The sequence below is a fragment of the Streptomyces sp. NPDC060000 genome (genome assembly GCF_042737375.1).
Lineage (GTDB): Bacteria > Actinomycetota > Actinomycetes > Streptomycetales > Streptomycetaceae > Streptomyces.
On sequence record NZ_JBHWUU010000068.1, the window covers coordinates 1 to 54,621 of the forward strand.

The window sequence follows — 54,621 nt, forward strand, 5'->3', positions numbered from 1 at the left end:
GCGGTGGCCGGCGTGGGTTTTCTCGTCGCGGCCCCCACGTTCCGGGTGGGCGATACTGGGTTCGAACCAGTGACCTCTTCGGTGTGAACGAAGCGCTCTCCCACTGAGCTAATCGCCCGGACGCAGGAAGAACATTACCCCATGTCACGGGATGGCTGTGACCACGGCCGACCCGTCCCCGCCCCGTCGCCGGGGATCACTGGTCCTTGATCTTCCAGGGCATCTCGAAGCCGAACTTCCACACGTAGACACCCACCAGGACCGAGATGATCACCAGGCCGATCACGGTCAGGATGATGTTGCGGCGGCGGACCTTCGGGTCGAGCGCGCGCTGGGCGGCCTCGGTGACCTTGCGCTTGGTCCAGCGCAGCGCCAGCTGCGCCCAGACGAACTCGGTCGCCCAGATCGCCATGCCACCGAAGATCACGACCCAGCCGGGGCCGGGCAGCGGCAGCATGATGATGCCGGCGACCACCACGGCGAGGCCGATCACGAAGATGCCGACCTGCCAGCTCAGGTGCAGCGCGCGGCGCGCCTTGACGAACTCGGGCGCCCTGGAGCCGAGCTCCTGCCCGTGACCCTCCGCCGCTCCGCCCGATTCCGACCCGTCTGCCGCCACGCCCGCGTCGCCCGGCTCGTTACTCCCCGTGTTCATACAGCCTGACCCTACCCGAGAGAATCCGGTCACCGGAATGGTGGTACCGGGCGAACGCGCTGTCGGCCGGAAGAGTTACGTAAAGGCACGTAAAACACTCAGAGGGGTTTACAACGGCACCGTAGGTGGCATGTCGATTTCGCCGACGTGCGAATCCCCGAGCGCACACTGAGCGAAAGGCCCTGGCGCTTATGAACACCACGGTCAGCTGCGAGCTGCACCTGCGCCTCGTTGTGTCGAGCGAGTCATCCCTGCCTGTCCCCGCAGGCCTGCGGTACGACACGGCCGACCCCTACGCCGTGCACGCCACCTTCCACACCGGTGCCGAGGAGACCGTCGAGTGGGTGTTCGCCCGCGACCTGCTCGCCGAAGGCCTGCACCGGCCCACGGGCACCGGCGACGTCCGTGTCTGGCCGTCGCGCAGTCACGGTCAGGGCGTCGTCTGCATCGCCCTGAGCTCTCCTGAGGGCGAAGCCCTGCTCGAGGCCCCTGCGCGGGCCCTGGAGTCCTTCCTGAAGCGGACGGACGCGGCCGTGCCTCCGGGCACGGAACACCGGCACTTCGATCTCGATCAGGAGCTCTCGCACATCCTGGCGGAGAGCTAGGGCGAGGCTCACACCGAGCTGCCCGGCGCCGTCCACTCGGGGAGACGGCTCGGGCCAGTACAACCGAATAGGGCATGCGCCGACGCCGCGCCACGGGTTGCCGTGGGGCGGCGTCGGCGTGCGTGCGGCCTGGGCACACGGACTCCGCCGGGCCCCGCGGCGTCCGGCGCCCGGGCGATCCGGCCCCCCGGTGGCCGTTGCTCGACGGCCCGGTACGGCTACGATCGGCCAGCATCGGCGGGCGCCCGCCCGACCCCCAGGCCAGGGAGCGAAATGTGCTGATCACCCACGACACCCGGTGCGCGCTCGACGCCGTGGTGGAACTGGTGAACACCGCACCGGAGGACGAGCTGACTCCGGACGCGCTGCCGGATGTCGCCGCCCTCGCGGATTTCGTACGAAAGCACGAGATCAGTGATGTCGGCGTGCTCTCCGAGTTCGACCTCTCCGCGGTGCGCAAGATCCGTGGAAGGTTCGCCGGGATTTTCGCGGCATCGGACCCGCGAATCGCCGCCGGGTTGATCAACGAGCTGATCGCCGCCGCGGGCACCACGCCACGCCTCACGGATCACGACGGCTACGACTGGCATGTGCACTACTTCGCGCCCGGCGCCTCCGTCGCCGACCACCTGGCGGCCGACTGCGGGATGGCGCTGGCGTTCTTCGTGGTGGCCGGGGAGCAGGAGCGGCTCCGGCGCTGTGAGGCCCCGGACTGCCGACGCGCCTTCGTCGACCTCTCCCGCAACCGGTCCCGCCGGTACTGCGACAGCCGGACCTGCGGCAACCGCCTTCATGTCGCCGCCTACCGGGCGCGCCGCAAGGAGGCGGCCGGCTGAGGCCGGCCTGCCGCGCTGGGCCTCACGCGCACTCCCTGACGTCCCTTGCTGGCATTTGATGTCATTGGATGCCGACGCGGCCCCGGCGGGTGACGCCGGGGACCGCGGGTACGGCTCAGAGCAGCAGCAGATCATGCAGCGAAGCCATGAGCAGGAGACACCCGATCACCGCCAGAAAGATCATCAGCGGTGGCTGGGAAAGGGCGAAGAGGCACCCGCGCGGCTCGTCCTGCTGCGGCGCGGCGTCGCTCTGTGTCGTGTCCAGCATCTCGCGGGCGATGATGACGCAGGTGACGCCCTTCGCGCGATCACCCACACGGTTTGAGCGTGAGTGCGCCGGTTTCCGTGACGCCGATGTCGGGCCGTGATCACTTCCGCGCACGGGCAGGCCGACTGTGTCGTTTCAATCGCCGGGCGACTCCGTAGGCGCGGTTACCGGTCCGGGTTCATATGCCGTGCTTCTTCAGGATGGCCTCGATGTCGCTGAAGTCGTCGGAGCCGCCGGTCGCCCGGGGTGCCGCCGCGGGACGCGACGCCGGGCGGGACGCCTGGCCCGACGCCGGGCGGGACGCCTGGCCCAGGGTGGGCGCGGAGGCGGCGGGGGCCACCGCCTCGGCCCGAGCGGAGCGGGCCGCCGCTCTGCGCTCCTTGCGGGTGCCGCCGCGGCGGCGCTCCACGGCACGGGTGGTGGCGAACAGGGCCCAGGCCCCGCCGAGCACGACGAAGCCCGCCCAGGCCGTCGGGCTGAAGGCGGTGTCGGCGATCCAGTCGACGACGCCCGTCATCACCAGGCCCAGCGGCACAAGGGCGTACGCGGCGATACGGGCGGCCGCCAAAAAGCGCTTGCGGTAGGCCGTGACCACCGCGATGCCCAGGCCCGCAGCGGCGACGGCGGAACAGACGGTCTCGGCAATCATCCGGTCCTCCAGGCGTCGGCTCACGGGCAGAAGTCACATCGACTCGGCGACAAGGCCGGACGGGCCCGCGCTTCGTCCCTTCCATCCTGCACCTGCGCACCGCTCGCGGGCCATGCTCCGGCGGGACATCAGGGACATCTCCGGGTCGGCTCCTCCGCAGGTGCCGCACGAACCGGAACCTCCGGGCGGAACGTCCGGGCGGAACGTCCGGCAGAACGCGAGTTCCGCGCCCGGGCGGCCGACGGTCCGGGTTGGGACGGCCCGGCGCGGACTGGGAGACTTGCGTCATGAGCGACTCGTCCCCGACCTCCTCCGCCACCCCGGCCCCGGCTTCCGTCCCCGCGTCCGGCACGGCGTCCGACCGTCCCGCCGTCGTCCTCGACATCTGGTGCGAGCTCCAGTGCCCGGACTGCCGCGGCGCTCTCGACGACCTGCGCGCCCTGCGCGAGCGGTACGGCGACCGGCTGGAGCTGCGGCTGCGGCACTTCCCGCTGGAGAAGCACAAGCACGCCTTCGCCGCCGCGCAGGCCGCCGAGGAGGCCCTGGAGCAGGGCCAGGGGTGGCCGTACATCGAGGCCGTACTGGGCCGGGTCGAGGAGCTGGCCCGCAGGGGGGAACCCTTCCTGGTCGAGGTCGCCGGTGAACTCGGTCTCGACGCCGAGGAGTTCGACACCGCCCTGATCGACGGCCGGCACATCCTGATCGTGGACGCCGACCAGGCCGAGGGCAAGGCGATCGGCGTGACCGGCACCCCGACATACGTCATCGGCGGCGAGCGTCTCGACGGCGGCAAGAGCCAGGAGGGGCTGCGCGAACGCATCCAGGAGATCACCGACCGGCTGCTGGCCGAACAGGCGTGAGGCGGGCTGGGCGCGGGCCGGCTCAGAGCAGGTTCTTGTACATCGAGTAGTACACGGGCAGATATCCGAGCGACTCGTAGAGCCGCTCGGCCGGGGTGTTGCCGGCGAAGACGTTGAGGCCGAGAACTCGCCTGCCCGCCGCGATCGCCTGGGCCTCGGCCAGCAGCATCAGGGAGCGTCCGTGGCCCCGGCCGCGGAACGCCCCGTCGGCCTCGACGTCGAACACGAACGCCTTGTCGCCGACGAACGACAGCCACAGGGTGCCGACCCGTGTGCCCTCCTGCTCCAGGACGCTGAACAGCATGTTCTCCGTCGCCCGGCCCTGCGGCAGCAGCCGTTCGTGGTCCCGCCGCGACCTGGCCCACGCCTCGTCCTCGGGCACCCCGCGATCCGCCCAGTCCTGGGCGTAGGCCGCGACCCCGTGTTCGAGCCAGGGCAGGTACTCGGCCTCCGTCATGGGCCTGCCCCGGCTGCCCCCGGGCAGTCGGGGAGCGGTGGCGCCCAGGGGCTTCTCCATGCCGCGATTGCGGTGGACGTAGCCGAGCGCCGTCGCCAGCCGCAGCGCGGTCTCCGCGTCGGCGGGCACCGTGAGGTCGATCCACTTGCAGCCCCAGCCCCGGGCGACCTCTTCGGCGGCCAGCGCGGCCACCGTGCCCCGGCCGCGCCGACGGTCCGGTTCATCGATGCTCAGGTCGGCGATCCGGGCGGCGTCGGGGCCGAAGCTCGCGGACGTGGAGAGGTGGACCGATCCGACGGGACGGCTGTTCACGCAGACCTGGTAGTGGCGCGACAGCGCCCCGTCAGCGGTGCGCTGAAGCGGCTCGGTCGGCCGCAGGGTAGTGGTCATCAGGGGCTTTCTACCCATCACGGCGGGCGACGTCAGCCTGTTTTCCCGGGTCGTTGCGGGTCCGCTCTCCTGACCGGTCCCCGGTCCGGGTGTCCTACGGGTCGAGGTCGTCGCCGGACCGCTCGGCGAAGATCCGCATCGCCTTGGCGGTCACCGGCCCCGGTGTGTCCGGCAGTTGGCGGTCGTCGACGCGGTGGACGGCCTGGACGTCGCGCAGGGTGGAGGTGAGGAAGACCTCCTCGGCCCGCTCCAGCACGTCCAGCGGCAGAACGGTCTCCTTGGCTCCGGTCCACTCCACGGTCAGCTCGCGCGTGATGCCCGCGAGGCAGCCCGAGGCGAGCGGCGGGGTGTGGATCTCGCCGTCCAGGACGACGAACACGTTGGACCCGGTGCCCTCGCAGAGCTGCCCGACCGTGTTGGCGAACAGCGCCTCGGTGGCGCCGTGTTGATGGGCGCGGGCCAGAGCGACGACGTTCTCGGCGTACGAGGTGGTCTTCAGGCCGGTGAGCGCGCCGCGTTCGTTGCGGGTCCAGGGAACCGTGACGACGGCCGTGGAGTCGGCGCGCCGGGTGGTCCCGCCGAGGGCGACGACGAGGGTGGGGCCCTGTTCGCCGCGGTCGGAGCCGAGGGGGCCGTGGCCACCGGTGTAGGTGATGCGGAGCCGGCCGAGCGGCATCGGGTTGGCCTCGACGACGGCGGCGCAGGCGCGGCGGACCTCGTCGTGGTCGGGGTCCGGCAGACCGAGACCGCGCGCGGAGCGGGTCAGCCGGTCGAGATGGCGGGTCAGCGCGAACGTCACGCCGTCCACCGTCTTCACCGTCTCGAAGATGCCGTCGCCCACGGTCAGTCCGTGGTCGAAGACGGAGACGCGGGCGGACTCGCTGTCCTGCAGCCCGCCGTCGAGCCAGATCTTCACGTCAGTCCCTCTCCCTCGAACTCGTACGATCCCTTGCCCTCGCACGGTCCAGTGCCCTCGCGCGATTCCTTGGCTTCGCACGATCCCGTGCCCTCGTACGTTCCCGACGCTATCGCGAGCAGCCGGGAGGCCTTCAGCTCGGTCTCCGCCCACTCGGCCTCGGGGTCCGAGCCCCAGGTGATGCCGGCGCCGGTGCCGAAGCGCAGCACGGCCGAGCCCCCGCGAGCGCGGTCGATCCAGAAGGTGCGGATGCCTACGGCCAGCTCGCCGGTCCCCCGGTCGGCGTCGACCCAGCCGATGCCGCCGCAGTACGGGCCGCGGGGAGCCGTCTCCAGTGCGTCGATGATCCGCAGGGCGCTGGACTTGGGGGCGCCGGTGACCGAGCCGGGCGGGAAGGCGGCGTCGAGCAGTTCCGGCCAGCCGGCGCCCTCGCGCAGCTCGCCGCGGACCGTGGACACCAGGTGGACCAGACCCGGGTGCTTCTCGACGGCGCACAGGTCGGGGACGGTGACGCTGCCGGTGGCGCAGACCTGCCCGAGGTCGTTGCGGACGAGGTCCACGATCATCACGTTCTCGGCGTAGTCCTTGTCGAGGAGGTCCGCCTCGGTGCGCCCGGTGCCCTTGATGGGCCCCGACTCGACGACCCGGCCGTCGCGGCGCAGGAAGAGCTCGGGCGACGCGGTGGCCGTCTCGATGCCGTGCGCCGGGAGGCGAATCGTTCCTGCGTACGGCGCCGGATTGCCCCGGGCCAGCAGGGCGGTCAGCGCGTCGACGTCGGCTTCGGGCTCCACCGGCGCGGTCAGGACCCGGCAGAGGTTGGCCTGGTACACCTGGCCGGCCGCGATGTGCTCACGGATGCGGCGCACTCCCGCCGTGTACGCGGCGCGGTCGAGCGAGGACGTCCAGTCACCGGGCGAGGGCCCTCGCCACGCCCCGGGCACGGGAGCGGGCACGGTCTCCTCACGCACGTCCGCGAAGCGCGCGCAGACCGGACGGCCCTCGAAGTCGGCGCAGACCGCCCAGAATCCGGCGGCGTCGAGGGCCGCGGGATCGCTGGTCACGTCGAGGAGGCCAGTGGCGACACGGGTGCCGAAACGGGCGAATGGAGGGAGATCGAGCACGTGGTCGAGTGTATGGCGGCGCTCCCGGGACGCGGTCCGGACGTGTCCCGCATGTCCCGGCCAGGGGTCCTGACCAGGTCCGCGAGCAGACACAGCGCAGCACGCTGCGCAAACGCGTTTTTGTACTGGCCCGGGTATCCGCTAGAGTTCAACACGTCGCCGGGACGCGAGAGCCGACCGAACCGACAGGCGGACGTAGCTCAGTTGGTAGAGCGCAACCTTGCCAAGGTTGAGGTCGCGAGTTCGAGCCTCGTCGTCCGCTCGAAGGAACAAGGGGTCTTCCCGGTCCCCTGCACTCCTGGTGGAGTGGCCGAGAGGCGAGGCAACGGCCTGCAAAGCCGTCTACACGGGTTCAAATCCCGTCTCCACCTCCAAGGACGATTAGCTCAGCGGGAGAGCGCTTCCCTGACACGGAAGAGGTCACTGGTTCAATCCCAGTATCGTCCACTGGATCTGTTCGAGGATCCGAACCCGCGCGATTAGCTCAGCGGGAGAGCGCTTCCCTGACACGGAAGAGGTCACTGGTTCAATCCCAGTATCGCGCACGCAGTGCATGCGGCCTTCGGGTCGTGGTCCCGAGGACGATTAGCTCAGCGGGAGAGCGCTTCCCTGACACGGAAGAGGTCACTGGTTCAATCCCAGTATCGTCCACACACCGAGAGCCCCCGGCCGCCTTCGCGGTCGGGGGCTTCTTGTCGGTGCCGGTTCAGCTGGAGAACAGCATGTGACCGAAGCTCTTGTGGCGCTGGTGGCCACCGTAGTGGCCGCCGCCGTGGTGACCGCCGCCGTGCGGGGCGCCCCAGGCGGGAGCGGCCGGGGCGGGGTACGCCTGCGGGGCGGCCGGGGGCGGCGGCGCCGGCTGGGACCACTGGGACTCGACGCGGGTCAGCGCCTCCAGCTCGCCGTAGTCGAGGAAGATCCCACGGCAGTTGCTGCACTGTTCGATCTGGACGCCGTTGCGGTTGTACGTCTGCATTTGAGCGTGACACTTCGGGCACTGCATGATTCGGCTCAACTCCTCGCCGGTCGGTGCTGTTTCGCCTACCGCCAGGACGGACACTGTCCGGCTGCGGTCGGTTGCACCCTACTTCGCGGAATCCGCCGCCAACTGCGGGGGGACGAAACCCATTCGGGCACAGGCGTCGACGAGGCACTGTTCGACCTCGTCCAGCGACCGTCCCTGCGCGACCGACTTCGTGACAGCCCGTGCCGTCGTCTGCACCGTGAGTGCCCGGGCCGGGACGTCGAGCGCGTCCCAGGGGTCGCCGTCCCGGGGGACGGCGGGGCCGCCTTCGGCCCGGTAGGCCGCCAGGAAGCGGGACCACTCCTCGGGCGGGAGCAGACCGCAGGCGAACCAGGCGGCGGGGCGGGCGAGGTCCCAGGCCGGGACGCCGACGCCGAGATCGTCGACGTCGATCAGGAGCCAGGGGCCGTCGGGGGCCGGGTGGCGGACGAGCTGGCCGAGGTGGAGGTCGCCGTGGCAGAGGGTGGCGGTGTGGGGCATGGGGGCTTCGGCGCGGGCCCAGGCGGGGAGCGCACGCCAGGCGCTCAGGACGGGCGCGACGGCGGGGTGCGGTCCGGCCGCGCGCAGACGGGCCACGGCGTGGGCGGCCTTGGCGGGCCCGCGCATCCCGGGCAGGGTGGCCGGTGCGGGCGTGCGGTGCAGACGGGCGAGCAGGATCCCCGCAGCCTCCCAGGGAGCCGTGTCGGGGTCCTCCGGGTCCACCGCAGTGCCGTACGGCCAGAAGGTCACCAGACGGCCGTGGAGCGGGGTCGCGGTCGGTGTGAGCGGCGGGAGGAGGATGCCGGGGAGGCCGGCGGCCAGGGCCAGGCGCGGGGCGAGCCCGGCCGGGTCGGTGTCGGGGGCGTGCGCCTTCGCGACGGTACCGGCGTGCCGGACGACGGTGGCGTCGGGGCGGTCGGCGAGGACGGCCGCGCCGCAGGGACAGGCCGACGTGATCTCGTGGGCCCGGGCTCCGGCTCGGAGGGTGAGCTCGACGAGCAGGGGGTGCTCGGTCACGGGCATGGTCACGGGGCTCCCTGGGCGGCGGGCGGGTCTCCTCGCGAGGGTACGCAGCCGGGGCCACCGACATCGCGGGACGACGGGTCGCGGGGGCCAGGGACCAGGGGCCAGGGGGAAAAGCAATGCAGGCGCAGCTCCCCAGCTGCGCCTGCATTTTTTGCCGTCCGCCGCACCCCCGTCCCCACGGGGTTTCATGGGTGGATGTCCCCGCCCGGACCGCTCATCCGGGCCTGGGGTCGCCGCTCAGCGCCCCAGCATCACTCCCACGGACGACGCCTGTGTGGCCACTGTCTCCCAGCCGTCGAAGACGACGAGGAGCAGGACCGCCAGAGGAAGGGCCATCAGTGTCGCCACCAGGGGGTGGCGGCGGCCCGTTCGACGGGGGCGCGTACCGCGTCCCTGTGTGCGGATCATCGTCCGCGGTGCCGTAAGGGCCATGGTCCCTCTCCTGACCTGATCAGTTGTCGTTGGCAGCGGCGGGTGTCTGACCTCGGGGGACGAGTGCTGCACCCGCCGCTTGACCTCAAATCTAGGCGGATGGCCGCCGTCGCACGTCATGCCCTCGTACCGATTGCCGGGCCTCCCGGAGGATGAGCCGTGACCTGCGGAGTACTCCCCTGGGTGGAGACGTGCCCCTGGGTCTCGGGGTCTTTCCGGAGGGGCTGTCCGGTCCGGTCCGGTTTTCCCGCCCGCCCGGGGGCATGAGGCGGGGTCCCGGCGTGACTTCACTCACTTCCAGCCCTCTCTGTCGTACCGGCGTCTCCGCTCGGCGGCCCGTCCGGCCGGCCGGCGCCCCACGGGTCCGCGTCCCCCCGTGAGCGGCGACGCCGCTTCCCACGTGGTCACCCTTCGTGGGTCCAATCCGCCTTTCGCGAGCGGTGGTTGAGAGCACCCGGCCGCCAAGGTGTGCCTGTGCGCAGGCTTCCTGACCACGCTTCAAGTCGCCCTGCGTGCCCTGACAATCGATCGGTACGAGAGGGCGCGGCCTCTGCGCGCGAACGGCCGTGGAAACGTAAGCTGTGCCACGTCACACGGACCGGGCAGCGGGGATGAACATGGCGATGATGCGCCTGAGGCGCGAGGACCCGCGCGTCGTCGGCTCGTTCAGGCTCCACCGACGGCTCGGCGCGGGTGGGATGGGCGTCGTCTACCTGGGCTCCGACAAGAAGGGGCAGCGGGTCGCGCTGAAGGTGATCCGGCCCGATCTGGCGGAGGACCAGGAGTTCCGGTCGCGGTTCGCGCGCGAGGTGTCGGCCGCTCGGCGGATCCGGGGCGGATGCACAGCGCGGCTGGTCGCGGCGGATCTGGACGCCGACCGGCCGTGGTTCGCCACGCAGTACGTGCCCGGGCCCTCCCTGCACGACAAGGTCAACGACGAGGGGCCGCTCGGGGCCGCCGAGCTGGCCTCGATCGGGGCCGCGCTGTCGGAGGGGCTCGTCGCCGTCCACGAGGCCGGGGTCGTGCACCGGGACCTGAAGCCCTCGAACATCCTGCTCTCCCCCAAGGGCCCGCGGATCATCGACTTCGGCATCGCCTGGGCGACCGGCGCCTCCACGCTGACGCACGTCGGCACGGCGGTCGGCTCCCCCGGGTTCCTCGCGCCCGAGCAGGTGCGCGGGGCACTGGTCACCCCGGCCACGGACGTGTTCTCGCTCGGTGCCACGCTCGCCTACGCCTCGACGGCCGACTCGCCCTTCGGGCACGGCAGTTCCGAGGTGATGCTGTACCGCGTGGTGCACGAGGAGCCGCAGCTGAACGGCGTACCGGACGCGCTGGCCCCGCTGGTTCGGGCCTGTCTGGCGAAGGATCCCGAGGAGCGGCCCAGCACGCTCGATCTCTCGCTGCGTCTGAAGGAGATCGCGACCCGGGAGGCCCAGGGTCTGGCGGAGGCGCGTCCTCCGGTGCCCCGGGCGGCCGAGGCGGATCGTCCCACGGGCCGCCTCTCCGACACCGGTTACCCGGAGCGCACACTGCGCCAGCAGTCCGGGCCCGGCACCCCGCCGCCGCGCAACGGAGCGTCGTCCCCGCGCGGTCCGGTTCCCTCGCGGGGTGGTGCGCCGGCTCGCGGGGGCAACGCCCCGCGCGGTGGCGGTGCCTCGTCGTCGCGGTCCGGAGCCCGGCCGGCACCCTCGCGCGGCACCCGGCCCGGCGGCGGCAACAGGCCCGCTTCCCGTGGCGGGGCCGGGCGTCCGGGGCCGAGGACCACGGGGACCGGGCGGCGGCCCGCCAATCCGCGTCTGCTGCGCCAGCGGCTGTTCGTGTTCGTCGTGGTGACCCTGCTCGTCGCGCTCGGCATCGCCCTCGTCCAGGGCTGCGAGGGCCCCGCGCGCGGGCTCGGCGGCCATGGGGGTGTCGTACGGCAGGAACAGCAGCAGCCGCGGCCACTGCCGGGTGACCCGTTCGAGGACTGAGCCGGAGCGGAGCCCGTGGGCGGCCGGGCAGGTGGGACGGTCGCGTCAGCCGGCTATGGGGATGACGCCGAGCGGCTCGGCGGTGGGCTGCGGTGAGCCGCCGGCCGGTTCGACGGTGATCCCCACGGCGACGGCATCGTCGGGCGATCCCTTCAGGATGTGGGAGCCGTTCGGCGCGATGCCGGTCACGAGGCCCGCCGAGCGGACATCGCCCGCCGCAGCCGCGTACCAGAGCTCGTAGACCTTGCCCCCGGTCAGGGCCGGAAGGCCGTATGCGGCGAACACCGCCCGTGCCTGGGCTCGGGAGACCACGACGGCGGCCGTGGTCCCACCGGTCAGTTCTCCGGCGTGAACGGTGGCGTCGGGTGCCGTGAGGACCTCGGTGATCGCGGCGCCCGCGGTGCGGGCCTGCTGCTCGGCCCGATCCGCCCGGGTACGCGCGTCGTCCGCCTCGACGTGCTGCCGGACGGCGACGCCGCCGAGCACGGCTGCCGCCGCGATGCTCGCGGCGAGCGCGAAGTGCAGCGCCCGCCGGCCGGGGGCCCGGGGGCGGTGCGGGACGCAGTCCCGACGGGTGTGGGCGACGGCCTGAAGAGTGCGGGCGCGTGCCTGCGGAGTCACCGGGACGCTCCGCACCGAGGCGCCGAGCCGGGCGGCGGTCTCCAGGAGATCACCGGCCTCCCGGTGGCACTGCTCGCAACCGGCGAGATGGTTCTCGAACGCCGCTTCCTCTGCGGGCGGCAGGGCGTACAGTGCGTACGCACCGATGGCCAGGTGAGGATCCTCCTCAAGCGTCATTGTCGGCCTCCAGACAGGCGCGCAGTCGTCGGAGCCCCGCGCGCATTCGGGACTTCACCGTGCCTTCGGGGGTGGAGAGGGCCTCGGCGACCTCGAGACAGGTCAGGCCCTGGTAGTAGGCGAGCATCAGCGGCACTCGCTCCTTGCGGGACAGCGAGGTGAGGCAACGGTGCAGTCGCCGCTGTTCGTCGTGGTTCTGGACGATCTCGGCCACCTCGTCGAAGGGCCGCTCCGCCTCGAGGACGCCCGTGCGCTGTTCCCGTTCCGTGCCCGCCTGCGCGGAGCGGACCCGGTCCACCGCCCGCCGGTGGGCAACGGTGAGCACCCAGGCCTTCGCCGTTCCCCGCTCGGGACGGTAGCGGTCCGCGGTGCGCCAGACCTCGATCATGACCTCCTGGGTCACCTCCTCCGCCTGAGCGACGTCCCGCAGGATCCGGCAGGCCAGTCCCATGACGCTGTCGGCCAGCGCGTCGTAGACACCGGTGAAGGCGTCCCGGTCGCCGCCGGCCACCCGGGCCAGCAGATCCTCCACTCGGGCGGGCGGATCGAAGCTGTGCGGCAAATTCTCGCTCCCTCGTGCCTTGTGCCTCGTGGGTCATGCCTTGTGCTTCATCCCCTGTGCCTCGTGGATCTCGCCTCGTGCCTCGTGCCTCGTGCCTCGTGCTTCGTGCTTCGTGCCTCGTGCCTCGTGGTGACTTCGGACGACCCGCCCTCGGCCGTGAGCAGAGGGAAGGGACGAGCACCCGGAAGCTCTTCTCCGCTCGGTGGCCGGGCCGCGCTCGGATCCCCCTCGAGCAGGACGGGTACGACGGGTACGGTCCTGCCGTCGCCGGTGCGGACCGGACCGGACCGGCCGGAGCCGTCCGCCCAGCCCGTGGACGGTTTTCGTGCGCAGGGGATTCGTAGCCGCACGGCACCCGGATGCCGCGGTGTTGCACACGGAAAGCCGCAGGTTGTCACCCGGGCGGCCGAGTGGACGTTCGCGTGTCCCGGATGGCTGTGCCGCGGCCCCGGGAGCTGCGCCACGAATTTTTCGGCTGTCTCGTCATCTGTCCGGCCGTCGGGTCCGAATCCCCCGCGTCCGGTACAGCGAGACGGGACGGTCTCCCTTTCGTCGTCCGCGGCGCGTCTTCGGTGCGGCCGTGGAGGGCGAGCGGTGTGACTCGTCGTACGTGCTCGTCGCTGACTCTTCGAGGGAGATGTGTCCGATGACCGCTTTCCTGCGAGTCCGCCGCCTGGTGGCCGGAGCCGCCGCGACGGGCCTACTGGCCGGAGGGGCCGTGCTCGGCATGTCCGGCGCGGCTACCGCGGATCCCGCTCCCCCGCCCTCCCCCTCGTCGGTGGTGACCAGCGACCACGACGGCAACTGCCACTGGGTGAAGGGGCACTGGGAGAAGACGTGGGTGAAGGGCCACTGGGAGAAGAAACGGGTCGATCACAAGACCTGGCACCACGGCCACTGGGAGCACCACATCACCTACAAGTGGGTCCATGTTCCCGGCCACTGGGAGCACCAGTGGGTCAAGGGGCACTGGGAGTGCCACCACCACTGAGCGCGGACGCCCGCCGGTGAGGGCCGCCACCGCGTCCTCCGGCCCTCACCCGGGTCTGCGCCCGGCACGTCGCTCAGGCGGGCCTCGGCCGGGTCGCGTAGAACGCGACGGCGGAGGCGGCGGCGACGTTCAGGGAGTCGACCCCGGCGGACATGGGGATGCGCACCCACTCGTCCGCTGCCCGCAGAGCGTACGTGGACAGTCCGTGTCCCTCCGACCCGAGCATGATGGCGCACCTCTCGAAGCGTTCCGGGTCCAGCTTGTCGAGGGGGGTCGCCTTCTCGTCCGGGGTCATGGCGAGGATGTCGTACCCGGCGTCGCGCACGACGTCGAGTCCCGCCGGCCATGCGTCGAAGCGGGCGTAGGGGACCGAGAAGACGGCACCCATCGACACCTTGATCGCCCGCCGGTAGAGGGGGTCCGCGCAGTCCGGTGACAGCAGGATCGCCCTGATACCGAGTGCGGCCGCGCTCCGGAAGGCGGCCCCGAGATTGGCGTGGTCGACGAAGCCCTCGAAGATCGCGACCCGGTGACCCGCGTCGTCCCGCGGAACCCCGGGGACGACGCTCCGGCGGGCGGCCAGGAGGAGTTCGGCGGCGGTCGGCAGCGGCTTGCGCTGCATCGAGGCCAGCGCGCCGCGGTGGACGTGATAGCCGGTGACCCGTTCGGCGAGCTCCGGGCTGACGGCGTAGACCGGCGCCGGGAGTTCGTCGATGACGTCGCGCATGACGTCGACCCACTTGGCGGAGAGGAGCATCGAGCGCATCTCGTACCCGGCGTCCTTGGCCCGGCGGATGACCTTCTCGCCCTCGGCGACGAACAGGCCCTCGGCGGGCTCGCGCCTGCGGCGCAGCTCGACGTCGGTCAGGCCGGTGTAGTCGCGCAGGCGCGGGTCGTCGGGGTCCTCAACGGTGATGAGATCGGCCACAGGGTGATACTGCCTTGTCCTGGGTGTGGTGCCAACGGCTCGGAACGGTTGCGTTACCGGCGGTTACTCGGAGGTCCGCGAGCCGACGGTGACGACCGCGCCGATGATGATCACCGCCGGAGGCCTGACCTCCTGGATACGCACCGCCTCGGCGACCGTCGCGAGGGTCGCGTCCACGCGGCGCTGAGCGGCCGTGGTGCCCTCCTGGACGAGGGCGACCGGGGTGTCGGGCGACTTGCCGTGCGCGACGAGCGTCTCGGCGATCTTCCCGATCTTGTCGACGCCCATGAGGATCACCAGGGTGCCGGTGAGCTTGGCGAGGGAGGGCCAGTCGACCAGGGATCGCTCGTCGTCGGGGGCGACATGCCCGCTGACCACCGTGAACTCATGGGCGATGCCCCGGTGGGTGACCGGGATGCCGGCCGCGCCAGGCACCGAGATCGAGCTGGAGATGCCCGGCACCACCGTGCAGGCGATGCCGGCCTCGGCGAGGGCCTGGAGCTCCTCCATCCCACGGCCGAAGACGTACGGGTCGCCGCCCTTCAGACGGACGACCGACTTGCCCTGCTTGGCGTGCTCGATCAGCGCGTTGTTGATGGCCTCCTGGGCCATGTACCGGCCGTAGGGGATCTTCGCGGCGTCGATCACCTCGACATGCGGCGGGAGTTCGGCGAGGAGGTCGCGCGGGCCGAGCCGGTCGGCGATGACGACGTCCGCCTCGGCGAGGAGGCGACGCCCTCGGACGGTGATCAGATCCGGGTCGCCGGGACCGCCACCGACCAGCGCGACACCGGGGGTCCGGGTGCGGTGGTGGGGGGCGACGAGCGTGCCGTCGCGCAGTCCCTCGACGACCGCGTCGCGGATGGCCGCGGTGTGGCGCGGGTCGCGGCCGCGGGCGTCGGTGGTGAGCACGGCGACCGTGACACCCTCGCTGTGGCCGGTCGCCGGGGTCCAGGCGGTGGCCCGGTCGGCGTCGTCGGAGCGGACGCACCAGACGCGGTGCGCCTCGGCCTCGGCGGAGGCCCGGCCGTTCGCCTCGGGGTCGCTCGTGGCGATGAGGGCGTACCAGGCCTCGGCGAGGTCACCGTCGGCGTACGGGCGCCTTGACCAGGTGATCTCGCCCGCGTCCGCCATCGCTTCCACCGAGGGCGTCGCTCCCGGGGACACGAGGTGGATGTCGGCGCCTGCCGCGATCAGCGCGGGAAGCCGGCGCTGGGCGACCTGGCCGCCGCCGAGGACGACGACCCTGCGGCCGGCGAGTCGGAGGCCTACGGGGTAGGCGGGGTGTTCGGCCATGAGGGTGCGGCTCCTCGTACGGGCAGAGAGCAGAGAGTGGGCGCTGCGGCTCTGGAGCGGCCCTGACGTGCGCATTTTAGAGGTGGGTTCAGCATGCGGCGGGGCCGGGGGCAGCACAAGCGCATGCCCGCCGGCCCCGGAGCGGGCTCTACTTCTCGGTCACACCCGCCGAATCGAACGTCGCCACCTCGTGCATCGCGCGGGCCGTGCTCTGCACCAGCGGCAGGGCGAGCAGGGCGCCCGTTCCCTCGCCGAGGCGGAGGTCGAGGTCGACCAGGGGGCGCAGGCCCAGCTTGTTCAGGGCCGCCACGTGGCCGGGTTCGGCGCTGCGGTGGCCCGCGATGCACGCCGCGAGGACCTCGGGGGCGATGGCGCGGGCGACCAGGGCGGCGGCGCCGGCGCTGACACCGTCCAGGATCACGGGCGTACGGAGGGAGGCGCCGCCCAGGAGGAGGCCGACCATCGCCGCGTGCTCGAAGCCGCCGATCGCGGCCAGGACGCCGATGGGGTCGGCCGGGTCCGGCTGGTGGACCTCCAGCGCACGGCGCACGACCTCGGTCTTACGGGCCAGGGTCTCGTCGTTGATACCGGTGCCCCGCCCGGTGACCTCGGCCGGGTCGGCGCCCGTGAAGACCGAGATGAGGGCCGCGGACGCCGTGGTGTTCGCGATGCCCATCTCGCCCGTGAGCAGCGCCTTGTTGCCGGCCGCGACCAGGTCGCGGGCGGTCTCGATGCCGACCTCGATGGCCTGCTTGGCCTCCTCGCGGGTCATGGCGGGGCCGGTGGTCATGTCGGACGTGCCCGCGCGGATCTTGCGCGGCAGAAGCCCCGGGGTGGCGGGGAGCTCGGCGGCGACGCCCACGTCCACCACGCAGACCTCGGCGCCCACCTGGGTCGCGAAGGCGTTGCAGACCGCTCCCCCGCCGAGGAAGTTGGCGACCATCTGGGCCGTCACCTCCTGCGGCCAGGGGGTGACGCCCTGCGCGTGCACACCGTGGTCGCCGGCGAAGATCGCGACGGCCGCGGGCTCCGGGATCGGAGGCGGGCACTGCCGGGACAGCCCGGACAGCTGCGCGGAGATGATCTCCAGCATGCCGAGCGCGCCGGCCGGCTTCGTCATGCGCTTCTGCCGCTCCCAGGCCTCGCCGAGCGCCTTGGCGTCGAGCGGGCGGACACTGGCGACGGTCTCGGCGAGCAGGTCGTGCGGGTCCTCGCCGGGCAGCGCGCGACGGCCGTACGTCTCCTCGTGGACGACCCAGGACAGCGGACGGCGCTTGGCCCAGCCGGCCTGCATCAGCTCGGGCTCGTCCGGGAACTCGTCGACGTAGCCGACGCAGAGGTAGGCGACCACTTCGAGGTGCTCGGGCAGGCCCAGCGCGCGGACCATCTCGCGCTCGTCGAAGAAGCTGACCCAGCCGACGCCGAGGCCCTCGGCGCGGGCGGCGAGCCAGAGGTTCTCGACCGCGAGCGCGGAGGAGTACGGCGCCATCTGCGGCTGGGTGTGACGGCCGAGGGTGTGCCGGCCGCCGCGGGTCGGGTCGGCGGTGACGACGATGTTCACCGGGGTGTCGAGGATGGCCTCGATCTTCAGTTCCTTGAACTGCTTCGCCCGGCCCTTCGGCAGGGACCTCGCGTACGCGTCACGCTGACGGGTCGCCAGCTCGTGCATCGCGCGCCGGGTGTCGGCGGAGCGGATGACGACGAAGTCCCAGGGCTGCGAGTGGCCGACGGAGGGCGCCGTGTGAGCGGCTTCCAGGACGCGCAGCAGCACCTCGTGCGGGATCGGGTCGGCGCGGAATCCGTTGCGGATGTCCCGGCGCTCGCGCATGACCTTGAGGACGGCCTCGCGCTCGGCGTCGTCGTACGCGGGCGCGGCGGGGCCGGTGGACTCCTGAACTTCTTCCACTGCGGCCGGGCTCTCTTCCTGGTCGGCGGCCCTGGTTTCCAGGTCCTCCGGGCTCTGTGCGACCTCGGGGTCGAGGTCGGTCTCGTGCTCCGGGTCCGGGATCGCCGGGGCGGGAGCGGGGTCGGCGCCGCGCGGAGCGGGGACCGTGGCGGCGGGCGGCGCGGCGCCTGCTTCGGCGGTCTGCCGCTGTTCCGCCGCCGTGTCGGGGGCCTGCTGCTCCGTGGGGAGGGTGAGGGTGTGCGGCGGGGTCGGGGCGAGGTGCGGGGCGGTGGGTACCGTGCCCTCGGCCGGCACGAACCGGTTCAGGTGCTGGTCCGGGACGGGCCGGCCCGCGACGAGCTGCTCCGGCTGGTTCGACGGCTCCGGCCGGTCTGCCGGGTCCGGCTGCGCCGAGGGGGCTGCGGCCGTGAGGAGTTCCGCGGCGGGGGGACCGGCGAGCGGTGCGGCAGCGGCCACCGGGGACAGCACGGGCTGCGGGTGCGCGGGCGACTGCTGCGGCGGTTGCGGGGCGGCGAGGACGCCCACGGGGACTGCCGTGGGTTCGGGGGAGGCCGACACGGCGGGCGCCTCGACGGGCGACTCCGCTCTCTGCGACTCCGGCTCCGGCTCCGGCTCCGGCTGTACCTGTACCTGTACCTGTGACTGTGGCTGAGGCACCACAACGGGAGCGGTGGAGGCGGGCGCCGGCTCTTCGGTCAGGGCTGCGGACTCGGACTCGGGTTCGAGTCCGGCTTCGGCTTCGGCTTCGGGCTGCGGGGTCGTCTGCGAGGCCGGGGCCTCCGGGATGTGAGATGCGGGGGCCGCGATGTGGACGACCGGGGCGAGTGTCTCGTTCGAGTCCTCCACCGCCGGCAGGGGTTGCGGTTCCACCTCCGGCTCCGGCTCCGGCTCCGGCTCCGGTGCGAACTGAGCGTCCGGGGTCGACTGGACGAGCTGCTCCGGAGCGGGTTCCACCGACGGGGCGGGCTGCGGCTCCGCCTGCCGGCCGGTCGGCTCGACGGGGACTGCCTCGGCGTGCGCCACGGTGGCGTCGACGGACTGAACGGCTTCGGTGACGACGGCGGCGGGCGCCGGGGCGGAGGCCTCCGGCTCGAAGGACGTCTCGGCCGCCATCGGTTCGGGCGCGGCCGCCATCGGTTCGGGCGCGGGTGCCACCGGTTCGGGCGCGTCGGCGATCACAGCTCCGGCGGGCTCGGAATCCTCAGCGGGGCTGGGCGCCGGGGTGGGCTCAAGGACCTCGAACGGATCGGCTGCGGGGACGACGTCAGCGGCGGCCGGGACCGTCTCGTCGGCGGGTGCCTCGTCAAACTGAGCCTGCGTGTCGCCGAGGTCGACGTGGGACTCCTGGGACTCCGACCGCGGCGACTCCGACTCCTCGGGCTCCGAGTGCTGCGGCTCCTCGGCCGGGCTCGCCTGAGCGACCTCGACCACTTGCGCGTCAGTGGCCTCAACGGCGTTCACCTCAGGAACGTGAGCGGTCTCAGCCACCTCGGCCGCCCCCGCCGGTTCTGCCACCTCGGCCGGTTCTGCTACCTCGGCCGGCACTGCCACCTCGGCCGGCACTACTGCCACCTCGGCCGGTTCTGCCGCCTCGGCCGGTTCTGCCACCTCGGCCGGTCTTACCGCCTCCGCCGGTTCTGCCGTCCCGGTGACGACCGGTTCGGTCGGCTGCGTCTCTTCGGCGGCGGCGGCCGGCTGCTCCGCGTACGCGGCCTCGTGGACCTGCGCCGCTCCCGGTGCCCGCGCTCCGGCGGACGGCACGGCATCCACGTCCGCGGCCCGGTCGTCGCCGGAGAAGGGGATGTCGGCCGCGTCCTGTCCGTACTGCCCGCCCACGACGGCGGGAGCAGCCTGCTCCGCCTCCGCCATCATCGCGGCTCCGAGCAACTCTCCGGGGTCGATGACCCCGTACGTCGCGACAGGACCCGCGGCGTGCACGGCCTCGGCCTCGGCCTCCTGAGCGTCCTGGGTCTCCAGGGTCTCCAGCGTCGCCTGTGCCTCCTGCGGGGCGGTCGCGGCGATCGCCTCGGTCGCCACCCGGGCCACGACGGCCTGGGCGACGCCGACCGGCTCGGGCTGCGGCGAGGCAGCGACGGGCGCCGGAACAACCGTTTCCGCAGCCGTCACCCCGTGAGCGACCGGCGCCTGGGCGGTCACCTGGGCCGTGGCCTGCCCGGCGCCCCAGGGGGACGCGCCCTGCGGGGGCATCTCACGCAGCTGTGGGGCGTCGAGGTACTCCGGGCCGGACGCGGGCGGGGCGGACTGCCGCACCGGCGCGCCGGCGGGACCCCGGTCGGCGAGAGAGCGGACCGGGCTGGCGGAGGCGTCGGGGATCGGCGGACCGAGGTGCAGCGGGCGGCGCGGGGCCGCCTGGGGCACCGAAGGGCCGGGCAGGCGGACGCCGCTGAGGTCGACAGAGCCGCTGTCACGGCCGCCGGTCTCGTGCGGGCCCGGTTCGTGCACCGTCTCGACCACCGGTTCCGGAGTAGGCGGCGCCACCTCGTTGCCCCAAGCGCTCTGGGCACCCGGCAGCAGCAGCAGGTCTTCGTCCTCGGCGGTGGTCTCGGAGAGGTAGGTGTACGCGCCGTGCGCGGGGGCGCCCGGCTGTTCCACCATGCCTGCGTTCTCCGGCAGTCCCTCGCCCGGAACCTGGCCGGTGTCGGTCATGCGTACCCCTCGCCCATCGGTTAGTGCTTCTACGACCAGCTCACCCGGAGCGGCGCACCGACCGCCCCCAGTGAAGAACGAGCGTCCATGCCCAGCGGCACGAACGACCCGCCCGAAAAAGCGACAAAGCCATTCAGTGGCATTGTCCCGGTCGTCGTCGCGTCGCGACAGCTTGATCCGCGACGCCCCGCTGTGGACTGCGCCACGTTGCGCGCCCTCCGGTTCTGCCGTACCACACCCACCCCAAAGGGATGCGTTTTCCGGACATTGATCGACGAAGTGCCGGGCGAACGGAAGCGGTACGACGATCGGCCAGCTTACCGCGCGCGGTACGACAACAGGATCACGGTCCCCTGTCCTTCGCCCGGCCGCGGCCTCAGCGGGGCGACGCGCTCCGCACGATTTCTCCGGTGAGAAGGAACGCGACGCTCCGTTCGCGCTCCGTCCAGGCCCGCGTGTCGAGTTCGACGGACTGGACGAGGGCGCACTCGACGCGGTAGCCGTGCTCGGACAGGTCACGGCCGACGAGTTCGGCGGCGTCGCGGGTCCCGGCGTGGGTGACGATGCGCTGCGGGCGGCGGTCGGCGACCGCGGAGACCACGGCCGCTCCCCCGCCGCCGACCCGGACGACGTCCGGTTCGGGCAGGTTCTCCAGGACGTGCGGGGCGTTCCCGTGGACGATCTGGAGCTGGACGCCGTAGCGGCGCGCGGAGCTGTCGGTGCGGGCGCACGCCTCGATGTCCCGGTCGACGGCGATGACGGCGGCGCCCGCCCGCGCCGCCTCGGTCGCGAACGCGCCGCTGGCGCAGCCGATGTCCCAGACGAGGTCGCCGACGCGCGGGCCGAGACGGGCGAGTTGGGCGGCGCGCAGCAGCTCGGCCTCCCCCTCGCCGAGTCCGCCGCCGTACGCCTCGGCGGGCAGCGCCCAGCCGCGCGGGCCGGCACCCGGGTCGCGGCCGGCGATCCAGCCGCTGTCTCCGGAGACGACCGGCCCGCTGGGACCGCCGATGACGATCACGACGTTCGGGTCGCGCCAGGTGTGGTCGGCGGCCTTGTCGGAGGTGACGACGCTGACCTGTTCGCGGGTGGTGCCGAGTTCCTCGCAGACGACGAACGTGCGGTGCACGCCGTCCATCAGCAGGCCGAGCTCGGCCGGGCCTGCCCCCGGTGAGGTGAGGACGGCGACCTTGGTGTGGGCACGGCACACGTTCACCGCGCGGCGCAGGGTGCGCCGGTGTGCGACGACCACGTGGGCGTCGTCCCAGGGCATGCCGGCCCGTGCGAAGGCGGCGGCGACGGCGGAGACGGCCGGGACGACCTCGACCTCCAGGCCGAACTCGGGTGCGCGCAGGGTGCGTACGACGCCGAAGAAGCCCGGGTCGCCGTCGGCCAGGACGACCGCGGTGCCGCGGTGGCCGGCGATGCGGCGGGCGGCGAGGGAGACACTGCCGAGCCGGACGCGTTCCGCCGCGGGCGGCACCTCGGGCAGCGCCAGATGGTGGGGGGCACCGGCCACCAGAGTGGCGGCGCCCAGGGCCGAGCGGGCCGCGGCGGTCAGCGGCGAACCGTCCCAGCCGATCACCGTGACGCGGTCGGCCATCGTCGTCAGTCTCCCCCGGGGTTCACGCAGGTAGCGGGCTCCGTGAGGGTACCCGGTGGGCGGGTCGCCGCAACGGCGGTGGCACCGGCCCGGGGGTCAGTTCCAGTCGGTGTACGACGTGAAACCGCCGCTCTCCGCGAAGTGCTCACCGGCGCCCTCCAGGTCCTCCGGGAGGAGACTCCACACGATGTAGTCGGTGCGCACCTCGGTCCAGCCGCCGTCCTCGGTGCGGGCGCGCGCTATGCAGGCACCCCGCAGCACGCCCTCGCTGATACAGCCGATCTTCTGCGCGACCTGCTGGGAGGCGGTGTTGTCGGCGGCCGTGCGCAGCTCGAGGCGCTCCAGCTTCTGGTCGTTGAAGAGCCATTGGGCGGTGGCCAGCGCCGCCTCGGAGGCGTAGCCCTCGCCGCGCGCCCAGGGCGCGACGATGTACGACAGCTCGGTGGAGCGGACGTGCCAGTTGGTCTTGGCGAGTTGGATGACGCCGACCAGCCGCTGGGTCAGGAACTCGGTGACGGCGAGGTCGAGGCCGCGGCCCTCGGTGCGTTCGGTGGGCGCGTACTCGGTGATCCAACGGCGGGCGGCGGCCTGGTCGTAGGGCTGGGGGACGGCGGTCCAGGCCGCGACCTGCTCGTCGTTCATCATGTCCGCCAGGGCGGGCACGTCGTCCTCGTCGAAGGGACGCAGCACCAACCGCTCCGTGCTGATGGAGATGTTGGGGAAGGTGCTCGTCATGCGCCGCTCCGTAACCTTCGAAACCTCGGGGTGTGCCCTGTCGGCCCGTCAGGGCCCGCTGAACTGCCCAGCATGCAGCATGTGAGCCGGAACCACACCACGGGGTCCGGACCGGATGGAGGTGCGGACCCCGTGTGCGGCCGCCGGTTCCCCGGTCGGCCGGTGAATTCAGAAGGAGGCGATGACGGAGCCGTCGTACTTGTCCTCGATGAACTTCTTGACCTCGGCGGAGGTGAGGAGCTTGGCCAGCTTCCTCACCCGAGGGTCGTCCTCGTCGCCGTCCTTGACGGCGAGGAAGTTGCCGTAAGGGTTGTCCGTGGCGGACTCCAGGACGAGGGCGTCCGACGCGGGCTTCAGGTCGGTCTCGATGGCGTAGTTGCCGTTGATCACGGCGGCGTCCACGTCGTCCAGGGAGCGCGGGGTCTGGGCCGCCTCCAGCTCCTTGAACTTGAGCTTCTTCGGGTTCCCGGTGATGTCCGAGGGGGTCGCGTCGTTGCCCACGCCGTCCTTGAGGGTGATGAGCTTGTTCGCGGCGAGCAGCTTCAGGGCGCGGGCCTCGTTGACGCTGTCGTTCGGGACGGCGATCGTGGCGCCGCTCTTCAGGGCGTCGGCGCTCTTGACCTTGTGGGAGTAGAGGCCGAGCGGCTCCAGGTGAACCGTGACGACGGGCACGATGTGGGTGCCGTTCTTCTTGTTGAAGTCGTCGAGGTACGGCTGGTTCTGGAAGTAGTTGGCGTCGACCGAGCCGTCCTCCGTCGCCGTGTTCGGCGTGACGTAGTCGGTGAACTCCTTGACCTCCAGGTCGAGTCCCGCCTTCTTCGCCAGCTTGTCCTTGACGAAGTTGAGGATCTCGGCGTGCGGGGTCGGGCTCGCGGCGACGACCAGCGGGCCGCTGGTGTCGGAAGCGGAGTCGGAGCCCTTGTCCGAACCGCAGGCGCCGAGTCCGAGGGTGAGGGCTCCGGCGGCGAGGACGGCAGTGGTGATCTTGGCAGTGTTACGCACGAAAAGTGCCTTTCCTGAGGGTGTTGCGGCCCCGCGTGGGGTGTGCGGGGAGTCGAGGGGGTGGCCCTGGGTGGGCTCAGGCGACCTTGCCGATGTCCGCGGCCGCCGGCTCCTTCGCCTTCAGAAGACGGAGCTTCGGCGCGGGGCCCGAACGGCCGTCGCGGCGGTGCAGGGAGCGGGCCGCGTAGTCGCCGGCGAACTGGATGAGCGAGATGACGACGGCGAGGATCGCCACCGTGATCCACATCAGCTCGGTCTCGAAGCGCTGGTAGCCGTAGCGGATGGCGATGTCGCCGAGACCGCCGGCGCCGACCGTGCCGGCCATGGCGGAGTAGCCGATGAGGGCGACGATCGTGGTCGTGGTGCTCGCGATGAGCGAGGGCAGGGACTCCGGGACCAGGACCTTGCGCACGATCGTCCAGGTGTTGCCACCCATCGCCTGCACGGCCTCGACGAGTCCGCCGTCCACTTCGCGGACAGCCGTCTCGACCAGGCGGGCGAAGAACGGGATGGCCCCGATGGCGAGCGGCACGATCGCGGCCTCGCGGCCGATGGTCGTCCCGGTGATCGTGCGGGTGAAGTTCATCAGCGCGACCATCAGGATGATGAACGGCAGCGAGCGGGCGACGTTCACGACCTGCCCGATCACCTTGTTGGCGACGAGGTTCTGCAACAGGCCGCCCCGGTCGGTCAGGACCAGCAGGACGCCCAGCGGAAGGCCGCCGACGACGGCGATCAGCGTGGACCAGCCGACCAGGTAGAGAGTGTCCCAACACGCCTGGGACAGGAGGGGCTGCATCTCGGACCAGGTCACTTGACACCCTCCTTCAGCAGCACGGACTCCTGGGCCGCGTGCTCCACGACGTCGATCTGCAGGCCCTGTTCACGCAGGAAGCCGATCGGTACGACGTTGTCCTCGTAGCGGCCGGGCAGTTCGATGCGCATACGGCCCACCTGGAGGCCGCCGACGGTGTCGATGGCGGCACCGAGAATCGAGATGTCGATGTTGTAGGTGCGCGACAGCTGGGAGATGACGGGGCGGGTGGCGGCCTCGCCGTGGAAGGTGACGTCGACGACGGTGCGGTCCTCGCCGGTGGCGTCGCCGCCGACCGGGAAGAGCGCGTCGGCCAGCTCGGAGCCGGGGGTCGCGAGCAGCTCGCCGACCGTGCCGGATTCGACGACCCGGCCGTTCTCCATCAGCGCGGCGGAGTCGCAGATCGACTTCACCACGTCCATCTCGTGGGTGATGAGCAGGACGGTCAGGCCCAGCTGCCGGTTCAGGTCGCGCAGCAGCTGGAGGATGGAGCGGGTGGTCTCCGGGTCGAGTGCGCTGGTGGCCTCGTCGGAGAGCAGCACCTTGGGGTCGCCGGCGAGTGCGCGGGCGATGCCGACGCGCTGCTTCTGTCCGCCGGAGAGCTGGGCCGGAAAGGACTTCGCCTTATCGGCGAGTCCGACCAGGTCGAGCAGCTCGAGCGCCTTGCGGGAACGTTCCCGCCCCGAGACGCCGAGGATCTCCAGGGGCAGTTCGACGTTGTCCTGCACGGTCCGGGAGGACAGCAGGTTGAAGTGCTGGAAAACCATACCGATCCGGCTGCGCGCCTGCCGCAGCTCCTTGCCGGCCCGGGGTCCGCGTCCGGCGAGCGCGGTGAGGTCCTGGCCGGCGACGGTGACCGTGCCGGCGGTGGGACGCTCCAGGAGGTTGATGCAGCGGATGAGCGAGGACTTGCCGGCGCCGGACTGGCCGATGACGCCGTACACCTCGCCTTCGCGGACGTGGAGATCGACGCCGTCGAGGGCGGTGACCTCACGGCCGCGTGAGCGGTAGACCTTGGTGAGGCCCGTGGTGGTGATCACGTGGAGTTCCGTCACTGTCGAGTGCGCGGGCGTGGGTGTGCCCGGGCGCACGGGTGCAGGCTGTCAGGGACGCGACACGGCTCTCGCTGTGGCGGGGAACCGGGGAGAAACATGTGCGCGGGGCGCGGCTTGTGTCACGTACGGCGGGCATGCGGCGTACGGACGTGCCACGGCGTCTCGCTTCGGGGCGCGAGCTCGGGGGTGGTGCGGGGGCCCTCTAGAAGGCGCACATTCGACACATACAACGAGCACCGGGCGTCAAGGTCGCCTCGGTCGCAGGGGTGCGGCTGCTCGTAGTGGTCATGAGCATCAGTAAAGCAGACGTACGGTCCTGGCCAAGACCTGGCTGTCCGGATGCCGGACAGCCGTGGACGGCTCCCGGGATGCCTCCGGCCGCGTGGGCAGATCCCCGCTCTCCCGTCCGTGACCGGTGCCGAAACGGTGGACGGGGCGGCCGGAGCCTTTGCGGCGAGGCCGGCACCGAGGCGGTGCACCCGGTCGGTTGTGGCCAACGCCACGGTCGCCGTACCGCGGGGACCCGGCGGTCCAGGGCCCGGCCGGGACCCGTGCCGGGGCACGGGCCCGCGCGCGGGCGCCGATTACGCCGTAATAAGGTCACTGCATGCTTGATGCCCTGACGGCGGCGACCGGCGTCGCCGCGTTGCTGCTCGCCGCCTGGTGCGGCTGGGCCGCCTACCGCGACCAGCCGACGAAGGACTGGCACTTCATCGGGATGGCCGTGGTGTCCCTGCTGGCCGTGGTCCAGCTGGTGGTCGGGATCGTGCAGCTGGCGCGGGGCGAGAAGCCTGAACAGGGCACGACGATCTTCGTGGCGTATCTGCTGGGGGCGTTCGCGTGCGTTCCGGCGGCGGGGTTCATGTCGCTGTCCGAGCGGACCCGCTGGGGTTCGGTGACGGCCGCCGCGGGCGGTGTGGTGCTCGCCGTGCTCGAGGTGCGGCTCTACGACATCTGGGGAGGCTGAGATGACCTCGGTGGACGACAGGCCGGACCGGCTCATCAGCGGGCCCGGGATCCTGCTGGTGTGGTTCTACGGCGTGATGGTGGTCGGGGCCGTGTCGCGGTCGGCGTACCAGATCGCGACCGAGTTCGACCGGGCGCCGCTGGCGTACGCGCTGTCGGCGGTGGCGGGCGTGGTGTATGGATTCATCACGTACTCGCTGGTGCGGGGCGGCGAGACCGCCCGCAGGGCGGCGCAGGTGTGCTGCGCCGCCGAGCTGGCGGGGGTGTTGATCGTGGGCACCTGGACCCTGGTGGAGCCGTCGGCCTTCCCGGACTCGACCGTGTGGTCGAAGTACGGGATGGGATACGTGTTCATCCCCGTACTGCTGCCGCTCTCGGCCCTGTACTGGCTGCGGAAGTCCCGTACCGCTACGCGGTAGCCGGCCCGCCGCGCCCTGGCCGGCCGCCGCGCCCTGGCCGACCGTTGCGCCCCCGACCGCTATGCCGTGGCCGCGTACTCCCCGGCCTGCTTCTCCAGGATGATCATCGGCACCCCGTCCGTCCCCTGCGAGGTGCCCACCGTCTCGTAGCCGACCCGGCGGTAGAGGCGGAGGTTGCCCTCGCTGCGGTGGCCGGTGAACAGACGGAACTTCTTGGCGCCGCGCTCCTCGGCCAGCGCCGACTCGGCCGCGCGGAGCAGCCTCGCGCCGATGCCGTGGCCCTGGAGGCGCGGGTGTACGCAGAGCTTCCCGATGGCGGCGGCGCCGTCCTCGGTGAGGTTGCCCCGTACCGAGCCGACCACCTCGTCGCCCAGGCGGGCCACGTAGACACAGTCGGCGGCGAGCTCCTGCCGGACCGAGTCGAGGCTCTGGACGAGCGGCGCGATCCGGTAGTTGGCGTACAGCGCGGCTTCACTCTGGAAGCACAGGTACTGCAATCTGAAGATCTGCTCGGCATCCTGCTCGGTCGCCACCGAGATGGTCACGCTCATGCCCATGTGCGCACGCCTCCCGCTCACCTGATCGCCTGTGGTCCCTCACTCCTATCCCCGCGCTTGGTGGGCCGCAACCTCCGGCGTCAGCAAACGCCGCAGACATCCCAGACATCTGGAACGTTCCGGTCCGAGACTGCCCTGTGAGATACCCAACTCCCCCGCGATCTCGCGGTAGGTGAGGTCCCGTGGCGAGAGGAGGGCCTGCAGAAGACGGGAGCAGCGGCCGGGCAGGCGGTGCACGGCCTCGCGCAGGGCGCGGCGCCGGGCGGCGGTGAGGGCGAGCTGCTCGGGGCCGCGGTCGGTGTCGTCGGCGGGGTCGCCGTCGTACGGCTGCTCGCGGCGGGTCGTACGCCGGGTGCGGCGGACCTCGGCGCGGACGGCCCTGCGCAGCCAGCCGTGGGGGTCGCGGGGCGGGCCGTCGGTGGCGAGACGCTCCAGCAGCCGGAGCCAGACCGCCTGTTCCAGGTCGCCGGGTTCGGTTCCGGTGGCATGGGCCTCGGCGGCGGCCTCCGCGGTGAGGAGCGGGCGCAGGGTGGTGAGCAGGTCGTGCGTCATGCGCCACACGATGCGGCCGCCCGGGCGGCTGGTTGCCCGGGCGGCCGACTGTCACTCCAACGGGGACTCAGCCGTTGACGAAGTCCGCGCGGGCCAGCAGTGCGGTGTCCGCATTGTCCGTGAAGACACCGTCGATGCCGGTCGCGAAGTAGGTGTGGAAGGCGCCGAAGGAGTCACCGTAGGCGTCCGCGTCCGTGCCCTTGCGGAAGCTCGTGGGCAGGAAGGGGTTCTCGTTGCGCATGGTGTAGGGGTGCAGGATCAGGCCGACCGCGTGGGCGTCCTTCACCAGGGTGGTCGGGGTGGTGAGGTTGCCGGCGGCGTCCTTCGGGATCACCAGATCGAGGGTCGGGCCGATGCCCTGGGCGTAGCCCGCGATCTCCCTGAGGCCCGCCCGCGTGATCAGGTCGGCGACCGTGCGCCGGTCGCCCGCCTCGACGAAGTCCCAGGGGCGCGAGGTCGCGCCGGACAACAGCACCACGAGGGGGTTGTCGACGAGCTTGTTCAGTCGCTGGATGCTGCTCGGTTCGAAGGACTGCACGATGACCGGCGAGTGCTTCTTGTCCTTGCCGTGCTTGTGCAGCAGCTTGGCGACCCGCTCCTCCAGTCCCAGCCCCAGCTTGCGGAAGTAGGTGGGGTGCTTGGTCTCGGGGTAGATCCAGACCTGCTTGCCGCGCTTGCGGGTCTGCTCGTCCTGCCATTTCAGGACTTCCTCGAAGGTGGGGATCTCCCAGCGGCCGTTGTAGAGCGTGTTGTGCGGGCGGTTGGCCGGGATGCGCTCGATCGCCCGCAGGGTCTTCAGCTCGGCGAGCGTGAAGTCCTCGGTGAACCAGCCGGTCGTGGAGACGCCGTCGAGGACCTTCGTCGTTTTGCGGGCGGCGAACTCCGGATGGTCGGCCACGTCCGTCGTGCCGCCGATCTCCGGCTCGTGACGGCACACCAGGTGGCCGTCCCTGGTGGGGACGAGGTCCCCCGCCTCGACGATGTCGGCGCCCAGGTCGAGGGCGAGCTGGTACGAGCCGAAGGTGTGCTCCGGCCGGTAGCCGCTGGCGCCGCGGTGACCGATGATCGTCGGCACCGGCAGGCTCTTCAGGCCCTTGCCGGAGCGGGACGACTCGGCGGCTCTCGCCGTGCCCGACAGACCGAGGACCGATCCGGTGGCACCGAGCACGGCCGCGCCGAGAAGCGCCCGCCGTCCGGTTCCGCCCGCGCCCGCCTGCTGGTTCGACTCCTGCGTGCCCTGCGTTCCCATGAGGGGTCTCCTGCCGTCGGCTCGTCCGTGCGCGCCGATCGTAGGGTCGTGGACATGACCGTCGGGAGACCTCGGCCCCAACACACGGGTTACGGCTGATGGCGCGTTCCGTACGAGTACGTGACGGACCGTCGGATTCGGCTGATTGGGTGGAGCCGACCGGGGAAGCCGGTCAGCGGAAGCTGAGAGCGATGCCGCCGCCGAACCTCGTTCCGACCGTGTGTCGGGCCCGCGACGGTACACCCGCGCAGGTAAACGTACGTCAACAGTACGTAAGACCTGGGTGACCCGATGTGCGTCACCCCCGGGCCCGCGAGTATCGTCCTCACCTGCACAGACTCATACCGTTTTCCCTTGACATCGGAGGGCTCGTTGTCCCGCTTCGCGCTCATCAAGGCAGTGCTCGGCCCGGTCATGCGCCTGATGTTCCGTCCTCGGGTCGAGGGCGCGGAGCACATTCCCGGCGACGGCCCCGTCATCCTGGCCGGCAACCACCTCACGTTCATCGACTCGATGATCCTGCCGCTCGTCTGCGACCGGCAGGTCTTCTTCATCGGCAAGGACGAGTACGTGACCGGCAAGAGCCTCAAGGGCCGGCTCATGGCCTGGTTCTTCATCGGGGTCGGCATGATCCCGGTCGACCGTGACGGCGGCCGCGGCGGTGTGGCGGCGCTGATGACCGGGCGCCGGGTGCTGGAGGAGGGGAAGGTCTTCGGGATCTACCCCGAGGGCACGCGGTCGCCCGACGGCCGGCTGTACCGGGGACGGACCGGTATCGCCCGGCTGACGCTGATGACCGGGGCGCCCGTCGTGCCGTTCGCGATGATCGGCACGGACAAGTTGCAGCCGGGCGGGGCGGGGATGCCCAGGCCGGGGCGGGTCACCGTCCGGTTCGGTGAGGCGATGGAGTTCTCCCGCTACGAGGGCATGGACCGCGACCGCTATGTGCTGCGGGCCGTGACGGACTCGGTGATGACCGAGGTCATGCTGTTGTCGGGTCAGGAGTACGTGGACATGTACGCCACCAAGGCGAAGGCCGCGTAACGCCTGCGGCGGGGTGCGTTGTCAGGTGCGGGTGCGTTGTGGCTGGTCGCGCGGTTCCCCGCGCCCCGGGGTTGCTCTCCCTGGGCCGGAGTTCTCCGGTCGCCGGCGGAGCCGCAGGTGGACACGGCCCCCCGTTCCTGGATCGCGCCCCCTACCCGGAGTTCTCCAGGCGCTGTCCCCTGAGCAGGAACCAGGCCGCCACCGCCGTGGCCAGCAGGACCGCGGCACCCACTCCGACCGCCACGCTCAGGCCGTCGACGAACGCCGCCCGGGCCGATGACAGCATGTCATCGGCCGCGGATGCCGGCATGTGCCCCGCAGCCTCCACCGCTCCGCCCAGTGACTCGCGGGCGCCCTGCGGTGTGCCCGCGGGGGCGGTGAAGTCGCGGTAGACGCCCGTCACGATCGAGCCGAGTACGGCGATGCCCAGGGCGGCGCCCAGTTCGTACGCTGTTTCGGAGACCGCGGACGCGGCGCCTGCCTGGTCCTTCGGTACGGAGCTCAGGATGACGTCCGAGGTCACCGTGAAGGAGAAGCCGGCGCCCACGCCGACGACCAGGAGGGCGGCTCCCAGCAGCGGGTAACCCGTCGACTGGGTGATCGTCGTCAGGAACGCCAGCGCCAGGCCGATCGCCGCGAGACCGCCGGAGACGACAGTCCGTACCGAGAAGCGGCGGGCCGCCCGGCCCGCGAGCAGGCCGGCCGCCACCGCGCCGACGGCGGCGGGCAGTTCCGCCAGACCGGCCTCGAACGGACTTCTGCCCTGGACGAGTTGCAGGTACTGGGAGAGGAAGAACACCAGGCCGGACAGGCCCAGGATGGTCAGCAGGTCGGCCAGGACCGCACCGCTGAAGCCGCGGTCGCGGAACAGCCGCATGTCCAGCAGGGGGGCCGGCAGGGTCAGCTGGCGGCGGACGAAGCCGTACAGCGCGGCCGCCCCGAGCAGGCCCGTGCCGAGCGAGGCACCGGTGAAGCCGTGTGTGGCGGCCTCCTTGACGGCGTAGACGATGCCGATCATGCCGGCCAGGGACAGCAGCACGCTCGGCAGGTCCCACGGGCCGGGGCGCGGGGAGCGGGACTCGGGGAGCGTCCTGATACCGACGACGACCAGGACGACCATCACGGGCAGGTTGATGAGGAAGACCGAGCCCCACCAGAAGTGCTCGAGGAGGAAGCCGCCCACGATCGGTCCGACCGCGGTGCCCGCGGAGGCCGTCGCACCCCAGATGCCGACCGCCAGGCTGCGTTCGCGCGGGTCGTGGAAGAGGTTGCGGATCAGGGCGAGGGTGGCGGGCATCAGGGTCGCGCCGGCGACGCCGAGCAGGGCCCGGGCCGCGATCAGCAGCTCCGGGCTCGTAGCGTAGGCGTTGAGGACCGATATCAGCCCGAACGCGGTGGCGCCCACGAGCAGGATCCGCTTGCGGCCGACGCGGTCGCCGAGGCTGCCCATGGAGACGAGCAGGCCGGCGATGACGAAGGAGTAGACGTCGCCGATCCAGAGGAGCTGGGTGCCGGAGGGCTCGAGGTCCTCGCTGATGTAGGGGGTCGCGAGACCGAGGACGGTCGCGTCGACGGCCACCAGCAGCACGGCGAGCACGAGGACGGAGAGCGCGAGCCAACGGTCCGGGCGCTTCACCGCCTCGGTCGTGACCGCCGGCCGCAGGGTGCTGGTCATGATTCCTCTCCCGGTGTTGCGGGATGTCGTGATGTGGGATTGCCTGATGCGGGACTGCGTGAGGCGGGGTTCTCCGGCACCTGGGGCGCGGGCGGTCGCAGCGCGCCGCCGAGCAGCAGCTCGGTGATCATGTGCTGGAAGTCCTTGGGGGCGCCCTTGCCGCTCTGCACCATCCAGGCGCCGGAGGCGAGCAGGCCGAACAGCGCCTCGGTGAGCCAGGCGGGTGTGAGGTCGATACGGAACTCGCCGCCGAGCTGTCCGCGTCGGAAGAGCCCGGAGATCCGGTCGTCGATCCGGGTCCAGCCCTGGTTCTGCTCCTCGCCCTCGAACAGCTGGTTCTCGGTGTACAGGAAGGCGAGCAGGCCGGCGGCAGGTTCGATCCGCTGGACGAGTCGGCGTACGGCGTCGGGTGCCGGCCCCTCGTCCAGCCGCGCCGCGTCCAGGGCGGTCTCGCACTCCGCGATACCGAGGGCCTCAAGGGCACGGACGAGCGCGTCACGCCCCGCGAAGTGACGGTGCAGGGTGGCCCGGCTGATCCCGGCCGCCTTGGCGACCTCGTCCATCGTCGCGGTGGATTTGCGGGCCAGCAGGGCCGCGGCACCGCGCAGCACGTGATCACGATCGACAGTCATGAGACAAGAGTAACCCATGTGAGACATTGATGTCTCATTCTGGGCATGTGCGGCTCACGCTTGCCGGTCGCACGGGACCTCTCAGTGCCAGGGCAGGCTGCCGCGCTTCTCCCAGTACGCCCGCGGGTCCTCCGCCAGCCCGGACAGCCGCTCCACCTGGTCGTCGTCGAGGTCCACGGCCGCCGCGTGCAGGTTGGAGGAGAGCTGGGCGGCGGTCGCCGCGCCGGAGAGGACGACGCCGGCCCAGGGCTGCCGCAGGATCAGGGCGAGGGCGACCGCGTCGCAGCCGAGGTACGTCTCATCCGCCACGGCCTTCAGGGCGTCCGGCGCATGGGGCTGCGCGAGGCGCCCGTTGGCCATGCCCTCCTTGACGATCACGGTGAGCCCGGCGTCATGGGCCTCGGCGAGGGCGGGACCGGCCGAGGGCTCCAGCGCGTTGTACGTCGACTGGACGGTACGGAAGAGGCCCTCGCCGTCGACCGTCACGGCGAGGGCGGCCCGGATCGCGGCGGCCTGGGCGGGGCCGCTGGTGGAGAACCCGACCGTGAGGCCCTGCCCGGCAGCTTCGGCCAGCCTGGCGTGGAGTTCCTTGTCGGTGAGGGCGGGGCTGTCCGGGGTCACCGAGTGGATCTGGTAGAGGTCGAGCCGGTCGCCGAGCAGGTCCGCCGTCTCGGCGCGCTGACGCTCGTACGTCGCCAGACCGTGGTCCTTGACCTCGTGCCGCTCCGCGTCCGTGGTCCAGTCGGCGGTGTAGGTGTAGCCCCACTTGCTGCCCACCACGATGTCGTCGACGTCGGGCCTGGCCTTCAGCCAGCCGGCGAGGAACTCCTCGGAGCGGCCGTAGGAGCGGGCCGCGTCGAAGTAGCGGACGCCCTGGGCGTAGGCGGCGTCGAGGAGTTCGTGGGTACGGGCGCGCAGCGTCTCCACGCTGCGGTCCGCTCCGAGGTCGTGGTCGCGGCCGAGGTTGATGTAGCCGGGGCGGCCGACGGCGGCGAGGCCGAGTCCGAGGTGGCAGGTGGGGGTTGTCGCTGAGGCCAGTCGGGCGAAGGGCATCGCGGGCTCCGTTGGTCGACTCCGGTACGGCTTCGACCAACGTAACCCGCGACGCCCTTCCACTCCCGCCTCGGGGCTCGGCTCACCCGTGTCATGTGTCCCGGTGCTTCGGCGAGTACGGATACGGCGCGGCGTGTCGCGCGGTTCCCCGCACCCTGAAGGACGCACCCCTGAGGGACGCGCCCCTGAAGGACGCGCCCTTCGAGGACCCGCCGCCCAAGTGCGCGCCCCCGAGCGGGCGTTCCTTCTACCGCTTGTCCTACCGCTTGTCCTTGGCCGTCGCCCACTCGTGCTGGGCCGCCACGTTCCGCTTCACCTCGGTGAGCTGGACGGCGACCGCGCTGGGCGCCGTGCCGCCGCGGCCGTCGCGGGAGGCGAGAGCGCCGGGGACGTTGAGGACGGAGCGCACCTGGGGGGTGAGATGGGCGGAGATCTTCGCGAACTGTTCGTCGGTGAGGCCGTCGAGCTCCTTGCCGTCGGCCTCGGCGACCTTGACGCACTCGCCGGCGACCTCGTGCGCGACCCGGAACGGCACGCCCTGCTTGACCAGCCACTCGGCGATGTCGGTGGCGAGCGAGAACCCGGCCGGGGCCAGCTCCTCCATGCGCTCGCGGTGGACGGTGAGGGTGGCGACCATGCCGGTGAAGGCGGGGAGCAGGACCTCGAGCTGGTCGCAGGAGTCGAAGACCGGCTCCTTGTCCTCCTGGAGGTCGCGGTTGTACGCGAGCGGAAGGGCCTTGAGGGTCGCCATGAGGCCGGTCAGGTTGCCGATCAGGCGGCCCGACTTGCCGCGCGCCAGCTCCGCGATGTCGGGGTTCTTCTTCTGCGGCATGATCGACGAGCCCGTGGAGAACGCGTCGTGCAGCGTGACGAAGGAGAACTCCTTCGTGTTCCAGATGATGATCTCCTCGGAGATCCGGGAGAGGTTCACACCGATCATCGCGGTGATGAAGGCGAACTCGGCGACGAAGTCGCGCGACGCCGTGCCGTCGATGGAGTTGCCGACGCTGCCGTGCTCGAAGCCGAGGTCCTTCGCCACGGCCTCCGGGTCCAGGCCGAGAGAGGAGCCCGCCAGGGCACCGGAGCCGTACGGCGAGACGGCCGTGCGCTCGTCCCACTGGCGCAGGCGCTCCGCGTCCCGGGACAGCGACTGCACGTGCGCGAGGACATGGTGGGCGAAGAGCACCGGCTGGGCGTGCTGGAGGTGGGTGCGGCCCGGCATCGCCACGTCGGGGTGGGCCTCGGCCAGGCCGATCAGGGCGTCCTGGAGCTCGGCGATCAGACCGCCGATGATCCGGGCGTGGTCGCGCAGGTACATCCGGAACAGGGTGGCGACCTGGTCGTTGCGGGAGCGGCCCGCGCGCAGCTTGCCGCCCAGGTCGGCGCCGAGGCGCTCCAGGAGGCCGCGCTCCAGGGCGGTGTGGACGTCCTCGTCGGCGATGGTGCCCACGAAGGAACCGTCGGCGACGTCCGCCTCGAGCCGGTCGAGGCCCGCGATCATCCGGGTGAGCTCGTCCTCGGTCAGCAGGCCCGCCTTGTGCAGCACGCGCGCGTGGGCACGCGAACCGGCGATGTCGTAGGGCGCGAGCCGCCAGTCGAAGTGGACGGAGGCGGACAGCTTCGCCAGGGCCTCGGCGGGACCGTCGGCGAATCGTCCGCCCCAGAGCCGTACGTCACCGCTGTTGCTGCTCACTTGCGTTGCTCCTCACGACTGCGCTCAACGTCATGCATGAGTATGCAGCGCTCTGCATGAATCGTCAATTCGGCTCCCCCTGGCGTGGTCCGGTTCCCGGTTCCGAGAAGTTTTTGAAGGGAGTTTTGAACAACGGCAACCGCTTACCCGTACTCACGGCTGACGCAGGCGCCGCGTCCGTCAACCCACTCCTGACCCAAGTGAGGCATCGCCATGTCCAGGGCTCTTCCCAAGCACAACAAGCGTCGCGTGGTGATCATCGGCGGCGCCGCCGCTCTGGCCCTGACAGGTGCGGTGGTCGTGAACTCCGCCCTCGCCGGGGAGCCGTCCAAGAGCGGCACCACCAACGCCCAGACGCTCGCCAGCCCCGGCACCATCTCGTGCCCGGACGTGGCCTCCCAGCTTCCCGCGATTCCCGCCACCGCGCAGGCCGAGGTGGACCGTAACCTCGCACTGCTCCAGACGCAGATCGCGGAGGCCAACAAGCGGCTGGTCGACACCGTGGGCCAGGGCGGCGCCAACTTCGTGCAGAACGCGATCCTCGGCCCGCTGAAGGACAAGCGCGTGTCCACGATCGACCGCATCGCCATCTCGATCGGCCGCAAGGGCACCAAGCCGCAGGGCCTCGACGCGCTGGCGCCCTGCGCCCTCAACGGCGCGGCGAACACCGGCGGCACGGCCGCCCCGGCGACCGGGAACACGGGCAACACCGGTAACAACGCGAACACCGGCAACAACAACGCCGGGAACACGGGCAACACCGGGAACACGGGCAACGCCGGCGCCGTCGGTACGATCACCTGCCCGGACGTCGCCTCGCAGCTTCCCGCAGTCCCCGCCACCGCCAAGGCTGAGGTCGACCGCAACCTGGCACTGCTCCAGACGCAGATCAACGAGGCCAACACCCGCCTCCAGAACACGGTCGGCCAGGGCGGCGCCAACTTCGTGCAGAACGCGATCCTCGGCCCGCTGAAGGACAAGCGCGTGTCCACGATCGACCGCATCGCCATCTCGATCGGCCGCAAGGGCACCAAGCCGCAGGGCCTCGACGCGCTGGCCGCCTGCACGTTGAACAAGTGACATGACAGGCACGGTGGCCGCCCCGAGAACTGCCGACCGGGGCGGCCACCGCCGCGTCCACCGCCGCGTCCACGAGGGGAATCCGGTATTTCCTTAGACACGCGAAACACTTTCCCGGATAATCGTTAGACATGGGAAAGACCTACGAACGCATCGACGGCAGACTCCGCACGTTCATCGAGGAGCAGCCCCTCTTCTTCACCGCGACCGCCCCGCTGTCCGGCGACGGCACGGTGAACCTCTCCCCCAAGGGCCTCAAGGGCTCGTTCGCCGTCCTGGACGAGCACACGGTGGCCTATCTCGACTTCGCCGGCTCCAACGCGGAGACCGTCGCGCATCTACGGGAGAACGGCCGGATCACGCTGATGTGGTGCGCCTTCCAGGGGCCGCCGAACATCGTACGGATACACGGCCGCGGTGAACCGGTCTTCCGCGACGACCCCCGCTTCCGGGAGCTCCTCGCCCGCTTCACCGACCTGGACCCGACTCCCCACGGACTGCGCGCGATCATCGTCGTGCACGCCGACCTCGTACGGGACACCTGCGGGTACGCGGTGCCCTTCATGACGTACGACGAAGACCGCGAACTGCACGCCAAGCGGTTCGCGCGGGAGGACGACGAGTCCCTCAGTGCGTACTTCGCGAAGAAGGAGCACATCGCCACGAGCATGGACGGACTGCCCGGACTCCCGTTGCCCCTGCGCCCGATTTGACGTGCCCCATGCGAACTGCACAGACAGTCAACACCTGGGCCTCTTGGGGCATTTGACGGAATTCCCCCATCCGCCGCTCTCGTCCCCTGCGTGACTCACGCCTGCGCGCTCTCGCGCCGGCGCGAACACATGAGGGATGCATGTTCCGACCCGCACGCGAACCGCAGAGCAAACGTCATGCCCACTCCTCCTTCCACGTCGTCGGCGAGCAGATACTCGCCGAGTCGCGGGACGGCGGCCCCGCGGAGCCGCTGACCGCGTCCACCGTGGCGGACCGGCGCAAGTTCCGCTTCTCCCGGCTGGGCCCGAGCTCCAGGCCGGCCGAGCAGCTCGACCGGGACGCCCGCACCGAGCCGGCCACGGCGATGACGGACCCCGAGCGGGACCAGCCCGACCAGCCCGGGGTCCCGTCGGGGTTCACCTGCCTCGGCGGCTGAAGTCCGGGAGGGTGTGCCGAACGACCGTTCCCTCAGCCCGGTCGAGGACCCCAGGTCGAGGGACGTCTTCGAGTGACCGACCTGCTGCTGTACGCCTTCGAGGACCGGGCGGACCAGCTCAACCCACCGGCTCCGGTGACCTGGGCGGCCGTCGCGGGCTGCCGGCCCCGTGCACGGTCGGCCCACCCGGCCTGCCGGTGCCGCCGCCCGCGCTTAGCGTCTGATCATGCGCCCTCGCGTCGTCGCCACCGCCCTCGTCTGCGCATCCCTCGTCCTGCTCGGCGCGGCTCCGGGCACCGGGGCCCACGCGCCGCTGCCCGCGCGGATGGCGGACACCGGCGGCGGCACCCAGCTGATCACCGCCGTGGCCCCGCGGACCGGGTCCACCTCGGGCACGCTCATCTGGTGGGACCTGCGCAACGGGCGCTGGGTGCCGACCGGTTCCACTCCCGCGCGGTTCGGTGCGAAGGGCCTGGTCGAGGGCACCGCCCGCCGGCAGGGCAGCAACACCACGCCGACGGGCGTGTACGGCCTCCCGTACGCCTTCGGCATCCAGCCGGCGCCGCGCGGGACCTCGTACGCGTACCGCCCGGTGCGCCGGAATTCCTGGTGGTGTCAGGACAACGCCTCCCGCGCCTACAACCGGTGGACCGAGCCCCGGCCGGCGCACTGCCGGGCCGCCGAGTCCGAGCACCTGGTCACGTACCGGACGCAGTACGCGTACGCGCTGGTCATCGGGTTCAACTACGGCAAGCCGGTGCGGGGCCGCGGGGCGGGAATCTTCCTGCACGTGAGCGGGCGGGGGGCGACCGCCGGTTGCGTGTCGGTGCCGGTGGGGGCGATGCGGCGGATCGTGACCTGGGCCCGGCCGGAGGGAGGGCCGCACCTCGCGATCGGCACGGCCGGCGGCCCGACGGCGATCACCCGCTACTGAGCCTCACATGAACACCCTCCGTCGAACCACCGGCGTCCGGCCGACCCGGCTGTCGGCGGTCGCCTCCGGTAACCGGGTCCGCCTGACGCTGAACACTCCGCGACCGCGGCCCGTATTTGAGGGCCAAGGGTCCGTATCCACGGAGGAACAGTGACCACGACGATCGCCGGCGGCCGTGCCGCCCGCCGCCAGACGATGCGCCGCATCCGCCCGCGCCGCTCCCCGGCCGTCCCGTTGCTGCTCGCCGTATGGGCGGGCGCGGCGGGTGTGCTGTGGCTGTGGTGGCACAACACGCCGAACATCGCGGACGACAACAGCAAGATCCTCAACGCAGGACGGATCACCGGGCTGCTCGCCGGGTACCTGATGGCCCTCGTCGTACTGCAGATGGCCCGGGTGCCGGCGCTGGAGCGGCGGGTGGGCTCGGACCGGGTGGCGCGCTGGCACGCGATGAGCGGCCGGTACACGCTCTGCCTGGTCTTCGCGCACGTCTTCCTCATCATGTGGGGGTACGCGCTCCAGGCCGGCAAGACGCTGGGGGACATCGTCCAGCAGACGATCGACTCCATCAACCAGCTGCCGGACATGGGCAAGGCGGCCATCGGCACCGGCCTGTTCCTGCTCATCGGGCTGGTGTCGATCGGACCGGTGCGCCGCCGGATGCCGTACGACACCTGGTACCACATCCATCTGCTGACGTACGCGGCCGTGTTCCTGACGTTCTGGCACCAGATCACCACCGGCAACGACTTCGCGATCGAACCGACCGCGAAGACCGTCTGGTACGGGCTGTACGGCTCGGTCACCGCGCTGGTCCTCTGGTACCGCGTCATCGCGCCGGTGCGGCTGAACCTGCGGCACCGGCTGCGCGTCGAGGCGGTCATCGAGGAGACGCCGGGCATCGTGTCGGTGCTGATCGGCGGGCGCAAGCTGCACCGGATGGGCGCGGAGGCCGGACAGTTCTTCCGGTGGCGGTTCCTGGCACCGGGGATGCGGTTCAGCTCCCACCCGTACTCGCTGTCGGCGGCCCCCCGCCCTGACCTGCTGCGCATCACCGTCAAGGCGATCGGCGACCACAGCGCCGCGCTGCGTGAACTGCGGCCGGGCACGAAGGTGTGGGCCGAGGGTCCGTACGGCGCGATGACGGCATCCCGGCGCAGCCGCGGCAAGGTGCTGCTGGTGGCCGGCGGCGTCGGCATCACTCCGATGCGGGCGCTGTTCGAGACGCTGCCGGGCGCGGCCGGTGACATCACCCTGCTCTACCGGGCCAACAGCACGCAGGACCTGGCGCTGTGGGACGAACTGGCGAAGATCGCCGACGAGCGCGGGGCGCGGCTGATGTACGCCGTGAACAGCCCCGACGGGGAACGCCCCGACATCTCGGCGGAGTCCCTCCAGCGGAAGATCCCCGACATCGACAGCCACGACGTCTTCATGTGCGGACCGAACGGCTTCGCCCAAGGGGTGTACGAGGCACTGCGCGGCGCCGGGGTCCCCGCCCGCCGCATCCACCACGAGTCGTTCGAGATGTGAGCGACCCGCACGCACGGGAACCTCGCCACCAACGGGAATCAGGAGCTCAGGAAGCGATGAGGAAGAGCCACCCTCTTCGACGCGTCGTACTCGCCACCGCCGCCACCGTGTCCGGGGTCGTGCTGCTGCTGTCGCTGAAGCCGTCGACCGACCCGGGCGCCGCGCAGGCGTCGGGGGCGGGCACGGCGGCCCAGGAAGCGGCGCAGGGCGGGTCCGGAGCGGTCGTGTCGGGGACGATGACAGGTGACGCGGCGCAGACGCAGTACGGGGCCGTGCAGGTCCGGATCACCGTCGTCGACAACAAGATCACCAAGTCGGAGGCCGTCCAGGCGCCGAAGGGCGGCACCAGCGACCAGAAGACCGCACTCGCCGTCCCGAAGCTCAACGCCGACGTCGTCGCCAAGCAGAGCGCGAACGTCGACACGGTGTCGGGCGCCACGTACACCAGCGAGGGCTACAAGAAGTCCCTCCAGTCGGCGATCGACAAGGCGAACGCGAGCGCCGGGTCCGGGTCCTCCCAGGGGTCCGGCAGCGCACAGGCCTCCGGCGCCTTCACCGGGGACGCGGTGCAGACGCAGTACGGCGCCGTTCAGGTCAGGATCACGGTGGCCGGCGGCAAGATCTCCAAGGCCGAGGCCCTGCAGGCGCCCAAGGGCGGCACCAGCGACCAGAAGACCGCGCTCTCCGTCCCCAAGCTCAACCAGGAGGCCGTCGCGGCGGGCACCGCCGACATCGACTCCGTCTCCGGCGCCACCTACACCAGCGAGGGCTACAAGAAGTCGCTGCAGTCGGCGCTCGACAAGGCGAAGGCCGGTGCGGGTTCGTCTTCCGGTTCGTCGTCCGGCTCGGGGAACGCGGGGTCCTCCTCGGGGGCCGCGCAGGCCAAGACCGTGACCGGCACCGTCGCGCAGACACAGTACGGGCCGGTTCAGGTGCGGATCACGGTGGCCGGCGGCAAGATCTCCAAGGCCGAGGCCGTGCAGGCGCCCAAGGGCGGCACCAGCGACCAGAAGACCGCGCTCTCCGTCCCCAAGCTCAACCAGGAGGCCGTCGCGGCGGGCACCGCCGACATCGACTCCGTCTCCGGCGCCACCTACACCAGCGAGGGCTACAAGAAGTCGCTGCAGTCGGCGCTCGACAAGGCGAAGGCCGGTGGCTGACACCGTGGCCGAGTCGGCGGCGGCTCCCGCCGTGCTGCGTCATGCGGAAGAGGTCATGGGGACCGTCTTCTCCTTCGACGTACGCGGCGGGGAGGCCGGGGCGGTGAGGGCGGCGCTGGAGGAGGCGATCGCCTCGCTGCACCGGGTGAACGAGGTGTTCAGCACCTACCGCGAGGACAGCCAGGTGTCCCGGCTGGTACGCGGTGAGCTGACCGTCGAGGAGTGCGATCCGGAAGTGGCCGAGGTGCTGGAGCTGGGCGCCGAGGCGGAGCGGGTGAGCGACGGCTGGTTCAGCATGCGCTACCAGGGGCGGCTGGACCCGACCGGCGTCGTGAAGGGCTGGGCCGCCGAACGCGCGGCCCGTCTGGTCGCGGCGGCGGGCGTGAGCGGGGTGAGCGTCAACGGGGGCGGGGACGTGCAGTTGCTCGGCGTCCCCGGACCGGAGCGGCCGTGGCGGGTCGGGGTGTCGGATCCACTGCGGCCGGGCGGACTCGCGGCGGTGGTGTCGGCGGCGGGCGTCGACGAACTGGCGGTGGCCACGTCGGGTACGGCGGAGCGGGGGGCGCATATCGTCGACCCGCGCACAGGCCGGTCCGCGGTGACCGACCTGGTCGCCGTGACCGTGGTGGCACCGCAGCTGACCTGGGCGGACTGCTGGGCCACCGCGGCCTTCGCGATGGGCTCGCGGGAGGCGCTGGCATGGCTGGAGGCGCTCCCGGACGTCGAGGCGCTGCTGATCACGGCGGGCGACGAGGTGCGGTGCACCGGCGGGCTGGCCGGCCGACTGGGCTGACACCCACGCCCCCGTGAACCCCGGCCGCCGACGCCCGCCCAGGGGCGCGGGGAACCGCGCGGCCATCCCCCACCCGCACTCGACGCACACTCCGGCACCCGCCCACCCACGGGCGCCTGGAACCGCGCGACCAGCCCCAACCGACCCGCACCCGGAACACATCGGACAGCCCCTCCCAGGGGCCGCCACCCGGGTCCGTACCGCGCGCCGGACGGCGGCGGGACGGACTGCGCCGTCCGACCCCGCAAGCGCGGCGCCGGCCGCTAGTGCCCGTTCTGGGCCAGGCGCAGCAAGTGGTCCGCCAGCGCCTGCCCGCCCGTCGGCTCCCGGCTGATCAGCAGCAACGTGTCGTCACCCGCGATCGTCCCGAGGATGTCCTGCAGCTCGGCCTGGTCGATCGCCGAGGCGAGGAACTGGGCCGCACCCGGCGGGGTACGCAGGACCACGAGGTTGGCCGACGCCTCCGCGGAGATCAGCAGCTCCTGCGACAGCCGCCGCATCCGCTCCTCCTTCGCCGACTCCCCCAGCGGCGCCCGGGGGGTCCGGAAACCCCCCTCACTGGGCACCGCGTAGATCAGGTCGCCGTCGTTGTTGCGGATCTTCACCGCGTTCAGCTCGTCCAGGTCCCGCGAGAGCGTCGCCTGGGTGACGCTCAGCCCGTCGTCGGCCAGCAGCTTCGCCAACTGGCTCTGCGACCGCACCGGTTGCCGGTTGAGGATGTCCACGATCCGGCGGTGACGCGCGGTGCGGGTCTGCGGCACGGCGGGTCCGTTGACCCCGGCCTGCTCATGGTCCTGCGCGTGGCTCATCGTCGTCTCATTCTCCGGTTCTCCGGATCGTCACTCCCCGCTCGCCGCGGCTGCGTCGAGGATGCCGGGCAGCGCCCCGAGGAACGCCTCCACCTCGTCGTCGCCGAGGTTCAGCGGCGGCATCAGCCGGACGACGTCGGGGGCGGGCACGTTCACCAGGAATCCGGCCTCCTGAGCCGCCGTCCGCACCTGGGGCGCGCGGGGCTCGGTGAGCACGATACCCAGGAGCAGGCCCGCGCCCCGGACATAATCGATCAACGAGTGACCCGCACCCTCGATTCCGTCCCGCAACTTCTCGCTCTGCCGCTTGACGTTCTCCAGCAACCCCTCGTTCTCGATGGTGTCGAGAACGGCGAGTCCGGCGGCGCAGGCGACGGGGTTGCCGCCGAAGGTTGTGCCGTGGTGGCCGGGCCGGAGCAGCTCCGCGGCGCGCCCGAAGGCCACCGTGGCGCCGAGCGGCAGCCCGCCGCCGAGGCCCTTCGCCAGCGTCACGACGTCCGGCAGGACGCCCTCGTGGGCCTGGTACTCGAACCAGTGCCCGGTCCGGCCGACGCCGGTCTGCACCTCGTCGAGGACCAGCAGCGCGCCGGTCGCGGCGGTGATCGCGCGGGCGGCCTTGAGATAGCCGGCCGGCGGCACCACGACGCCCAGCTCGCCCTGGATCGGCTCGAGGACGACGAGCGCCGTCTCCTCGGTGACCGCGGCGGCCAGCGCCTGCGCGTCGCCGAACGGCACGTGCGTGACGTCGCCGGGCAGCGGCAGGAACGGGTCCCGCTTGCCGTGCTGGCCGGTGAGCGCGAGGGCGCCCATGGTCCGGCCGTGGAAGGCGCCCTCGGTGGCGACCACGTGGGTCCGCCCGGTCAGCCGGCCGATCTTGAAGGCGGCCTCGTTGGCCTCGGCGCCCGAGTTGCAGAAGAAGACCCTGCCGTCCCGGCCGAAGTGCTGGAGCAGCCGTTCGGCGAGCGTGACGGTCGGCTCGGCCATGAAGAAGTTGGAGATGTGGCCCAGGGAGCCGATCTGCCGGCTCACGGCGTCGACGACGGCCGGATGGGCGTGGCCGAGCGCGTTGACCGCGATGCCGCCGACGAAGTCGAGGTACTCCTTGCCGTCGGCGTCCCAGACCCGGCTGCCCGCACCGCGCACGAGGGGCAGCAGCGGGGTGCCGTAGTTGTTCATGAGCGCGCCCTGCCACCGCGCGGTCAGTTCCTGGTTGCTCATGACGGCTCCCCCTGTGCGTCCGGCCGCGCGGCCGGCTCTGCGTGCGGCTTCTCGTCGGGCACGACCATCGTGCCGATGCCCTCGTCGGTGAAGATCTCCAGCAGGATCGAGTGCTGCACCCGCCCGTCGATGACGCGGGCGGTGTTCACGCCGCCTCGCACGGCGTGCAGACAGCCCTCCATCTTCGGGACCATCCCGGAGCTCAACTCCGGCAGCAGCTTCTCCAGTTGGGAAGCGGTGAGGCGGCTGATCACCTCGTCGCTGTTCGGCCAGTCCTCGTAGAGGCCCTCGACGTCCGTGAGGACCATGAGGGTTTCGGCGCCAAGTGCCGCAGCGAGTGCCGCAGCCGCCGTATCAGCATTGACGTTGTAGACATGTCCGTCGTCCTGGGAGCGGGCGATCGACGAGACGACCGGGATACGGCCGTCCGCGAGCAGCGCCTCGATGGCGCCCGTGTCGATCGCGGTGATTTCGCCGACCCGCCCGATGTCGACCAACTCGCCGTCGATCTCGGGCTGGTGCTTGGTGGCGGTGATGGTGTGCGCGTCCTCGCCGGTCAACCCGACGGCGAGCGGCCCGTGCTGGTTGAGCAGTCCGACCAGCTCACGCTGGACCTGCCCGGCGAGCACCATCCGTACGACGTCCATGGCGTCCTCGGTGGTGACGCGCAGGCCGGCCTTGAACTCGCTGACGATGCCGTGCTTGTCGAGGGCGGCGCTGATCTGCGGGCCGCCGCCGTGCACGACGACGACATGCAGACCGGCCTGCCGCAGGAAGACGACGTCCTGGGCGAAGGCGGCCTTCAGGTCCTCGTCGATCATGGCGTTGCCGCCGAACTTGATGACGACGGTCCTGCCGTGGTGCCGGGTCAGCCAGGGCAGCGCCTCGATGAGGATCTGGGCCTTGGGCAGGGCGGTGTGCTTACGGGTAGTGCTCATGACGAGTATGCGCTGTTCTCGTGGACGTAGTCCGCGGTGAGGTCGTTGGTCCAGATGGTGGCGGTCTCGGAGCCGGCGGCCAGGTCGGCGACGATGTGCACCTCGCGGTAGCGCATGTCGACCTTCTCGCGGTCCTCGCCGACGCCACCGTTCTTGCAGACCCAGACGCCGTTGATGGCGACGTTGAGCCGGTCCGGCTCGAAGGCGGCCCGGGTGGTGCCGATCGCGGAGAGCACGCGGCCCCAGTTGGGGTCCTCACCGTGGATCGCGCACTTGAGGAGGTTGTTGCGGGCGATGGAGCGGCCCACCTCTACGGCCTCGTCCTCGCTCGCCGCGTTGACCACCTCGACCTTGATGTCCTTGCTCGCGCCCTCGGCGTCCCGGATCAGCTGCTGGCCGAGGTCGTCGCAGACGGTCCGTACGGCGGCGGCGAACTCCTCGTATTCGGGGGTGACTTCGGAGGCTCCGGAGGCGAGCAGCAGCACGGTGTCGTTGGTCGACATACAGCCGTCGGAGTCGACACGGTCGAAGGTGACCCTGGTGGCGGCGCGCAGCGCCTTGTCCAGGGTCTCGCTGTCGACGTCGGCGTCGGTGGTGAGGACGACCAGCATGGTGGCGAGGCCGGGAGCGAGCATGCCCGCACCCTTGGCCATGCCGCCGACGGTCCAGCCGTCCTTGGTGACCACTGACGTCTTGTGGAGCGTGTCGGTGGTCTTGATGGCGATGGCGGCCTTCTCGCCGCCGTGCGGGCTGAGTTGCGCGACGGCCTTGTCGACGCCCGGCAGGAGCTTGTCCATCGGCAGGAGCACACCGATGAGGCCGGTCGAGCACACGGCGATCGTGCCGGCGGCGTGGCCGCCCGTCTCGTCGAGCCCCGCGCTGTTGAGGGACTCGGCCGTCTTCTCCGCGGTCGCGTGGGTGTCCTGGAAGCCCTTCGGCCCCGTACAGGCGTTGGCGCCACCCGAGTTGAGGATCACCGCGGACAGCTGTCCGCTCTTGAGGACCTGCTCGGACCACAGCACCGGCGCGGCCTTCACGCGGTTGGAGGTGAAGACGCCCGCGGCGGACAGACGGGGCCCGTTGTTGACCACGAGGGCCAGGTCCGGGTTGCCGTTCTGCTTGATCCCGGCGGCGATGCCCGCCGCCGTGAATCCCTTGGCTGCCGTGACGCTCACGGTGCGACTCCGATCGTGGAAAGCCCGGTGCTCTCGTCGAGTCCGAGGGCGATGTTCATGCTCTGGAGGGCGCCGCCCGCGGTGCCCTTGGTCAGGTTGTCGATGGCACTGATGGCGATGATGCGCCCCACGGCCTCGTCGTAGGCGACCTGCACCTGAACGGCGTTGGAACCGTGAACGGACGCCGTGACGGGCCACCGGCCCTCGGGCAGCAGGTGCACGAAGGGCTCGTCGGCGAAGGCCTTCTCGTAGGCGGCGCGGACGGTCTCGGCGGTGACGCCGGGCTTCGCCCTGGCGCTGCACGTGGCGAGGATGCCGCGGGACATCGGCACCAGGGTGGGCGTGAAGGAGACGGCGACCGGCTCGCCCGCCGCCGCGCTCAGGTTCTGGATGATCTCGGGCGTGTGACGGTGGCCGCCGCCGACGCCGTACGGGGAGACCGAGCCCATGACCTCGGAGCCCAGCAGATGCGTCTTGGGCGACTTGCCGGCGCCTGAGGTGCCGGAGGCGGCGACGATCACGGCCTCCCGCTCGGCCAGGCCGGCCGCGTACGCGGGGAAGAGCGCGAGCGAGACGGCCGTGGGGTAGCAACCGGGGACCGCGATGCGCTTGGACCCCTCCAGCGCCGCGCGGCCGCCCGGCAGTTCGGGGAGGCCGTACGGCCAGGTCCCGGCATGCGCGGAACCGTAGAACCGCTCCCAGTCGGCCGCGTCCCTCAGCCGGAAGTCGGCGCCCATGTCGACGACGAGGACCTCCGGGCCGAGCTGTTCGGCGACGGCGGCGGACTGGCCGTGCGGCAGGGCGAGGAAGACGACGTCGTGTCCGGCGAGGACCTCGGCGGTGGTCTCCTGGAGGACCCGGTCGGCCAGCGGCAGCAGATGCGGCTGGAGCGCGCCCAGCTTCTGGCCGGCGTTGGAATTGCCGGTCAGGGCGCCGATCTCGATCCCGGGGTGCGTGAGGAGCAGGCGCAGCAGCTCTCCGCCCGCGTACCCGCTCGCTCCGGCCACCGCCGCACGTACCACCATGACTCCTCCTCCTGGATGGCATGACTATACGTTTCGCTGCACGTTTATGCAATCCATGCGGGGGTGGGCCTGGGTGGGGCCCCGGAGTGATCTTTGCCCGGACCCCCGGGCTGCGTAACCTCGACCCGGTGATCGCCATGTCACCGATGACCGGCCTGGACCGACCGGCTTCACCGCGCGCGAGCCGGGGGTGTGGACCGACGTGGCGGGACTCGTCCTGTCGGTCCACTTCTTCCCGCTCGTCCCGGACCTGCCCGCGCCGGTGCAGGAGCCGCAGCGGCTCGCCACGGGGCTCACGCACCTCGTGGCCGGGGCCGGCGGCGGGCTGATCGAGGCGGTGCCCGGCTCCGTGGACGGCGTCCCTGCGGTGCGCCGGCTGGTCAAGACGCCCCTGGGGAGCCGGCCGGGGCAGGCGTTCCTCGGCTCCTGGACCGTGCCCGGGGCGGGGTCCGGCACGGTCGCGAAGGTGCAGGCCGCCGAGGGCGCCACGACCGGGATGCGGGAGGCCCGACGGGCGTGAGCGGCGGCCGCGCACGCCCGTCGGGATCCGCTAGCGCTGCCTGATCCGCAGGAAGGTGATCGAGTTCGCCGGGAAGGTGTAGGTGAACTCGCCGGTGACCCCGGTGAAGGTGGAGGTCACCGGGGCGACCGCGGTCGCGGCCTCCGTGTTGACCGCGTCCGGCGCGGCGGCCAGCGTGGTCACCTTCGCCCTGGACGCGACCTTGGCGCCGCCGAGGTCGATCGCCGTACGGGCTTCCGCGGACTGGGCGTTGACGACCTTGACGATCAGGTCGCCGGTCTTCTTGTCCCTGGTGACGACCTGGCGGAACGGTTCGGCCGGCTTGTCGTCGGTGAAGCTGCCCCACTCCTGGCCGTCGAGGTAGAGCGTGACCTGGCGGCCCCGCACCTTGACGTCGACGTCGTAGGCGCGGCCCGTCTCGACGGACCCGGCCCTGGAGATCAGCGTCGACTTGCCGCCGTCCACGGCCTGCTCGACGGCGGACCGGGTGTTGTTCCAGCCGCCCAGGTTCCACCAGTAGTAGTTGCCGGTGTCCTTGACGCCGAAGGCGACCAGGAAGCCCTCCTTGCCGGACTTCTTGGTGGCCTTCACGTGCAGGTCGTAGTCGTGCCAGGCGGCGTCACCGGCCGAGACCATGGTGTTCTCGGCGGCGGTGTCGGTCTGCACGTACTGCCCGTCCTGGAGCGACCAGCTGCCGCCGCCCGTGTGCGTCCAGTTCGAGGTGTCGCCGGAGAAGTCGTCGCTCAGCAGCGCGTCGCCGTCGGCGTCGGTCACCCGCACGTCGTCGTAGGCCGCGCCGGTGGCCCAGGTCGACAGTCCGACGGCGCCGGTGATCGGGCCCTGGAGGGACGGGGTCCCGGTGGCCGTCGACGGCACCACCCGGTCCCCGACGTTCGTCATGAACAGCTTCTGGACCTCGTAGTTGGCCGAGTTCCAGGAGTCGTGGTTGTTGAACCACACCATGTCAGGGCTCCACTGCACATAGTCCTCGTTGGCGAACAGCGGCGCGTAGGAGGCGAGTTTCACGACGTCGGCGTTGCGCTCGAGGCCGGTCATGTAGGCGGCTTCGGCGAGGCCGTTCTTGAAGGCGTTGCCCTGGGAGGCGTATTCGCCGAGGAAGACCTTGGGGCCGCCGCGGTCGTAGGAGTCGTAGCGGTCGTTGTTCTGGAGGAACCACTGCGGGCTGTTGTAGTAGTGCTCGTCGACCATCGCGACGTCCGCGTCCCGGTTGAGCTGCCAGGCCGTGTCGAAGGTCGAACCCGAGTCGTCGGGGCCTGAGTTGGAGATGACGGTGATGTCCGGGTACTTCGCCTCGATCGCGGCGCGGAACTGCTTGAAGCGGGCGAAGAACTCGACGGGCAGGTTCTCCTCGTTGCCGACCTCGAGGTGGGTGAGGTGGAAGGGCTCGGGGTGGCCCATCCGGGCACGCTTCCTGCCCCAGGTGGAGGTGACCGGCCCGTTGGCGAACTCGATGAGGTCCAGGGTGTCCTGGATGTGGCGCTTCAGCAGCGCGTCGTCGACGACGGCCCCGTTCTGGCCGCAGCCGGTCACCAGGGCCGGCACGACGGGCAGCGGCATCGCGCCGATGTCCTCGGCGAAGCGGAGGTACTCGTAGTAGCCGAGGCCGTAACTCTGGTTGTATCCCCAGAAGTTGGAGTTGACGGCGCGCTCCTCGACCGGCCCGACGGTGTCCTTCCACTGGTAGGAGCGGGCGCGCTGCCAGCCGGAGGCCTCGCTGTAGTCCTGCATGGAGCCGGTGTTCACCAGACAGCCGCCGGGGAAGCGCACGAAGCCCGGGTGCAGGGCGGCGATCTTCTCGGCGAGATCCTTGCGCAGACCGTTGGGTTCGTTCTTGTACGTGTCCCGGGGGAACAGGGACACCATGTCGAGGGCGGCCGCGGCCGAGGAGGCCACGGTCAGGCGGCCGGCGCTGCTCGTGCGGTTCGCGGTGAAGGCCGCCCGGTACCGGGCCCAGCCACCCGTGCGCACATCGACCCTGCGGGCGGTGGCCAGCGCGCCGTCGGCGTCCTGGAGGCTCACGGTGAGCGCGCTGCCGCTCTCGGCGCGGGCCCACACCGAGAATTCGTACTTCTTGCCCTGCTCGACCCGGACCCCGGTGTTGTATCCGGCGTTGGTCACGGACGAACCGGCGGCCAGGGAGAGGTAGTTGCGGTTGCGGTCGTTGAGACGGCCGGCGTCGTCCATGACCTGCGCGGCGCCGTCGACCGTCCAGGAGGTCAGCGGGGTGTACGACCTGTTGTCGACGGTGGAGTACTCGAAGGACCGGTTCTGCACGAGTTCGGCGTACAGGCCGCCGTCGGCCGCCCGGTTGATGTCCTCGAAGAACACGCCGTACATCGAGTCGTCGATCTTCGCGCCCCTGGCGGTGGGATCGACGGTGATGACGTAGTCGGTCACGGCCTCGGCGTGCGCCGGGACGGGGACGAGGGCGGTGGCCGTCAGAAGGGCGGTGGTGATGAGACCCAGTCTCCAGCGGGTGCGGGTGGTGCTGCGTGACATGGATGACTCCGCGGCTCAGTGATGCGAGGTGTATGTCAGGGGATGCCAGTTGTTCGATATACAGAACGGCGATCAGCACTTCGAACGGCAAGATAGGGAGGAGGCCGAGACGCGTCAATGGGGCTTACGGCGACGGCTGTGACGAAGGGCGGCACCCGATGGGCGAGTTCCGGCCAGTGCCGGACGTACTGGCGTACCTGGCGGGGAGCTGGCGGGTGGAGCGGTCGGTGCGGGACCGGAAGAGCGGCGACGAGGGCCGCTTCGAGGGAGTGACCGCGTTCAGCCCGTTGGACGGGCGCGGGCTGCTGCACCGGGAGTCCGGCACGTTCGTCTGGCTCGGGGTCCCCCGGCCCGCCGAGCGCACCCTGCGCTTCCTCCCGGGGCGGACGGCCGGTACGGCGGACGTACGGTTCGCCGACGGCCGCCCCTTCCACCACCTGGACCTGACCACCGGGCGGCACGTGGCCGACCACCCCTGCTCCGCGGACCTCTACCGGGGCGAGTTCACCGTGCGCGGCGCGGACCACTGGCGGACGGTCTGGCGGGTGGCGGGACCGGCCAAGGATCTGGTGCTCACCACCGACTACGCGCGCGTCGGCTGAACCGGGGCGCCTTCTAGCCGGAGGTTCCAGCGACCGCCCCGGCCCGTGACGGTGGACGTGGACAGCGGACGCACATCGATGTTCCAGTACGTCGAGGGCGGCGCCTTGAGCGCGTACACCAGGGCCGCACGGATCACGCTCGGCTCGGCGACGGCGACGATGCGGCCGCCGTCCCCCACCGGCCGCGTGTCGAGCCAGCCGCCGACGCGGGAGATGAACGCCAGCAGCGACTCGCCGCCGTGCGGAGTGGCGAGCGGGTCGGCGAGCCAGGCGTCCACGGCCTCCGGCTCGCGGGCCATCGCCTCACCCAGGGTGAAGCCGCGCCATCGGCCCATGTCGCAGTCCCGCAGGGCGAGCTGCACCAGCGGGGCGTAGCCGAGCGCGTCGCCGGTGGCCCGGCTGCGCGGGGTCGGCGAGCAGTAGCGCAGCTCGGCGGCCGCGAGCGGCAGCAGGGCGTCGGCCACGCGCAGCACCTCACCCCAGCCGTCCTGGTCCTGTGGCCGGTCGTCCTCGAAGCGTTCCGCGAGCAGCGAGGAGCTGCGAGCAGCGGCGACGAACGTGACCCGAAGTGGCATGCGGTGATGGTGAGCCGCACAAGTGAGCAGGTCAAGAGGTGTTGGGCCACGGCCGGAGGAAAACTTACCGACGGGTCAGGATCTACCGGAAAAGTCCCCTGAAATCAGCGCCGCGTTCCTGCCGCCCCGTTCACGCCGCCCCGTTCACGCCACCCCGGGCTTCTCGAAGATCAGCGCCATCCACCGGTCCGGCTTCTCCAGCGGCTCGAAGCCGACCTGCTCGTAGACCCCGTGCGCGTCGTGCGTGGCGAGCAGGACCCGGCGCAGCCCGTGCGGACGCAGATGGTCGCGTACGGCGGCGACGAGAGCCGTCCCGATGCCCTTGCCCCGGACCGCCGGATCCACGTAGACATCGCACAGCCATGCGAAGGTGGCGAGGTCGGTCACGACCCGCGCGTAGGCGACCTGCTCCCGCGACGCGGTGTCGTAGACGCCGAAGTTCAGTGATCCGGCGATCGCCCGGTCCTGCTTCTCCCGCTCGCGCCCGGTCGCCCAGTACGCGTCCGTGGAGAGCCAGTGGTGCACGCGCCCGGCGTCGAGGCGGGCGGGGTCGGCGGAGATCTCGTAGCCCTCGGCGAGGGGCGGGGTGGCGTTCATGGCCGGATCCTCACAGGGTCGCGTTCACGATGTCGAACCATTTGCGGGGAACACCTCGTCGCACGCCGCCCGCAGCCGCCGCACCCCCTCCGCGATCTCCTCCGTCCCGCCGACGGCCGCGAAACTCAACCGCACATGGGCGGCCGGCGGTTCGGCGCTGAAGTAGGGCCGGCCGGGGGTGAGGGCCACGCCCGCACGCAGGGCGGCGGCGGTGAACGCGCTTTCTCCCCCGGAGCCGAAGGCCTGGGAGGTGCTCCCGGTGCCGTCGGGCAGGCGCAGCCACAGGTGGTAGCCGCCGGACGGGATGTGCGGGAGGGACAGTTCGGGCAGCCGCAGCCGCAGCGCGGCGGTCATCGCGTCCCGCCGGGCCCTCAACTCGGCTGCCACGGACCGCAGATGACGCGGCCAGGCAGGCGAGCCGACGAGTTCGAGGGCCGCTTCCTGCAGCGGGCGGGGCACGAAGAAGCTGTCGACGACCTGGATGGCCCGCAGGCGTTCCAGCACCGGGCCGCGGGCGGCCAGCGCGCTGACCCTGAAACTCGGCGAGGTCGCCTTGGTCAGCGAGCCGACGTGGACGACGACGCCGTCGGGGTCGTCGGCGACGAGCGGGCGCGGCAGCTGCCCGGCGTCCTCGTGCGCGAGCCGCCGCACGAAGTCGTCCTCGACGATGAACGCGCCCGCCTCCCGCGCGATGCGCAGCACCTGCCGGCGCCGGTCGGCGGCGAGGACGGCGCCGGTCGGGTTCTGGAACAGCGGCTGGCAGACGAAGACCCGGGCGCCGGTCGCCCGGAACGCGTCGGCGAGCAGTTCCGGCCGGACGCCGTCGGGGTCGACCGGGACCGGTACCGGGCGCAGTCCCGCCGCCCTGGCGATCGCGAGCATGCCCGGGTAGGTGGGCGACTCGACGAGGACCGGGGCCCCGGGCGGGGCGAGGGCGCGCAGGGCGGTGGTGAGTGACGCCTGGCCGCCTCCGCTGACCAGCACCTCGGCCGCGCCGACGGAGCCGCCGATGGTCCGCGCGAACCACTCGCGCAGCTCGGGCAGGCCCTCCATGGGCGGCCGGCCCCATGCGCCGGGCCGCCGCCCGGCCCGGGCCAGCGCCGCGGCCATCGCCCGCTCCGGCTGCAACGAGGGATGCAGATAGCCGCCGTTGAACTCGATCACGCCGGGCGGCGGGGCGGCCAGCGAGACGGTGACGCCGGCGGCGTCCACCGAGCGCGGGACGAGGTCGGCGGCGCCGTCCGCGCTCAGCGCGACCTCCTGCCAGGAGGTGTCTCCGGCGGGGGCGGCGGTCGCGGACGACGGCCGGGCCCGGAAGGCGCCCGCACCGGGCCGGGTGACCACCAGCCCCTCGGCGGCGAGCTGCGCCAGCGCCCGCGAGACGGTCACGGGGCTCACCCTGAACCGTTCGACCAGAGCCCGGCTCGACGGGAGCTTTCCACCGGGAGAGTAGCGGTCGAACTCCCGCCGCAGCTGATCCGCCAGCTCACTCACACTGCTACGCTCTTGCATGAAGACAGAGAGTAGCGCTACCGAGCGACCCGCGATAGCGGTGAGCACCGCTGACGGCACTCCGTACGGCACTACGGACGGCAGTGCGGACAGGCCCCCGGCCGACAGTCCGGACAGCACCCCGGCCGGCATCTCACGGACGGGGGGCTACGGCACCCTCCTGGCCGCCCTCGGGGTCGTCGCCTTCTCCCTCACCTTCCCCGCGACCGCTTGGGGTCTCGAGGGCTTCGGCCCCTGGGCGCTCGTCGCCGTGCGCAGCGTCCTGGCCGCGCTGATCGCGGGCGCGTGTCTGCTCGCCCTCCGGGTCCCGCCGCCCGCCCGGCGGCACTGGGCGGGACTCGCCGTCGTGGCCGCCGGGGTCGTCGTCGGCTTCCCGCTGCTCACCACGCTCGCTTTGCGGACGTCCACCACCGCGCACGCCGCCGTCGTGGTCGGTCTGCTCCCGCTGACGACCGCGCTGCTGTCCGCCCTGCGCATGGGGACCCGCCCCTCCCGCACCTTCTGGGCGGCCGCGCTGGCTGGTGCCGCCGCGGTGGTGGCGTTCACCGTGCAGCAGAGCGGCGGGGCCCTGACCACCGCCGACCTGTACCTGTTCGGGGCGCTGCTGGTGTGCGCGGCCGGCTACACCGAGGGGGGCCGGCTGGCCCGGGTCGTGCCGGGGTGGCAGGTCATCGGCTGGGCGCTGGTGTTCTGCCTGCCGCTCACCGTGCCCGCAGCCGTGCTCGCCCTGGCCCACGAAGGCGCCCGCCTGACCGCGCACAGCGTGGCCGGGCTGCTGTGGGTGGCGGCGGGCTCGCAGTTCCTCGGCCTGGTCGTCTGGTACCGGGGCATGGCCGCCATCGGCATTCCCAAGGCCAGCCAGTTGCAGTTGGCCCAGCCCCTGCTCACACTGGTGTGGTCGGTGCTGCTGCTGGGCGAGCACCTCACGCCCGCCGCTCCGCTGACGGCTGCCGCCGTGCTCGTCTGCATCGCCGTCACACAGCGGGCGCGCGGCTAGTCCCGGCAGAAGGCAGCGCCGGTCCCGAACCCGGTGAGGAGGCCTCGCAGATGCGCGCAACCACGGGCGACCAGCTTGTCCAGCACGGCAGGGTGGTC

54 protein-coding genes and 6 tRNA genes (1 of these 60 only partly in view) are annotated in these 54,621 nt (G+C 71.7%); 24 read left to right on the forward strand and 36 right to left on the reverse strand.

All coding sequences use genetic code 11. The features are described 5' to 3' along the window. Positions 1 to 46 precede the first annotated feature (46 nt). Both ACFWBB_RS30465 and ACFWBB_RS30470 read right to left on the reverse strand, forming a co-directional pair. Positions 47 to 118 (reverse strand) — tRNA-Val (locus ACFWBB_RS30465). 78 nt (positions 119 to 196) lie between these two features. After that, complete coding sequence (locus ACFWBB_RS30470; RefSeq protein WP_385278714.1) at positions 197 to 655, reverse strand: TIGR02611 family protein; 459 nt, start codon at positions 653 to 655, stop codon at positions 197 to 199. 191 nt (positions 656 to 846) lie between these two features. Between ACFWBB_RS30470 and ACFWBB_RS30475 the strand changes: the two genes are divergently transcribed. Together ACFWBB_RS30475 and ACFWBB_RS30480 are read left to right on the forward strand one after the other, a co-directional pair. Further along, positions 847 to 1,260 (forward strand): SsgA family sporulation/cell division regulator, encoded by a 414-nt coding sequence (locus ACFWBB_RS30475; protein WP_004002642.1) that lies wholly within the window; start codon positions 847 to 849, stop codon positions 1,258 to 1,260. A 275-nt stretch (positions 1,261 to 1,535) separates the two neighbouring features. Then, a complete protein-coding gene (locus ACFWBB_RS30480; protein WP_385278719.1) occupies positions 1,536 to 2,096 on the forward strand; it encodes a CGNR zinc finger domain-containing protein in 561 nt (186 codons plus the stop codon). A 115-nt stretch (positions 2,097 to 2,211) separates the two neighbouring features. Here the strand turns inward: ACFWBB_RS30480 and ACFWBB_RS30485 are convergent, their stop codons facing one another. Both ACFWBB_RS30485 and ACFWBB_RS30490 read right to left on the reverse strand, forming a co-directional pair. After that, positions 2,212 to 2,412, reverse strand: coding sequence for a hypothetical protein (locus ACFWBB_RS30485; protein ID WP_385278826.1), 201 nt, complete (start codon positions 2,410 to 2,412; stop codon positions 2,212 to 2,214). 130 nt (positions 2,413 to 2,542) lie between these two features. After that, a complete protein-coding gene (locus tag ACFWBB_RS30490) occupies positions 2,543 to 3,013 on the reverse strand; it encodes a hypothetical protein (RefSeq protein ID WP_385278818.1) in 471 nt (156 codons plus the stop codon). A gap of 287 nt (positions 3,014 to 3,300) precedes the next feature. Between ACFWBB_RS30490 and ACFWBB_RS30495 the strand changes: the two genes are divergently transcribed. Then, the gene (locus ACFWBB_RS30495) at positions 3,301 to 3,873 is read left to right on the forward strand and encodes a DsbA family protein (protein WP_385278721.1); all 573 of its coding nucleotides are present in this window, start codon (positions 3,301 to 3,303) and stop codon (positions 3,871 to 3,873) included. 22 nt (positions 3,874 to 3,895) lie between these two features. Here the strand turns inward: ACFWBB_RS30495 and ACFWBB_RS30500 are convergent, their stop codons facing one another. The 3 genes from ACFWBB_RS30500 to ACFWBB_RS30510 all read right to left on the reverse strand — a co-directional run bounded on the left by ACFWBB_RS30500 (position 3,896) and on the right by ACFWBB_RS30510 (position 6,757). Beyond that, a complete protein-coding gene (locus ACFWBB_RS30500) occupies positions 3,896 to 4,720 on the reverse strand; it encodes a GNAT family N-acetyltransferase (protein ID WP_385278723.1) in 825 nt (274 codons plus the stop codon). A 94-nt stretch (positions 4,721 to 4,814) separates the two neighbouring features. Further along, positions 4,815 to 5,636 carry an aminotransferase class IV gene (locus ACFWBB_RS30505; protein ID WP_385278725.1) on the reverse strand — a complete coding sequence of 274 codons (822 nt, stop codon included), beginning with the start codon at positions 5,634 to 5,636 and terminating at the stop codon, positions 4,815 to 4,817. After that, positions 5,633 to 6,757, reverse strand: a complete 1,125-nt coding sequence (locus tag ACFWBB_RS30510) for a chorismate-binding protein (RefSeq protein WP_385278727.1) — start codon at positions 6,755 to 6,757, stop codon at positions 5,633 to 5,635. Before ACFWBB_RS30510 ends, ACFWBB_RS30505 begins: the two co-directional genes overlap by 4 nt. A 189-nt stretch (positions 6,758 to 6,946) precedes the next feature. On the opposite strand from ACFWBB_RS30510, the gene ACFWBB_RS30515 reads away from it, so the two are divergent. From ACFWBB_RS30515 to ACFWBB_RS30535, 5 genes are all read left to right on the forward strand, one after another. Further along, positions 6,947 to 7,019, forward strand: a tRNA-Gly gene (locus tag ACFWBB_RS30515). 38 nt (positions 7,020 to 7,057) lie between these two features. Then, positions 7,058 to 7,131, forward strand: a tRNA-Cys gene (locus ACFWBB_RS30520). A 1-nt stretch (position 7,132) separates the two neighbouring features. Continuing rightward, positions 7,133 to 7,204 (forward strand) — tRNA-Val (locus ACFWBB_RS30525). A gap of 26 nt (positions 7,205 to 7,230) precedes the next feature. Further along, positions 7,231 to 7,302, forward strand: a tRNA-Val gene (locus tag ACFWBB_RS30530). A 34-nt stretch (positions 7,303 to 7,336) separates the two neighbouring features. After that, positions 7,337 to 7,408 (forward strand) — tRNA-Val (locus ACFWBB_RS30535). Between the two features lie 55 nt (positions 7,409 to 7,463). On the opposite strand, the gene ACFWBB_RS30540 is transcribed toward ACFWBB_RS30535, so the two are convergent. The 3 genes from ACFWBB_RS30540 to ACFWBB_RS30550 form a co-directional block, all read right to left on the reverse strand. Then, positions 7,464 to 7,760, reverse strand: coding sequence for a zf-TFIIB domain-containing protein (locus ACFWBB_RS30540; RefSeq protein ID WP_385278729.1), 297 nt, complete (start codon positions 7,758 to 7,760; stop codon positions 7,464 to 7,466). Between the two features lie 81 nt (positions 7,761 to 7,841). Next, positions 7,842 to 8,783 carry a phosphotransferase enzyme family protein gene (locus tag ACFWBB_RS30545; RefSeq protein ID WP_385278820.1) on the reverse strand — a complete coding sequence of 314 codons (942 nt, stop codon included), beginning with the start codon at positions 8,781 to 8,783 and terminating at the stop codon, positions 7,842 to 7,844. A gap of 240 nt (positions 8,784 to 9,023) precedes the next feature. Next, on the reverse strand, positions 9,024 to 9,218 hold the full coding sequence (locus ACFWBB_RS30550) for a hypothetical protein (protein ID WP_351762250.1): 195 nt from the start codon (positions 9,216 to 9,218) through the stop codon (positions 9,024 to 9,026). Positions 9,219 to 9,829: 611 nt separating this feature from the next. On the opposite strand from ACFWBB_RS30550, the gene ACFWBB_RS30555 reads away from it, so the two are divergent. Further along, positions 9,830 to 11,191, forward strand: a complete 1,362-nt coding sequence (locus ACFWBB_RS30555) for a protein kinase (protein ID WP_385278822.1) — start codon at positions 9,830 to 9,832, stop codon at positions 11,189 to 11,191. Between the two features lie 45 nt (positions 11,192 to 11,236). Here ACFWBB_RS30555 and ACFWBB_RS30560 read toward each other — a convergent pair whose 3' ends face one another. Together ACFWBB_RS30560 and sigK are read right to left on the reverse strand one after the other, a co-directional pair. Further along, positions 11,237 to 11,989, reverse strand: coding sequence for an anti-sigma factor domain-containing protein (locus tag ACFWBB_RS30560; protein ID WP_385278732.1), 753 nt, complete (start codon positions 11,987 to 11,989; stop codon positions 11,237 to 11,239). Next, positions 11,979 to 12,551: an ECF RNA polymerase sigma factor SigK gene (gene sigK, locus ACFWBB_RS30565; RefSeq protein ID WP_385278735.1), complete on the reverse strand. Its 573-nt coding sequence runs from the start codon at positions 12,549 to 12,551 to the stop codon at positions 11,979 to 11,981. The genes ACFWBB_RS30560 and sigK overlap by 11 nt, the downstream gene beginning before the upstream one ends. Positions 12,552 to 13,197: 646 nt before the next feature. On the opposite strand from sigK, the gene ACFWBB_RS30570 reads away from it, so the two are divergent. Then, entirely contained in the window at positions 13,198 to 13,542 is a 345-nt protein-coding gene (locus ACFWBB_RS30570) for a hypothetical protein (protein WP_385278737.1), read from the forward strand. Positions 13,543 to 13,615: 73 nt separating this feature from the next. Here the strand turns inward: ACFWBB_RS30570 and ACFWBB_RS30575 are convergent, their stop codons facing one another. The 8 genes from ACFWBB_RS30575 to ACFWBB_RS30610 all read right to left on the reverse strand — a co-directional run bounded on the left by ACFWBB_RS30575 (position 13,616) and on the right by ACFWBB_RS30610 (position 25,530). Next, a complete protein-coding gene (locus ACFWBB_RS30575; protein WP_385278739.1) occupies positions 13,616 to 14,470 on the reverse strand; it encodes a TrmH family RNA methyltransferase in 855 nt (284 codons plus the stop codon). Positions 14,471 to 14,533: 63 nt separating this feature from the next. Next, on the reverse strand, positions 14,534 to 15,766 hold the full coding sequence (cobA, locus tag ACFWBB_RS30580) for a uroporphyrinogen-III C-methyltransferase (RefSeq protein ID WP_385278741.1): 1,233 nt from the start codon (positions 15,764 to 15,766) through the stop codon (positions 14,534 to 14,536). Positions 15,767 to 15,914: 148 nt separating this feature from the next. After that, positions 15,915 to 20,339 (reverse strand): nicotinate-nucleotide--dimethylbenzimidazole phosphoribosyltransferase, encoded by a 4,425-nt coding sequence (cobT, locus tag ACFWBB_RS30585; RefSeq protein ID WP_385278743.1) that lies wholly within the window; start codon positions 20,337 to 20,339, stop codon positions 15,915 to 15,917. Between the two features lie 376 nt (positions 20,340 to 20,715). Then, positions 20,716 to 21,939: a precorrin-6y C5,15-methyltransferase (decarboxylating) subunit CbiE gene (gene cbiE / locus ACFWBB_RS30590; protein WP_385278745.1), complete on the reverse strand. Its 1,224-nt coding sequence runs from the start codon at positions 21,937 to 21,939 to the stop codon at positions 20,716 to 20,718. 96 nt (positions 21,940 to 22,035) lie between these two features. Beyond that, on the reverse strand, positions 22,036 to 22,674 hold the full coding sequence (locus ACFWBB_RS30595; RefSeq protein WP_385278747.1) for a GNAT family N-acetyltransferase: 639 nt from the start codon (positions 22,672 to 22,674) through the stop codon (positions 22,036 to 22,038). A gap of 168 nt (positions 22,675 to 22,842) precedes the next feature. Next, positions 22,843 to 23,676 (reverse strand): MetQ/NlpA family ABC transporter substrate-binding protein, encoded by an 834-nt coding sequence (locus tag ACFWBB_RS30600; RefSeq protein WP_385278749.1) that lies wholly within the window; start codon positions 23,674 to 23,676, stop codon positions 22,843 to 22,845. Between the two features lie 76 nt (positions 23,677 to 23,752). After that, a complete protein-coding gene (locus ACFWBB_RS30605) occupies positions 23,753 to 24,490 on the reverse strand; it encodes a methionine ABC transporter permease (protein WP_385278751.1) in 738 nt (245 codons plus the stop codon). Further along, positions 24,487 to 25,530 (reverse strand): methionine ABC transporter ATP-binding protein, encoded by a 1,044-nt coding sequence (locus tag ACFWBB_RS30610; protein WP_385278753.1) that lies wholly within the window; start codon positions 25,528 to 25,530, stop codon positions 24,487 to 24,489. Before ACFWBB_RS30610 ends, ACFWBB_RS30605 begins: the two co-directional genes overlap by 4 nt. A gap of 622 nt (positions 25,531 to 26,152) precedes the next feature. On the opposite strand from ACFWBB_RS30610, the gene ACFWBB_RS30615 reads away from it, so the two are divergent. Together ACFWBB_RS30615 and ACFWBB_RS30620 are read left to right on the forward strand one after the other, a co-directional pair. Further along, on the forward strand, positions 26,153 to 26,512 hold the full coding sequence (locus ACFWBB_RS30615; RefSeq protein ID WP_385278755.1) for a hypothetical protein: 360 nt from the start codon (positions 26,153 to 26,155) through the stop codon (positions 26,510 to 26,512). 1 nt (position 26,513) lies between these two features. Next, a complete protein-coding gene (locus ACFWBB_RS30620; RefSeq protein ID WP_385278757.1) occupies positions 26,514 to 26,930 on the forward strand; it encodes a hypothetical protein in 417 nt (138 codons plus the stop codon). 59 nt (positions 26,931 to 26,989) lie between these two features. Here ACFWBB_RS30620 and ACFWBB_RS30625 read toward each other — a convergent pair whose 3' ends face one another. From ACFWBB_RS30625 to ACFWBB_RS30635, 3 genes are all read right to left on the reverse strand, one after another. Next, a complete protein-coding gene (locus ACFWBB_RS30625) occupies positions 26,990 to 27,487 on the reverse strand; it encodes a GNAT family N-acetyltransferase (protein ID WP_385278759.1) in 498 nt (165 codons plus the stop codon). A gap of 45 nt (positions 27,488 to 27,532) precedes the next feature. Beyond that, positions 27,533 to 28,039 carry an RNA polymerase sigma factor gene (locus tag ACFWBB_RS30630; RefSeq protein ID WP_385278761.1) on the reverse strand — a complete coding sequence of 169 codons (507 nt, stop codon included), beginning with the start codon at positions 28,037 to 28,039 and terminating at the stop codon, positions 27,533 to 27,535. 67 nt (positions 28,040 to 28,106) lie between these two features. Beyond that, positions 28,107 to 29,288 carry a glycerophosphodiester phosphodiesterase gene (locus ACFWBB_RS30635; RefSeq protein ID WP_385278763.1) on the reverse strand — a complete coding sequence of 394 codons (1,182 nt, stop codon included), beginning with the start codon at positions 29,286 to 29,288 and terminating at the stop codon, positions 28,107 to 28,109. Positions 29,289 to 29,660: 372 nt separating this feature from the next. Here ACFWBB_RS30635 and ACFWBB_RS30640 point away from each other — a divergent pair, with 372 nt between their 5' ends. After that, positions 29,661 to 30,332, forward strand: a complete 672-nt coding sequence (locus ACFWBB_RS30640; RefSeq protein WP_385278824.1) for a lysophospholipid acyltransferase family protein — start codon at positions 29,661 to 29,663, stop codon at positions 30,330 to 30,332. A gap of 151 nt (positions 30,333 to 30,483) precedes the next feature. Here ACFWBB_RS30640 and ACFWBB_RS30645 read toward each other — a convergent pair whose 3' ends face one another. The 4 genes from ACFWBB_RS30645 to argH form a co-directional block, all read right to left on the reverse strand. Further along, positions 30,484 to 32,007 carry an MFS transporter gene (locus ACFWBB_RS30645; protein ID WP_385278765.1) on the reverse strand — a complete coding sequence of 508 codons (1,524 nt, stop codon included), beginning with the start codon at positions 32,005 to 32,007 and terminating at the stop codon, positions 30,484 to 30,486. Then, entirely contained in the window at positions 32,004 to 32,639 is a 636-nt protein-coding gene (locus ACFWBB_RS30650; protein WP_385278767.1) for a TetR/AcrR family transcriptional regulator, read from the reverse strand. Before ACFWBB_RS30650 ends, ACFWBB_RS30645 begins: the two co-directional genes overlap by 4 nt. Positions 32,640 to 32,720: 81 nt before the next feature. Next, positions 32,721 to 33,692 carry an aldo/keto reductase gene (locus ACFWBB_RS30655; protein ID WP_385278769.1) on the reverse strand — a complete coding sequence of 324 codons (972 nt, stop codon included), beginning with the start codon at positions 33,690 to 33,692 and terminating at the stop codon, positions 32,721 to 32,723. 259 nt (positions 33,693 to 33,951) lie between these two features. Next, positions 33,952 to 35,385: an argininosuccinate lyase gene (gene argH, locus ACFWBB_RS30660; RefSeq protein WP_385278771.1), complete on the reverse strand. Its 1,434-nt coding sequence runs from the start codon at positions 35,383 to 35,385 to the stop codon at positions 33,952 to 33,954. Positions 35,386 to 35,598: 213 nt separating this feature from the next. On the opposite strand from argH, the gene ACFWBB_RS30665 reads away from it, so the two are divergent. From ACFWBB_RS30665 to ACFWBB_RS30695, 7 genes are all read left to right on the forward strand, one after another. Beyond that, complete coding sequence (locus ACFWBB_RS30665; protein WP_385278773.1) at positions 35,599 to 36,465, forward strand: hypothetical protein; 867 nt, start codon at positions 35,599 to 35,601, stop codon at positions 36,463 to 36,465. A gap of 131 nt (positions 36,466 to 36,596) precedes the next feature. Then, complete coding sequence (locus ACFWBB_RS30670; RefSeq protein WP_385278775.1) at positions 36,597 to 37,178, forward strand: pyridoxamine 5'-phosphate oxidase family protein; 582 nt, start codon at positions 36,597 to 36,599, stop codon at positions 37,176 to 37,178. A gap of 140 nt (positions 37,179 to 37,318) precedes the next feature. Then, a complete protein-coding gene (locus tag ACFWBB_RS30675; protein WP_385278777.1) occupies positions 37,319 to 37,615 on the forward strand; it encodes a hypothetical protein in 297 nt (98 codons plus the stop codon). Positions 37,616 to 37,841: 226 nt separating this feature from the next. Further along, positions 37,842 to 38,549 (forward strand): L,D-transpeptidase, encoded by a 708-nt coding sequence (locus ACFWBB_RS30680; RefSeq protein ID WP_385278779.1) that lies wholly within the window; start codon positions 37,842 to 37,844, stop codon positions 38,547 to 38,549. Positions 38,550 to 38,699: 150 nt separating this feature from the next. Beyond that, positions 38,700 to 40,082: a ferric reductase-like transmembrane domain-containing protein gene (locus tag ACFWBB_RS30685; protein ID WP_385278781.1), complete on the forward strand. Its 1,383-nt coding sequence runs from the start codon at positions 38,700 to 38,702 to the stop codon at positions 40,080 to 40,082. A gap of 56 nt (positions 40,083 to 40,138) precedes the next feature. Continuing rightward, positions 40,139 to 41,242, forward strand: a complete 1,104-nt coding sequence (locus ACFWBB_RS30690; protein WP_385278783.1) for an FMN-binding protein — start codon at positions 40,139 to 40,141, stop codon at positions 41,240 to 41,242. Continuing rightward, positions 41,235 to 42,035, forward strand: coding sequence for an FAD:protein FMN transferase (locus ACFWBB_RS30695; protein WP_385278785.1), 801 nt, complete (start codon positions 41,235 to 41,237; stop codon positions 42,033 to 42,035). The genes ACFWBB_RS30690 and ACFWBB_RS30695 overlap by 8 nt, the downstream gene beginning before the upstream one ends. Before the next feature lie 263 nt (positions 42,036 to 42,298). Here the strand turns inward: ACFWBB_RS30695 and ACFWBB_RS30700 are convergent, their stop codons facing one another. From ACFWBB_RS30700 to argC, 5 genes are read right to left on the reverse strand one after another with little or no spacing between them, the layout of a single operon-like run. Next, positions 42,299 to 42,844 (reverse strand): arginine repressor, encoded by a 546-nt coding sequence (locus tag ACFWBB_RS30700; protein ID WP_385278787.1) that lies wholly within the window; start codon positions 42,842 to 42,844, stop codon positions 42,299 to 42,301. Positions 42,845 to 42,874: 30 nt separating this feature from the next. Further along, positions 42,875 to 44,062 carry an acetylornithine transaminase gene (locus tag ACFWBB_RS30705; RefSeq protein ID WP_385278789.1) on the reverse strand — a complete coding sequence of 396 codons (1,188 nt, stop codon included), beginning with the start codon at positions 44,060 to 44,062 and terminating at the stop codon, positions 42,875 to 42,877. Beyond that, on the reverse strand, positions 44,059 to 45,000 hold the full coding sequence (argB, locus tag ACFWBB_RS30710; protein ID WP_385278791.1) for an acetylglutamate kinase: 942 nt from the start codon (positions 44,998 to 45,000) through the stop codon (positions 44,059 to 44,061). The genes ACFWBB_RS30705 and argB overlap by 4 nt, the downstream gene beginning before the upstream one ends. Then, entirely contained in the window at positions 44,997 to 46,175 is a 1,179-nt protein-coding gene (gene argJ, locus ACFWBB_RS30715; protein WP_385278793.1) for a bifunctional glutamate N-acetyltransferase/amino-acid acetyltransferase ArgJ, read from the reverse strand. Before argJ ends, argB begins: the two co-directional genes overlap by 4 nt. Next, positions 46,172 to 47,200: an N-acetyl-gamma-glutamyl-phosphate reductase gene (argC, locus tag ACFWBB_RS30720; RefSeq protein ID WP_385278795.1), complete on the reverse strand. Its 1,029-nt coding sequence runs from the start codon at positions 47,198 to 47,200 to the stop codon at positions 46,172 to 46,174. The genes argJ and argC overlap by 4 nt, the downstream gene beginning before the upstream one ends. A gap of 202 nt (positions 47,201 to 47,402) precedes the next feature. On the opposite strand from argC, the gene ACFWBB_RS30725 reads away from it, so the two are divergent. Beyond that, positions 47,403 to 47,720, forward strand: a complete 318-nt coding sequence (locus ACFWBB_RS30725; RefSeq protein WP_385278797.1) for a hypothetical protein — start codon at positions 47,403 to 47,405, stop codon at positions 47,718 to 47,720. 30 nt (positions 47,721 to 47,750) lie between these two features. Here the strand turns inward: ACFWBB_RS30725 and ACFWBB_RS30730 are convergent, their stop codons facing one another. Next, a complete protein-coding gene (locus ACFWBB_RS30730; protein ID WP_385278799.1) occupies positions 47,751 to 50,240 on the reverse strand; it encodes an alpha-L-arabinofuranosidase C-terminal domain-containing protein in 2,490 nt (829 codons plus the stop codon). A 158-nt stretch (positions 50,241 to 50,398) separates the two neighbouring features. On the opposite strand from ACFWBB_RS30730, the gene ACFWBB_RS30735 reads away from it, so the two are divergent. Then, complete coding sequence (locus tag ACFWBB_RS30735; protein WP_385278801.1) at positions 50,399 to 50,842, forward strand: DUF6314 family protein; 444 nt, start codon at positions 50,399 to 50,401, stop codon at positions 50,840 to 50,842. On the opposite strand, the gene ACFWBB_RS30740 is transcribed toward ACFWBB_RS30735, so the two are convergent. From ACFWBB_RS30740 to ACFWBB_RS30750, 3 genes are all read right to left on the reverse strand, one after another. Beyond that, a complete protein-coding gene (locus ACFWBB_RS30740) occupies positions 50,824 to 51,417 on the reverse strand; it encodes a histidine phosphatase family protein (RefSeq protein WP_385278803.1) in 594 nt (197 codons plus the stop codon). The genes ACFWBB_RS30735 and ACFWBB_RS30740 overlap by 19 nt on opposite strands. A gap of 144 nt (positions 51,418 to 51,561) precedes the next feature. Then, a complete protein-coding gene (locus tag ACFWBB_RS30745) occupies positions 51,562 to 52,014 on the reverse strand; it encodes a GNAT family N-acetyltransferase (RefSeq protein ID WP_385278805.1) in 453 nt (150 codons plus the stop codon). Positions 52,015 to 52,038: 24 nt separating this feature from the next. Beyond that, positions 52,039 to 53,526: a PLP-dependent aminotransferase family protein gene (locus ACFWBB_RS30750; RefSeq protein ID WP_385278808.1), complete on the reverse strand. Its 1,488-nt coding sequence runs from the start codon at positions 53,524 to 53,526 to the stop codon at positions 52,039 to 52,041. On the opposite strand from ACFWBB_RS30750, the gene ACFWBB_RS30755 reads away from it, so the two are divergent. Both ACFWBB_RS30755 and ACFWBB_RS30760 read left to right on the forward strand, forming a co-directional pair. Beyond that, on the forward strand, positions 53,525 to 54,523 hold the full coding sequence (locus tag ACFWBB_RS30755; RefSeq protein WP_385278810.1) for a DMT family transporter: 999 nt from the start codon (positions 53,525 to 53,527) through the stop codon (positions 54,521 to 54,523). The two genes, ACFWBB_RS30750 and ACFWBB_RS30755, sit on opposite strands and share 2 nt — an antisense overlap. A gap of 50 nt (positions 54,524 to 54,573) precedes the next feature. Further along, on the forward strand, positions 54,574 to 54,621 hold the beginning of the coding sequence (locus ACFWBB_RS30760; protein ID WP_385278812.1) for a DUF1918 domain-containing protein. Its footprint extends 153 nt past the window's final position; 48 of the gene's 201 nt are visible here — the first part of the coding sequence; its start codon is at positions 54,574 to 54,576; the stop codon falls past the right edge of the window.

Coding starts and splice junctions, on each gene's coding strand:
- ACFWBB_RS30470 (WP_385278714.1), bottom strand. CDS start 655: ATGAACACGGGGAGTAACGAGCCGGGCGACGCGGGCGTGGCGGCAGAC.
- ACFWBB_RS30475 (WP_004002642.1), top strand. CDS start 847: ATGAACACCACGGTCAGCTGCGAGCTGCACCTGCGCCTCGTTGTGTCG.
- ACFWBB_RS30490 (WP_385278818.1), bottom strand. CDS start 3,013: ATGATTGCCGAGACCGTCTGTTCCGCCGTCGCCGCTGCGGGCCTGGGC.
- ACFWBB_RS30495 (WP_385278721.1), top strand. CDS start 3,301: ATGAGCGACTCGTCCCCGACCTCCTCCGCCACCCCGGCCCCGGCTTCC.
- ACFWBB_RS30500 (WP_385278723.1), bottom strand. CDS start 4,720: ATGACCACTACCCTGCGGCCGACCGAGCCGCTTCAGCGCACCGCTGAC.
- ACFWBB_RS30540 (WP_385278729.1), bottom strand. CDS start 7,760: ATGCAGTGCCCGAAGTGTCACGCTCAAATGCAGACGTACAACCGCAAC.
- ACFWBB_RS30545 (WP_385278820.1), bottom strand. CDS start 8,783: ATGCCCGTGACCGAGCACCCCCTGCTCGTCGAGCTCACCCTCCGAGCC.
- ACFWBB_RS30550 (WP_351762250.1), bottom strand. CDS start 9,218: ATGGCCCTTACGGCACCGCGGACGATGATCCGCACACAGGGACGCGGT.
- ACFWBB_RS30555 (WP_385278822.1), top strand. CDS start 9,830: ATGAACATGGCGATGATGCGCCTGAGGCGCGAGGACCCGCGCGTCGTC.
- ACFWBB_RS30560 (WP_385278732.1), bottom strand. CDS start 11,989: ATGACGCTTGAGGAGGATCCTCACCTGGCCATCGGTGCGTACGCACTG.
- ACFWBB_RS30570 (WP_385278737.1), top strand. CDS start 13,198: ATGACCGCTTTCCTGCGAGTCCGCCGCCTGGTGGCCGGAGCCGCCGCG.
- cobA (WP_385278741.1), bottom strand. CDS start 15,766: ATGGCCGAACACCCCGCCTACCCCGTAGGCCTCCGACTCGCCGGCCGC.
- cobT (WP_385278743.1), bottom strand. CDS start 20,339: ATGACCGACACCGGCCAGGTTCCGGGCGAGGGACTGCCGGAGAACGCA.
- cbiE (WP_385278745.1), bottom strand. CDS start 21,939: ATGGCCGACCGCGTCACGGTGATCGGCTGGGACGGTTCGCCGCTGACC.
- ACFWBB_RS30595 (WP_385278747.1), bottom strand. CDS start 22,674: ATGACGAGCACCTTCCCCAACATCTCCATCAGCACGGAGCGGTTGGTG.
- ACFWBB_RS30615 (WP_385278755.1), top strand. CDS start 26,153: ATGCTTGATGCCCTGACGGCGGCGACCGGCGTCGCCGCGTTGCTGCTC.
- ACFWBB_RS30620 (WP_385278757.1), top strand. CDS start 26,514: ATGACCTCGGTGGACGACAGGCCGGACCGGCTCATCAGCGGGCCCGGG.
- ACFWBB_RS30625 (WP_385278759.1), bottom strand. CDS start 27,487: ATGGGCATGAGCGTGACCATCTCGGTGGCGACCGAGCAGGATGCCGAG.
- ACFWBB_RS30630 (WP_385278761.1), bottom strand. CDS start 28,039: ATGACGCACGACCTGCTCACCACCCTGCGCCCGCTCCTCACCGCGGAG.
- ACFWBB_RS30635 (WP_385278763.1), bottom strand. CDS start 29,288: ATGGGAACGCAGGGCACGCAGGAGTCGAACCAGCAGGCGGGCGCGGGC.
- ACFWBB_RS30645 (WP_385278765.1), bottom strand. CDS start 32,007: ATGACCAGCACCCTGCGGCCGGCGGTCACGACCGAGGCGGTGAAGCGC.
- ACFWBB_RS30650 (WP_385278767.1), bottom strand. CDS start 32,639: ATGACTGTCGATCGTGATCACGTGCTGCGCGGTGCCGCGGCCCTGCTG.
- ACFWBB_RS30655 (WP_385278769.1), bottom strand. CDS start 33,692: ATGCCCTTCGCCCGACTGGCCTCAGCGACAACCCCCACCTGCCACCTC.
- ACFWBB_RS30665 (WP_385278773.1), top strand. CDS start 35,599: ATGTCCAGGGCTCTTCCCAAGCACAACAAGCGTCGCGTGGTGATCATC.
- ACFWBB_RS30670 (WP_385278775.1), top strand. CDS start 36,597: ATGGGAAAGACCTACGAACGCATCGACGGCAGACTCCGCACGTTCATC.
- ACFWBB_RS30675 (WP_385278777.1), top strand. CDS start 37,319: ATGTTCCGACCCGCACGCGAACCGCAGAGCAAACGTCATGCCCACTCC.
- ACFWBB_RS30680 (WP_385278779.1), top strand. CDS start 37,842: ATGCGCCCTCGCGTCGTCGCCACCGCCCTCGTCTGCGCATCCCTCGTC.
- ACFWBB_RS30690 (WP_385278783.1), top strand. CDS start 40,139: ATGAGGAAGAGCCACCCTCTTCGACGCGTCGTACTCGCCACCGCCGCC.
- ACFWBB_RS30700 (WP_385278787.1), bottom strand. CDS start 42,844: ATGAGCCACGCGCAGGACCATGAGCAGGCCGGGGTCAACGGACCCGCC.
- ACFWBB_RS30705 (WP_385278789.1), bottom strand. CDS start 44,062: ATGAGCAACCAGGAACTGACCGCGCGGTGGCAGGGCGCGCTCATGAAC.
- argB (WP_385278791.1), bottom strand. CDS start 45,000: ATGAGCACTACCCGTAAGCACACCGCCCTGCCCAAGGCCCAGATCCTC.
- argC (WP_385278795.1), bottom strand. CDS start 47,200: ATGGTGGTACGTGCGGCGGTGGCCGGAGCGAGCGGGTACGCGGGCGGA.
- ACFWBB_RS30730 (WP_385278799.1), bottom strand. CDS start 50,240: ATGTCACGCAGCACCACCCGCACCCGCTGGAGACTGGGTCTCATCACC.
- ACFWBB_RS30735 (WP_385278801.1), top strand. CDS start 50,399: ATGGGCGAGTTCCGGCCAGTGCCGGACGTACTGGCGTACCTGGCGGGG.
- ACFWBB_RS30740 (WP_385278803.1), bottom strand. CDS start 51,417: ATGCCACTTCGGGTCACGTTCGTCGCCGCTGCTCGCAGCTCCTCGCTG.
- ACFWBB_RS30745 (WP_385278805.1), bottom strand. CDS start 52,014: ATGAACGCCACCCCGCCCCTCGCCGAGGGCTACGAGATCTCCGCCGAC.
- ACFWBB_RS30755 (WP_385278810.1), top strand. CDS start 53,525: ATGAAGACAGAGAGTAGCGCTACCGAGCGACCCGCGATAGCGGTGAGC.
- ACFWBB_RS30750 (WP_385278808.1), bottom strand. CDS start 53,526: ATGCAAGAGCGTAGCAGTGTGAGTGAGCTGGCGGATCAGCTGCGGCGG.